General features: G+C 44.0%; 50 protein-coding genes (2 of these 50 running past the window's edge). 10 read left to right on the top strand and 40 right to left on the bottom strand.

What is annotated here, in order from left to right:
• From MZ182_RS06690 to MZ182_RS06680, 3 genes are all read right to left on the bottom strand, one after another.
• Positions 1 to 363: the start of an acyl-CoA dehydrogenase family protein gene (locus MZ182_RS06690; RefSeq protein ID WP_248065694.1), read on the bottom strand. It extends 795 nt beyond the left edge of the window; only the first 363 of its 1,158 coding nucleotides appear in the window; the start codon lies at positions 361 to 363; its stop codon lies beyond the left edge, outside the window.
• 88 nt (positions 364 to 451) lie between these two features.
• Positions 452 to 1,951, bottom strand: coding sequence for a CoA-acylating methylmalonate-semialdehyde dehydrogenase (locus MZ182_RS06685; RefSeq protein WP_011919010.1), 1,500 nt, complete (start codon positions 1,949 to 1,951; stop codon positions 452 to 454).
• A gap of 132 nt (positions 1,952 to 2,083) precedes the next feature.
• Positions 2,084 to 3,274, bottom strand: a complete 1,191-nt coding sequence (locus MZ182_RS06680; protein WP_248065693.1) for a thiolase family protein — start codon at positions 3,272 to 3,274, stop codon at positions 2,084 to 2,086.
• Positions 3,275 to 3,709: 435 nt separating this feature from the next.
• Here MZ182_RS06680 and MZ182_RS06675 point away from each other — a divergent pair, with 435 nt between their 5' ends.
• Positions 3,710 to 5,356 carry a methyl-accepting chemotaxis protein gene (locus MZ182_RS06675; protein ID WP_248065692.1) on the top strand — a complete coding sequence of 549 codons (1,647 nt, stop codon included), beginning with the start codon at positions 3,710 to 3,712 and terminating at the stop codon, positions 5,354 to 5,356.
• Positions 5,357 to 5,420: 64 nt separating this feature from the next.
• On the opposite strand, the gene metA is transcribed toward MZ182_RS06675, so the two are convergent.
• Both metA and MZ182_RS06665 read right to left on the bottom strand, forming a co-directional pair.
• Positions 5,421 to 6,377 (bottom strand): homoserine O-acetyltransferase MetA, encoded by a 957-nt coding sequence (metA, locus tag MZ182_RS06670; RefSeq protein WP_248065691.1) that lies wholly within the window; start codon positions 6,375 to 6,377, stop codon positions 5,421 to 5,423.
• A 66-nt stretch (positions 6,378 to 6,443) separates the two neighbouring features.
• Positions 6,444 to 6,878: a YbaY family lipoprotein gene (locus MZ182_RS06665; protein ID WP_011919007.1), complete on the bottom strand. Its 435-nt coding sequence runs from the start codon at positions 6,876 to 6,878 to the stop codon at positions 6,444 to 6,446.
• A 117-nt stretch (positions 6,879 to 6,995) separates the two neighbouring features.
• Between MZ182_RS06665 and MZ182_RS06660 the strand changes: the two genes are divergently transcribed.
• Positions 6,996 to 7,739, top strand: a complete 744-nt coding sequence (locus MZ182_RS06660) for an SDR family NAD(P)-dependent oxidoreductase (RefSeq protein ID WP_115015578.1) — start codon at positions 6,996 to 6,998, stop codon at positions 7,737 to 7,739.
• A 79-nt stretch (positions 7,740 to 7,818) separates the two neighbouring features.
• Here the strand turns inward: MZ182_RS06660 and ompW are convergent, their stop codons facing one another.
• From ompW to phhA, 7 genes are all read right to left on the bottom strand, one after another.
• Complete coding sequence (ompW, locus tag MZ182_RS06655) at positions 7,819 to 8,478, bottom strand: outer membrane protein OmpW (RefSeq protein WP_248065690.1); 660 nt, start codon at positions 8,476 to 8,478, stop codon at positions 7,819 to 7,821.
• 372 nt (positions 8,479 to 8,850) lie between these two features.
• Complete coding sequence (locus MZ182_RS06650) at positions 8,851 to 9,492, bottom strand: nucleotidyltransferase family protein (RefSeq protein WP_086023730.1); 642 nt, start codon at positions 9,490 to 9,492, stop codon at positions 8,851 to 8,853.
• A 41-nt stretch (positions 9,493 to 9,533) separates the two neighbouring features.
• Entirely contained in the window at positions 9,534 to 10,184 is a 651-nt protein-coding gene (maiA, locus tag MZ182_RS06645; protein ID WP_011789986.1) for a maleylacetoacetate isomerase, read from the bottom strand.
• A gap of 87 nt (positions 10,185 to 10,271) precedes the next feature.
• Positions 10,272 to 11,258, bottom strand: a complete 987-nt coding sequence (locus tag MZ182_RS06640) for a fumarylacetoacetate hydrolase family protein (RefSeq protein WP_115015584.1) — start codon at positions 11,256 to 11,258, stop codon at positions 10,272 to 10,274.
• 380 nt (positions 11,259 to 11,638) lie between these two features.
• Entirely contained in the window at positions 11,639 to 13,177 is a 1,539-nt protein-coding gene (gene tyrR / locus MZ182_RS06635) for a transcriptional regulator TyrR (RefSeq protein WP_011919002.1), read from the bottom strand.
• Between the two features lie 258 nt (positions 13,178 to 13,435).
• Positions 13,436 to 13,774 carry a 4a-hydroxytetrahydrobiopterin dehydratase gene (locus tag MZ182_RS06630; RefSeq protein ID WP_011789989.1) on the bottom strand — a complete coding sequence of 113 codons (339 nt, stop codon included), beginning with the start codon at positions 13,772 to 13,774 and terminating at the stop codon, positions 13,436 to 13,438.
• Positions 13,775 to 13,868: 94 nt separating this feature from the next.
• Entirely contained in the window at positions 13,869 to 14,669 is an 801-nt protein-coding gene (phhA, locus tag MZ182_RS06625) for a phenylalanine 4-monooxygenase (RefSeq protein ID WP_115015589.1), read from the bottom strand.
• Positions 14,670 to 14,980: 311 nt separating this feature from the next.
• Here phhA and galU point away from each other — a divergent pair, with 311 nt between their 5' ends.
• The 6 genes from galU (at position 14,981) to MZ182_RS06595 (ending at position 21,972) form a co-directional block, all read left to right on the top strand.
• Complete coding sequence (galU, locus tag MZ182_RS06620) at positions 14,981 to 15,889, top strand: UTP--glucose-1-phosphate uridylyltransferase GalU (RefSeq protein ID WP_011789991.1); 909 nt, start codon at positions 14,981 to 14,983, stop codon at positions 15,887 to 15,889.
• On the top strand, positions 15,889 to 16,902 hold the full coding sequence (gene galE / locus MZ182_RS06615) for a UDP-glucose 4-epimerase GalE (protein WP_011919000.1): 1,014 nt from the start codon (positions 15,889 to 15,891) through the stop codon (positions 16,900 to 16,902). The genes galU and galE overlap by 1 nt, the downstream gene beginning before the upstream one ends.
• 94 nt (positions 16,903 to 16,996) lie before the next feature.
• Positions 16,997 to 17,479 carry a ferredoxin-type protein NapF gene (gene napF / locus MZ182_RS06610; protein ID WP_014610233.1) on the top strand — a complete coding sequence of 161 codons (483 nt, stop codon included), beginning with the start codon at positions 16,997 to 16,999 and terminating at the stop codon, positions 17,477 to 17,479.
• 88 nt (positions 17,480 to 17,567) lie between these two features.
• Complete coding sequence (locus tag MZ182_RS06605) at positions 17,568 to 17,981, top strand: bactofilin family protein (protein WP_011789994.1); 414 nt, start codon at positions 17,568 to 17,570, stop codon at positions 17,979 to 17,981.
• A 311-nt stretch (positions 17,982 to 18,292) separates the two neighbouring features.
• The gene (locus tag MZ182_RS06600) at positions 18,293 to 19,267 is read left to right on the top strand and encodes a LysR family transcriptional regulator (protein WP_011918998.1); all 975 of its coding nucleotides are present in this window, start codon (positions 18,293 to 18,295) and stop codon (positions 19,265 to 19,267) included.
• A 407-nt stretch (positions 19,268 to 19,674) separates the two neighbouring features.
• Positions 19,675 to 21,972 carry an OmcA/MtrC family decaheme c-type cytochrome gene (locus MZ182_RS06595; protein WP_115015593.1) on the top strand — a complete coding sequence of 766 codons (2,298 nt, stop codon included), beginning with the start codon at positions 19,675 to 19,677 and terminating at the stop codon, positions 21,970 to 21,972.
• Between the two features lie 522 nt (positions 21,973 to 22,494).
• Here MZ182_RS06595 and MZ182_RS06590 read toward each other — a convergent pair.
• From MZ182_RS06590 to MZ182_RS06540, 11 genes are all read right to left on the bottom strand, one after another.
• On the bottom strand, positions 22,495 to 23,412 hold the full coding sequence (locus MZ182_RS06590; protein ID WP_248065689.1) for a DUF4238 domain-containing protein: 918 nt from the start codon (positions 23,410 to 23,412) through the stop codon (positions 22,495 to 22,497).
• A gap of 74 nt (positions 23,413 to 23,486) precedes the next feature.
• Positions 23,487 to 24,056 (bottom strand): hypothetical protein, encoded by a 570-nt coding sequence (locus MZ182_RS06585; protein WP_248065688.1) that lies wholly within the window; start codon positions 24,054 to 24,056, stop codon positions 23,487 to 23,489.
• Between the two features lie 115 nt (positions 24,057 to 24,171).
• Complete coding sequence (locus tag MZ182_RS06580; RefSeq protein WP_248065687.1) at positions 24,172 to 24,408, bottom strand: hypothetical protein; 237 nt, start codon at positions 24,406 to 24,408, stop codon at positions 24,172 to 24,174.
• Positions 24,409 to 25,053: 645 nt separating this feature from the next.
• Complete coding sequence (locus tag MZ182_RS06575) at positions 25,054 to 25,752, bottom strand: DUF2931 family protein (RefSeq protein WP_115015209.1); 699 nt, start codon at positions 25,750 to 25,752, stop codon at positions 25,054 to 25,056.
• Between the two features lie 779 nt (positions 25,753 to 26,531).
• Positions 26,532 to 27,209 (bottom strand): DUF2982 domain-containing protein, encoded by a 678-nt coding sequence (locus tag MZ182_RS06570; RefSeq protein WP_248065686.1) that lies wholly within the window; start codon positions 27,207 to 27,209, stop codon positions 26,532 to 26,534.
• A gap of 3 nt (positions 27,210 to 27,212) precedes the next feature.
• Positions 27,213 to 27,908 carry a YdcF family protein gene (locus tag MZ182_RS06565; protein WP_011918991.1) on the bottom strand — a complete coding sequence of 232 codons (696 nt, stop codon included), beginning with the start codon at positions 27,906 to 27,908 and terminating at the stop codon, positions 27,213 to 27,215.
• A 147-nt stretch (positions 27,909 to 28,055) separates the two neighbouring features.
• On the bottom strand, positions 28,056 to 28,973 hold the full coding sequence (mak, locus tag MZ182_RS06560; RefSeq protein ID WP_248065685.1) for a fructokinase: 918 nt from the start codon (positions 28,971 to 28,973) through the stop codon (positions 28,056 to 28,058).
• Between the two features lie 72 nt (positions 28,974 to 29,045).
• On the bottom strand, positions 29,046 to 29,867 hold the full coding sequence (gene cysQ / locus MZ182_RS06555; RefSeq protein WP_262917224.1) for a 3'(2'),5'-bisphosphate nucleotidase CysQ: 822 nt from the start codon (positions 29,865 to 29,867) through the stop codon (positions 29,046 to 29,048).
• A 93-nt stretch (positions 29,868 to 29,960) separates the two neighbouring features.
• The gene (locus MZ182_RS06550) at positions 29,961 to 30,716 is read right to left on the bottom strand and encodes a phosphatase (RefSeq protein ID WP_011790007.1); all 756 of its coding nucleotides are present in this window, start codon (positions 30,714 to 30,716) and stop codon (positions 29,961 to 29,963) included.
• A 48-nt stretch (positions 30,717 to 30,764) separates the two neighbouring features.
• Positions 30,765 to 33,986, bottom strand: a complete 3,222-nt coding sequence (locus MZ182_RS06545; RefSeq protein WP_248065684.1) for a DEAD/DEAH box helicase — start codon at positions 33,984 to 33,986, stop codon at positions 30,765 to 30,767.
• Between the two features lie 228 nt (positions 33,987 to 34,214).
• On the bottom strand, positions 34,215 to 36,038 hold the full coding sequence (locus MZ182_RS06540) for a DUF885 domain-containing protein (RefSeq protein WP_248065683.1): 1,824 nt from the start codon (positions 36,036 to 36,038) through the stop codon (positions 34,215 to 34,217).
• Positions 36,039 to 36,569: 531 nt separating this feature from the next.
• Between MZ182_RS06540 and MZ182_RS06535 the strand changes: the two genes are divergently transcribed.
• Together MZ182_RS06535 and MZ182_RS06530 are read left to right on the top strand one after the other, a co-directional pair.
• A complete protein-coding gene (locus MZ182_RS06535) occupies positions 36,570 to 36,779 on the top strand; it encodes a cold-shock protein (RefSeq protein WP_011790010.1) in 210 nt (69 codons plus the stop codon).
• A gap of 356 nt (positions 36,780 to 37,135) precedes the next feature.
• Positions 37,136 to 38,011, top strand: coding sequence for a GGDEF domain-containing protein (locus MZ182_RS06530; protein WP_248065706.1), 876 nt, complete (start codon positions 37,136 to 37,138; stop codon positions 38,009 to 38,011).
• A gap of 62 nt (positions 38,012 to 38,073) precedes the next feature.
• Here MZ182_RS06530 and tilS read toward each other — a convergent pair whose 3' ends face one another.
• The 17 genes from tilS to rpsB form a co-directional block, all read right to left on the bottom strand.
• Positions 38,074 to 39,471, bottom strand: coding sequence for a tRNA lysidine(34) synthetase TilS (gene tilS / locus MZ182_RS06525; protein WP_248065682.1), 1,398 nt, complete (start codon positions 39,469 to 39,471; stop codon positions 38,074 to 38,076).
• Between the two features lie 59 nt (positions 39,472 to 39,530).
• Complete coding sequence (dnaE, locus tag MZ182_RS06520) at positions 39,531 to 43,004, bottom strand: DNA polymerase III subunit alpha (RefSeq protein ID WP_248065681.1); 3,474 nt, start codon at positions 43,002 to 43,004, stop codon at positions 39,531 to 39,533.
• A gap of 117 nt (positions 43,005 to 43,121) precedes the next feature.
• Complete coding sequence (gene rnhB, locus MZ182_RS06515; RefSeq protein WP_248065680.1) at positions 43,122 to 43,751, bottom strand: ribonuclease HII; 630 nt, start codon at positions 43,749 to 43,751, stop codon at positions 43,122 to 43,124.
• A 2-nt stretch (positions 43,752 to 43,753) separates the two neighbouring features.
• Positions 43,754 to 44,908 (bottom strand): lipid-A-disaccharide synthase, encoded by a 1,155-nt coding sequence (gene lpxB, locus MZ182_RS06510; RefSeq protein WP_011790015.1) that lies wholly within the window; start codon positions 44,906 to 44,908, stop codon positions 43,754 to 43,756.
• Positions 44,909 to 45,030: 122 nt separating this feature from the next.
• A complete protein-coding gene (gene lpxA / locus MZ182_RS06505) occupies positions 45,031 to 45,801 on the bottom strand; it encodes an acyl-ACP--UDP-N-acetylglucosamine O-acyltransferase (protein ID WP_248065679.1) in 771 nt (256 codons plus the stop codon).
• Entirely contained in the window at positions 45,798 to 46,262 is a 465-nt protein-coding gene (gene fabZ / locus MZ182_RS06500) for a 3-hydroxyacyl-ACP dehydratase FabZ (protein WP_011790017.1), read from the bottom strand. Before fabZ ends, lpxA begins: the two co-directional genes overlap by 4 nt.
• A 29-nt stretch (positions 46,263 to 46,291) precedes the next feature.
• Positions 46,292 to 47,317 (bottom strand): UDP-3-O-(3-hydroxymyristoyl)glucosamine N-acyltransferase, encoded by a 1,026-nt coding sequence (gene lpxD / locus MZ182_RS06495; RefSeq protein WP_248065678.1) that lies wholly within the window; start codon positions 47,315 to 47,317, stop codon positions 46,292 to 46,294.
• A 3-nt stretch (positions 47,318 to 47,320) separates the two neighbouring features.
• A complete protein-coding gene (locus tag MZ182_RS06490) occupies positions 47,321 to 47,818 on the bottom strand; it encodes an OmpH family outer membrane protein (protein ID WP_011790019.1) in 498 nt (165 codons plus the stop codon).
• A gap of 64 nt (positions 47,819 to 47,882) precedes the next feature.
• Positions 47,883 to 50,363, bottom strand: coding sequence for an outer membrane protein assembly factor BamA (bamA, locus tag MZ182_RS06485; RefSeq protein ID WP_011790020.1), 2,481 nt, complete (start codon positions 50,361 to 50,363; stop codon positions 47,883 to 47,885).
• 31 nt (positions 50,364 to 50,394) lie between these two features.
• Positions 50,395 to 51,765 carry a sigma E protease regulator RseP gene (rseP, locus tag MZ182_RS06480; protein ID WP_011790021.1) on the bottom strand — a complete coding sequence of 457 codons (1,371 nt, stop codon included), beginning with the start codon at positions 51,763 to 51,765 and terminating at the stop codon, positions 50,395 to 50,397.
• Between the two features lie 42 nt (positions 51,766 to 51,807).
• A complete protein-coding gene (gene ispC, locus MZ182_RS06475) occupies positions 51,808 to 52,998 on the bottom strand; it encodes a 1-deoxy-D-xylulose-5-phosphate reductoisomerase (RefSeq protein ID WP_248065677.1) in 1,191 nt (396 codons plus the stop codon).
• 4 nt (positions 52,999 to 53,002) lie between these two features.
• Positions 53,003 to 53,860, bottom strand: a complete 858-nt coding sequence (locus MZ182_RS06470) for a phosphatidate cytidylyltransferase (RefSeq protein WP_011790023.1) — start codon at positions 53,858 to 53,860, stop codon at positions 53,003 to 53,005.
• Between the two features lie 20 nt (positions 53,861 to 53,880).
• Complete coding sequence (locus MZ182_RS06465) at positions 53,881 to 54,708, bottom strand: isoprenyl transferase (RefSeq protein ID WP_011790024.1); 828 nt, start codon at positions 54,706 to 54,708, stop codon at positions 53,881 to 53,883.
• Positions 54,709 to 54,790: 82 nt separating this feature from the next.
• Positions 54,791 to 55,348 (bottom strand): ribosome recycling factor, encoded by a 558-nt coding sequence (gene frr / locus MZ182_RS06460; RefSeq protein ID WP_011790025.1) that lies wholly within the window; start codon positions 55,346 to 55,348, stop codon positions 54,791 to 54,793.
• A 21-nt stretch (positions 55,349 to 55,369) separates the two neighbouring features.
• Positions 55,370 to 56,107: a UMP kinase gene (gene pyrH, locus MZ182_RS06455; protein WP_011918984.1), complete on the bottom strand. Its 738-nt coding sequence runs from the start codon at positions 56,105 to 56,107 to the stop codon at positions 55,370 to 55,372.
• 68 nt (positions 56,108 to 56,175) lie between these two features.
• Positions 56,176 to 57,027, bottom strand: coding sequence for a translation elongation factor Ts (gene tsf, locus MZ182_RS06450; RefSeq protein ID WP_011918983.1), 852 nt, complete (start codon positions 57,025 to 57,027; stop codon positions 56,176 to 56,178).
• Between the two features lie 120 nt (positions 57,028 to 57,147).
• Positions 57,148 to 57,671, bottom strand: partial view of a 30S ribosomal protein S2 gene (gene rpsB / locus MZ182_RS06445; RefSeq protein ID WP_011790028.1) — the 3' portion only. It continues 205 nt past the right edge of the window; only the last 524 of its 729 coding nucleotides appear in the window; the start codon falls outside the window, past its right edge — the gene reads right to left on this strand; it ends in the stop codon at positions 57,148 to 57,150.

Below are 57,671 nucleotides of genomic sequence, written 5' to 3'. Positions count from 1 at the left end.
TGACGCTAACATCTGCCCTGTGGTTAACGGCTCAGACCAAGTCTGACGCAGGGTTTCAGAGCCCCAAGTCGTCACCATCCAAGTCGCCATATTGTGAATGGTCAGCATGGCAGTGGTCGCGGTGCAACCTTTGGCGAGTTCTTCAAAAATAATCGAGGCATCGAGGCGCGATAAGCCCATGCCACCTTCGGATTCTGGCGAATACAGAGAGCAAAAACCTAGCTCACCGGCTTTTTGGATCACGTCTTTGGGGAAATGATGTTCTTCATCCCACTTGGCGGCGAACGGGGTTAATTCTTCCGCGGCAAACTGGCGCGCCAGTTCGGCAAACTGGCGTTGGTCATCGTTGAAATTAAAATCCATTGGGCTCTCCTATGACTCTATGGTCACTTTTTTATTGAATAAATTGGGCGCCGTAAAGACGCCGTGGTTTATCGATTAATCACCGAGCTTAGCGTAGGTTAATGCTCATATTTGGCGTTGAAGCTACGGCGATATCGGACTCGAACCAGCGAGAAGTGATGGTCTTGGTCTCGGTATAAAAACGCACCGCTTGCTTGCCATAAGCATGTTGATCGCCGTAGAAACTGCCCTTCCAACCGGTAAATGAGAAGAAAGGTAATGGCACAGGAATAGGTACGTTAATCCCCACTTGGCCGACTTCGATTTCGTGTTGATATTTACGGGCCGCCGCGCCGCTAGCGGTAAAGATAGACGTGCCATTGCCATAAGGGCTTGCGTTGACTAATTCGATGGCGGCTTCTAAGGAGTCTGATTCCATGCAACACAGCACTGGGCCAAAGATTTCTTCCTTGTAAATGCTCATCTCAGTGGTGACTTTATCGAACATGGTCGGGCCAATCCAATTACCGGATTCATAACCTTCCACGGTAAAGTCGCTGCCATCGAGTAAACACTCGGCGCCTTCGGCTTTACCTTGGGCGATAAGTTTAAGCACCCGCGCCTTGGCCGCAGGGCTGATAACCGGACCATAACCCGCTTCTTTATCGTCCCATAAACCTGGGCGAACTTTGGCTAACGCTTCTTTTAATTCTGGGATCCACTCTTTAGCGGCACCAACAAACACGGCAACCGAAATCGCCATACAACGCTGACCCGCCGCGCCCACAGAAGCGCCAACTAAGTTGTTGATCACTTGCTGTTTGTTTGCATCAGGCATAATAACGCAGTGGTTTTTCGCACCCGCAAAGGCTTGCACGCGTTTTAAGTTATCGGTACCCGTTTTATAAATATACTGACCCACAGCCACAGAACCGACGAAAGAAATGGCTTTAATCGCAGGGTCTGCCAGCAGGATATCTACGGCGGTTTTATCGCCATGCACTAATTGCAATACGCCCTTAGGTGCGCCCGCCTCAACAAACAGCTCAACCAGACGCTGCGGCGTCATAGGATCTTGTTCTGAAGGCTTTAAAATGAAAGTGTTACCGCAGGCAATCGCCAATGGGAACATCCATAACGGGATCATCGCAGGGAAGTTAAATGGCGTAATACCCGCACACACACCGAGTGGTTGAGTGTAGCTGTAAGTGTCAATTGAACGCGCGACGTTCTCGACGGTTTCACCCATCAATAATGACGCCACATTACAAGCATGTTCAGCGACTTCGATACCACGCCATACATCGCCCTTGGCATCTTCGAAGGTTTTACCGGTTTCCTTTGCAAGAATGGTCGCCAGTTCGTCGTGATGTTCTTTTAGCAGATGTTGATAACGCAACATGACGCGCGCACGTTCAGACACTGGCACTTCTTTCCAGGTTTTAAAGGCCGCTTTGGCGCTGGCAATCGCGGCGTGAACTTCTTCGCTAGTGGCAGCATTAATCACAGCAATCGGCGAGTTATTCGCGGGATTGGTAACAATAATCTGTGATGTGCCCGTACCTTGGATAAACTCGCCGTCAATGTAATGCTTTACTTGTGTGGTCATGTTGCAATCCTTTCCTTGTAGAGTGATGGGCTGGCGGTGCGATATTATGATTATCCTCAAGGGAAGTGATTGCCCTTGCCAGCCCCGTCTTGTTGATTTAACTAAAACCTGATTTGACTAAAACCTTTGCAATTAAACCTCAATGGCCATCGCTGTTGCTTCACCGCCGCCGATACACAGCGAGGCAACACCGCGTTTAAGGCCGCGGGCTTTTAAAGCATGAATTAAGGTCACCAGCAAACGTGAACCCGAGCAGCCAATAGGATGACCTAAAGCGCAAGCGCCGCCATTGACGTTAACTTTAGCTATATCTAAACCCAGTTCAGACACGGCAAGCATAGTCACCATGGCGAAGGCTTCGTTGATTTCAAATAAATCGACTTCATCCGTTGACCAACCCACATTGGCCAGCAATTTCGCCATAGCGCCGACTGGTGCAGTGGTAAAGAGTGAAGGCTCTTGGGCGTGGGTCGTGTGGCCTTTGATGGTGGCTAATACAGTTAAGCCTAAACGCTCAGCTTCGCCGCGAGAGGTCAACATCAATGCCGCTGCGCCATCGGAAATAGAGCTAGAGTTAGCCGCTGTGATAGTGCCATCTTTGCTAAAAGCTGGGCGCAGCGTAGGAATTTTTTCTGGTCGAGCATTACCGGGTTGCTCGTCGGTGTCGACAGTCACATCACCGCGACGATCACTAACTGTGACTGGGGTAATTTCGGCCTTAAAGGCGCCCGAGTTAATCGCCGCATTGGCTTTTTCGAGCGAGCTTAGGGCGAAAGCATCCATCTGCTCGCGGGTAATACCAAATTCATCGGCGGTTTTCTGGGCAAACGTTCCCATAGCGCCACCCGTGTAGGCATCTTCAAGACCGTCTAAAAACATATGGTCGAGCATTTTGCCGTGGCCCATACGCATGCCGCCGCGGGCTTTATCCAATAGATACGGCGCTTGGCTCATGCTTTCCATACCGCCAGCGATCACCACTTTTGCACTGCCCGCTTTAATCAAATCGTGGGCTAACATGACCGTCTTCATGCCTGAACCGCATACTTTGTTCACAGTAGTCGCCCCCACTGAAAGTGGTAGCCCCGCACCTAAAGTAGCCTGACGTGCAGGCGCTTGACCTAAACCTGCGGGTAATACACAGCCCATCAAGACTTCATCAACATGCTCACCCGCCAATTGAGTCTCCACCAACAAGCCCTTAATGGCTGTCGCGGCTAGAGTCGGTGATGCAACGGATGACAAACTGCCTTGAAAACCACCCATAGGGGTGCGTTTAGCGGCAACAATAACGATCTCTTGATTTAACTGTTCAGTACTCATGGAAACTCCAACCTAAATTGACCACAGGCTTAGTGCTCGCCTCTGCTCAGGACGTTTAATAAAATCGACAATAAAACCACTCTGACGTTTACGCGAACGTAAAGCAAGTATTCCTTGGTCTAATGTGTCGATTATCTCGGGTGAAAATTGTCAGTAAGGATTTACAGCGAAATCGGAAATTGAGGATAAAAAGGGAGTCTGTATCAACAAACCAATTTGGTGGTTGCCTACAAAATAACTATGATCAACTAGATAGTTAGCATTTTTATCAACTAGCTCAAATAGGTGCATAACAACAGGAATACATGACTCAATGCAGGAATTTAAGAACATCGATATTCAAACAATTGTTCCTATCCTATAGTGGAAATACCAAACACTCTAACCTTATACAACCTAGCCAAATAACCCTAAATAGAAGTAGGAAGGAAAGACATGCTCAATAAGATGACGCTTAAGACCCAGTTTATCGGGGTTATTGCTATACCTTGTATTGCTCTTATCTTGATCAGCTTGACGGCGCTTCAAGGCTTATCTGGTATGCAAGATCAAACTAAAAAACTCGCTGAAAATACTAGCGCACCATTAAGGTCAATGGCGGAGGTCGCTTCCCGAATTCCCCGCATGCGAGTGGGCATTGATATTATTATTCTGCAAGAAATACCAACGATGAAGGATCAAAAAGGCGTATTAACCCGAGTGACAGAAACCCGGGCTGAGGATATTCCAGAAATGGATGCAGCATTAAAAGCAGCACGTGACGCCCAAGTAAACCCCATCACCCGTGCCGAAGTACAAAAATTGATCGACATCTTTGATAAAGTCAAAAGTGACGAACTAGCGCCTATGCTTGCTGCGATGGAAAGCGGAGACGTGGCAAAATCGCAAGACATTTATCGTAATCAATTCGCAGCTAGCTACAACATTATGCGAAAGAGTACCGATGCCATTCTTGACTCGTTACTACAACAGGGCAACGCCAGCTTCGTAGAGAGTCAACAAAACTACCAAAATACACGCATGGAAATGTTCGTGGTATTGGCCGTCGCACTGATTATTTCCATTTTTCTAGGGTTTGTAATGCTGCGTCGTCTACGCCTTCGCGTGGCGTTATTACAACAACATATTTCTTCTGCCAGCGATAAACTTGATTTACACAATATGATTGAGTTAAAGGGGCATGATGAATTAAGCGATATTGCCCTGCATTTTAATCAGTTTGTGCTGAAGATACGTAATGCGATTGAAGCTGTGGCAGAAAACTCTCGTCAACTTGCCCATACTGCAAATGATGTCGCAAGCAAAGCCCAAGCAACCCATAGAAATTGTATTAACGAGCGTGACCGTACCACACAAATTGCGACGGCAATCCATGAAATGGGTACTACAGTGGAGAACATTGCCGACAACGCAACCCAAGCCGCAAATGCGGCTAAAGAAGCCGATAATCAAGCCCATAGTGGTGCAAATCTTGTTGCACAAGCTCGGCAAGGTGTGAGTTCGCTATCAATCGAAATTCAACATATCAGCAGCGATATTGCCTCGCTAGCCATGCAAACCAACTCAATTGGCAGCATTTTGGATACTATCCGAAGTATTTCAGAACAAACTAACCTGTTAGCACTCAATGCCGCGATTGAAGCCGCACGTGCAGGCGAAACGGGACGCGGGTTTGCTGTCGTCGCTGATGAGGTGCGAAACCTTGCGAGTCGTTCGGCATCGTCAACAAATGAAATTCAAACCATGATCGATAAGCTGCAAGAGCAATCAGCCAAAACAGTGTCAGCAATCAAACGTGGTCACGAACAAAGTGGCATGGTCGTAAAACAAGCGGATGATGCCAATGACTCCTTAACACTTATCACCTCACATATCAGCCAAATCAGCGATATGAATATTCAAGTCGCAACAGCAACAGAAGAACAGTCTATGGTTGTGGCTGAAATAAGCCGAAATGTGGAAGATATCAATCAATTAACCACAGAAACATCGGAAATTGCTGATGAACTAACAGCATCGAGTGCAAACCTGCAGAAGCTATCGATTCACTTAGATAAATTAGTAACGCAATTTAAGTTGTAACACTGTAAACGCGTAGTGCATTCAATAGAATCACTGCACTACGCGCGTCTTCCCCAAAAACAGTCTAAGGCAATGTTTCTTGGCGCGATTCCCACGGTGTCATCGCCGTCATATCACTTAAGTCATAAGGTGTTAATTGATAAACATAATAATTAAGCCAATTACTGACCAATAAACTACCGTGGCTGTGCCAACGGGCAATGGCTTCGGCTTCAGGATCGTTATTGCGATAATAGTTCTGTGGCACATTGGGATTTAAGCCTTGTGCTAAATCCCTATGGTATTCATCGTTTAAGGTCAATTTTTGATACTCAGGATGGCCCATCACAAACAAGTTACGATTATTGCGGCTTAGTACTAAATAGGCCCCTGCTTCATCGGATTGCGCTAACACTTGTAACTGTGGGTGCTGCCTAATGTCTTCCACATCCATCTCGGCAAACCGAGAATGGGGTGCAAAAAATTCATCATCAAAACCACGTAACAGCGGGAAATGCTGACAAGTACGTCTATGTACAAACACGCCAGAACGCTTCTGTTGTAATATTTTTCGATTTAAACCATAGAGATGATACAGGCCCGCATGGGCCGCCCAACATAAAAACAGCACTGAGGTGACATGCTCTTGGGACCAATCGATAATTTCACGAATATGATCCCAATAGACCACATCTTCGAAATCGATTTGCCCAAGTGGTGCTCCTGTGATGATAAGGCCGTCGTAATTTTTGTGGCGTACATCTTCAAAGTCACGGTAGAAGGTATTCATATGATCGATGGAAGTATGCTTGGACTCTTTGTCGTGAATACGCAGTAAATCCACATCGACTTGTAAAGGCGTGTTACCCAGCAAGCGCAATAACTGGGTTTCGGTCTCTATTTTGTTCGGCATCAAGTTCAAGATCAGCACCTTCATCGGCCTGATATCTTGATTCGCTGCCCGCGTCTCGGACATAACGAAAATATTTTCTGACTCTAATACCCCTGCTGCGGGCAAATGATCTGGAATTCTAACCGGCATACCGCGCCTCTTCTGTTCGTAAAAAACAACGGATTCGGCGCGTTTGCTATCTATATTTACCGCAAATCACTCGCCGATTTTTTCAAGTATTATGGTCATGGCCTCGGTTGAATTAAGATCAACATGGTAGGCCTGAGTATTAATAAACAGTAACTTATCACCGAGCATAATTCGTGCACCTATGGCATAAGTATGCCCTTGCTCAAACTGATCGCGCCCGATAACAAAACTAAAGGGGGTTGGAGTGCCAGCACCTTGTTTAACCCGTTCAGCAATCACTATTGCAGGCACATCCATTTTGGATACATCGAGCAATTGCACAATTAGTTTTGCTTCTGGCGGCAATGCAATGCGCTCACGGTAAATTGCCTCACCCTTGATTTCGACAATTGCATTGGGTGTCGCACAACCCGCCAATAAAGCCACAACAGTGATGAATACCATTGCAGTTAATCTCTGCGCCACTAATCTCAATGCACTTAACTTTAGCCATTGACTCATTACGTTTCTCCTAATCATACATAAAGACTTCTGGATGTCCACATGTCCATACTATAAATCTTGTCTTGATGAACATATGTTCCTATCATAAGCCACCATTTCGTTGACGATAAATTTATGACCCAAGCAACTGCAATCATTGTGGGCGCTAGCTCACATTTGAGCCGTGAACTTGCAAAACAGTTGGCTGAACAGCAGGTTGAATTAGCCTTGTTTGCTCAAGATCCCGAATCATTACGTGAGTTTGCCTCATCCTTGCCCACAAAAGTACAAGTATTTGCGCTGCAGATAGAGCAACCACAAGCCATTATTAGTCAACTTGAAAGTGTGTGGCAAAATCTAGGTGGAGCACACTTAGTCTTAGTTAATACAGGCCTTAATAGCTACGATCCCGCGTTACCATGGTTACCAGAGCAAGATATTATCGACGTAAATGTGCGTGGTTTTGCCGCGATCTGCAATACGGCATTTAGACTATTTCGTGAACAGGGTTATGGCCAATTGGCAGCAATTAACTCTATTGCAGGCCTGCGCGGTGGACCAAGCGTGGCTTATCACGCCTCAAAAGCCTTTGCACAGAACTACCTTGAGGGCTTAAGTATGCATGCCCAGCGCCTTAAGTTACCCATTACCATCACCGATATCCAACTCGGCCTACTCGATAAAGCTGCGATGCAGCAAAGTGCGATATGGCTTGCCCCATTGCCACAAGTCGCAGCGCAAATCATCAAAGCAATGAAACAAGGTAAACGTCGTGTCTATGTCACCAAACGCTGGCGCCTTGTCGCTTGGTTAACTAAGATTTTGCCCGAGTTTATCTACAACACTCGCCATTGGAAGGCTAAAAAGCCTAAGCATTAAGTTATCTTTGGTATTGTAAACATTATTGCAATCAAACAAAAAAGGAGCCCTCGGCTCCTTTTTCGTTATTTCTAATAAATTAGAAAGTGTAGCCAACACTAATCATATAAACCCATGGGTCAATATCTGTTTCGATTTTAACGGGTGCACCTTGGTATTTAAATTCTACATCTGTGTCTATCTTGGCGTACCAAACTGATCCATTGACCAACCAGTTTTTATTAACTTGATAATCTAAGCCAACCTGCGCAGCGAGTCCCCAAGAATCGCTCATATCTAGGTTAGTTAAATCCCCACCTAAATCATTAGTGAATTTATTATCAAAGAACTTTGTATAGTTCACACCTGCACCAATATAAGGGCGTAATTTTGATTGTGCGTCACCAAAATAATACTGAACCACTAAGGTTGGTGGTAAATGTTTCGTTTCAGCAATCTTACCCACACCCGCGAGTGATACATCATGGCTAAATGGTGTTGCTGCCAATAACTCAACCCCAATGTTATCGGTCAACATATAACCAAAGTTCAGACCAACTTGAGTATTATTATTGACTTTAAACTCACCTAGATTTGCGCTAGGGATAACAACATCTTGACTTGATTCATTTGGGGCAACAACTACGGCACCCGCACGCACGATAATATCACCGGCTTGATGAGCAGAGACAGAAGCAGTAAAACCAGCGGCTAAAAGGGTCGCAGCGATAACAGTAGAAACGATATTTTTATTCATCATCATACTCCATATGTACAACATAGGTTTTTGTTTTGTATTACATCCTTAACATTTACGGATTACACTGCCAGAGATATCCACTGCTTTTATTGATCTAAATCAATCCACCCCACCAATACCCACTTATAGGTATCACACTTGGGATCCTAATCACGAAACGCAAACATTTATTGATAATACCCCTTTAATTTATGTGATACGCAGCATTTATTAGTAACACCTTATTCACCTAATAAGGGTTAATACTTAAATTTAAGCGCAACATTTTAGTTACACTGATTTGTGGGCAAAATAAGCCAATGCGGTTTATTGGAAAGTGAGAAATTTAACGCTTGGGGGGGATAAAAATAACCGTGATATGCAAGTTAAACATTAATAGATTAATTGAAGTAAAGGATATTGAATAAGCCAACCTTTATCCAAAACGCGTTGATGAAAAATCGATAATGCTCTACTGGGATTGGCTGTCAGTTTTAATTCAAAGAGTGAATTTACACCAAAAGGAGCGACCAATGTTAAGGCATTCACTCGTGGCGTATTACTCAATAGGTCACTAGTGTTTTTTTGATAACACACACCAACTGCCGTTTCTAATTCCGGCCAATAGGTCATGGCATCTATGCAAGACAGATAAGGGGGATCTTGATTTTTAAGGTGCATTCGCGCCTGATTTTTTACCGACCAAGGTAAATCAGGCGCTTGTTTATAGAGATAAGCTTCAATCGCCCTATCACGTTCAGGGCGAGTATCTAAGGGGCAAAAATAAATTAAATCAATATCATTGAGTAGACTATACTGAAACCCATGTAAACGATCCCATACGAGATTGCGTACAAATCCCGCCGCAAGGCACCACTGCGGCATAGAGTGTACTTTGGCGCATAGGAACGCAAGTTCAAGCGCCCTCATCCGCTCGCAATCTTGGGTTATCCATTCGAGTAACTGACTCTTTCGTTCTGCTTCATTCATCACATCACTATTGGGTTTACTGTCAACGAAAAGCATATTGAGCATGAACAGTACCATTCATATTATCTATTTATCCGCGTCATTCGTTATATTGCGTCCGCTTGGCGCTCTGGCGCAGCATTGGCAAAAGCGTCAAGCTGATTACACTCTGCCCACACGCGCATGATATTCGGATATGGCGTTAAATCCACATTAAAACGCTGAGCGTTATACACCTGTGGTACTAAACAAAGATCGGCTAATGTCACTGAGTCCCCGAAACAATAACGACCGCTGTGGCGCAGAAGCTGAGTTTCAAGTGCTGTAAATCCAATAGCAACCCAATGGTGATACCAAGTATTTTTAGCTGTATCATCAACCGCTAAGGTTTGCGTTAAGTACTGCAATACCCGTAAGTTGTTTAGTGGATGAATTTCACAGGCAACCGTCAGCGCCATAGCACGCACATGGGCCCGTTCGAGTGCTGAGGCAGGTAATAGCGGTGTTTGAGGATATAATTCATCAATATATTCAATAATGGCTAAAGATTGAGCTAGCGCATCTCTGTCCTCATCATCACCCACCACTAAGGTGGGGACTAACTCCAGTGAATTAAGTGCACGATAGGCAGCCGTATGCTGCTCACCACCATCACGTACGAGATGCACTGAAAACTGCTCAGCTAAAATCCCCTTGAGATTAAGGGCGATACGAACCCGATAAGCTGCACTGGAACGCCAATAACCATATAGTTTCATCTAATTATGTCCTTATAAATGCCATTACAAAAACGGGGCAATTAAGCCCCGTTACTCTGAGTCGATATTCGCTTTAAAGGGAAAAAACTACGCTTTGTATTCAACTACTTTTTGATCGATTGAACCGAAAATCGACACTCCGTTATCATCGAGCATTTCGATGCGCACAGTGTCGCCAAAACGCATAAATGGCGTAGTGGCTTTGCCTTCAGCAATCACTTCTAACATACGTTTTTCCGCTAAACAGCTTGAGCCTGCGCTGCGGTCATAATTAGAAATCGTACCTGAGCCAATAATAGCACCTGCTCCTAATGGGCGAGTTTTGGCAACATGGGCAATTAATTGGCTAAAATTAAAGGTCATATCGACGCCTGCATTCGGACGACCAAATAATTCACCATTTAAATAGGTGATCAACGGTAAATGCACTTTCGAATCTTCCCAACGGACACTCAATTCATCCGGTGTCACAGCCACAGGCGAAAAACTGCTCGATGGTTTAGATTGGAAGAAACCAAAGCCTTTCGCCAGTTCACCCGGGATCAAGTTACGCAATGACACATCGTTAACTAACATCAACAATTTAATGTGCTTAGCTGCATTGTCAGTACTCACTCCCATAGGCACATCATCGGTAATAACCGCAATTTCAGATTCAAAATCGATACCCCAATCCTCACTCGCCAATGGGATATCCGCTTTAGGGGCAATAAAACTATCGGAGCCGCCCTGATAAAACAGTGGATCGGTCCAGAAGGTTTCTGGCATTTCTGCGCCACGGGCTTTACGGACTAGCTCAACATGATTCACATAGGCGCTACCATCGGCCCATTGGTATGCTCGTGGTAATGGTGATAAACACTTGGCCTCATCAAACGCTTGAGCGTTATCTAACATGCCTTCATTTAACGCATCGTACAATTCTTGCAATTGTGGTCTCAGTAAATCCCAACCATCGAGTAATTGCTGCATAGTATGGGCAATGGCAGGTACGGCAACCGTTTTAGTGAGATCGCGGCTGACTAACATCAACTGACCATCGCGGCGACCATTGTTATAACTAGCAAGTTTCATATTGGCTCCAGTGCTCTTGGGCTAAGCGTACAATTTTATTGTGCAGGGAAACGCGCTGCGTCACCCAGCTGATATTCTATTTTTCTAAATTTGACTCACTTAAGGACACACTCTTTTATGCCGTTTGCGCTAACAGATACATGTTCCCTTGAGTGTTGCAGTGTCTTTATTGCGCGTAGAAATACCCGATACCGACCAAGATTCCTATAGCGTGACACAAATCACATTTAGAACACTTATTTCACATTTCGTAAACTAATCATTACGTTTATAACCCAGTTGCCGCTTATCAATATCTCGGTAAGCAATATGCCTGAAAAGTCGGCAACTAAGTGGAACGATACGGTTACATCTATCGCATCAAGCCAGCGATACACTGTCTAACGACGCTTGGTTATTTTGTATTCACGCAGTTTATTGGCAATAGCAGTGTGTGACACACCGAGCTTTTTCGCCAACTGGCGAGTGCTCGGATAGGCCGGATATAATCGGCGCAATAGACTCGCCTCAAACTGCTTCATTGCATCATCGAGATTACCTTCAAATTCATTATCAAAGTAACCAAAACCTTCGGCGTAGGAAGGCAATTTAAGCTGTTCCACCGTCAACTCTGCCGAACCATCCCACATTGACACCGCTCTAAATACGGCATTCTTTAATTGACGCACGTTACCCGGCCAAGCGTAGGTGAGCAAATGATCGCGGCACTGGGCCGAGATGCGGCGCACAGGGCTCGATAACTGTTGGCTATAATGTTCAAGGAACATTTCAGTTAACGGGATAATATCCACCTTGCGTTCGCGTAATGAGGGAATGTGGTAGCTCAGTACATGGATGCGATAATACAAATCTTCCCTAAACTCACCGGTTTGGCACAGTTCGGCTAAATTTTTCTGGGTAGAGCAGATAATCCGCACATCCGCACGGACTTCTTCATCACCGCCAATACGTCTAAAAGTGCCATCTTGCAATAGCCGAAGCAGCTTAACTTGAGCAGCCTTAGACATTTCCGCCACTTCATCGAGAAATACTGTGCCCCCCTTAGCTTCCTCAAAGAATCCTCTTTTGACGACTTTGCCCTGACTGACATAACCAAATAATTCTTCTTCTGCGGCGCTGTCGGGTAAAGCTGCGCAGTTAATGGCAATAAACGGTTTTTCGCGACGCATGCTGGCATCGTGACTCGCTCTAGCCATTAATTCTTTACCAGTACCCGTTTCTCCCGTTATCAATAACGGCGCATCAAGCTGTGCCATACGCCGCGCTTGCTTAAGTACCTCTTTCATTTTGTCACTGCTGGCTAACACATTTTCAAAACCCATTGTTTGATTTTGCAATGCATTAAATTGTTTACCGACACGTGCGGGAGATTTTAGTGATACCACTGCACCCACAAGGATGGTTTTATCATCGTCATCAGGCAGATAGATAGGCAGCATTTCGGCAAGATACTCATTCGGGCCAATTTGTACCCGTGCCGCTTGCGGTAATACTTGGCTTTCACTTAACCAACGGCTGAAGTTGAAACCTTGTACCCAATGATTTAATGACTCATCAAGTACTTCATGCTCCCCCATACCAATATTCAATAACGCAGACTCATTTACAATACGAATACGGGCTTTGACATCAATGGAGAAAACGGAATCGGGTAATGTTTTTAGAAGGGTTTTTAGGGCGTAATGCTCTTGTTCTGATGGCATAAACGACACGGTACGCACATCGTGAACACTTTCCACTTTGCGAATCTGTGGCATCAAAGCACTTAAGGTTTCAAAACTGATTTCAGCAAACTGTAGGTACAAAAAGCCTTGGTTACTGGCATCTATGGCAATCAAATTAATACCATAGCGTTCTAACACGACTAAAATATCTTTCGCTAAACCCACGCGATCTTGACAACTGACTTCCAAGCGCATAATGACTGATATTCCCTTTTTGATTTGAATTTTGGGATAACCCGTGCAGAGCTATTATCCATACATATTAGTAAAAGCGATAATTGCTTAGTTAGCAGTTTAGCTTTACGCAAACGTAAACGATAGATTTATAGCTAGGCGTGTATACGTTAGAAGGTAAAATAGAAAGTGGCAAGTCAAGTTTACAGCACATTTGTAACAGGAAGATAAAATCAGCGAAAAAACAAAGTTAACCCGCTGATTTTCAAAAATAAGATTTTAACCTAATAACTGGTCAGTCTTGGCTGCCATAATAAAGTCATTCCGGTGCAATCCCTTGATAGAGTGTGACCACCAAGTCACTGTGACTTTACCCCACTCAGTGAATATACCGGGATGATGAAATTCTTCTTCTGCTAACTCAGCCAATTTATTCGTAAATGCCATTGCGAGTTTAAAGTTTTTAAACTTATACACTCGCTCAAGTTGCATAATACCGTCGCGGACCTGCACGCTCCAGTCAGGGATCATCCGCACAAGTTCGGCCAATTCCTCATCGGTCACTTTAGGCGCATCGGCTTGGCACGCTTCACATTTCATATCAGATAACACAGTCATACTTACTCCTCTTGGCAACCGCTATAGGGGCATTCAGTTGCACTTTACTCATTACTTATCAAATAACTAAACCAAATCATCCAGCAAATTATGATTAACTCGCCTTCGCTTTCGGAGGATATTTAGGGGGAAATAAACCTAACTGACGAGCCTTAGTGACATAACTCATAATGTCCATTTTGGCAATGTCATCCAACATCTCAATATGCTCAATCACATAGTAAATCGGTTGCATAATATCGATTCGGTAAGGTGTGCGCAGCACATCCAGTAAATCAAAGGGCTTACGTTCGGGTACTTCGCTCTCCATTGCATATAGGGTTTCACCGGGTGAACTTAAAATGCCACCGCCATAGATACATAAGGGGCCCTCTTTTGGTTGAAGTAAGCCAAACTCAACGGTAAACCAGTATAAACGCGCTAAAAATATCCGTTCTTCTTTGCTAGCATTTAAACCCAATTGGCCATACATATGCGAAAAATTGGCAAATGAAGGATTGGTAAGCAAAGGACAATGACCAAAAATTTCGTGAAAAATATCTGGTTCTTGCAGGTAATCAAACTCTTCCTTACGGCGAATGAATGTCGCCACTGGAAACGCTTTATTCGCTAAGAGTTCAAAAAAGTGGCCGAATGATATTAGTGCGGGTACTGCTGCCGTTTTCCAGCCTGTTGTTGCCTGTAATACAAGATCAACTTCAGCGAGTTGTGGAATACGATCCTTTGGCATCGCTAACGCATCGAGTCCATTAAGGTATTCCAGACAAGCTCGGCCAGGGAGATTAACCGCTTGGCGGGCGTAAAGTTGGCTCCAAATATCATGCTCTTCTTGCGAGTAATCTATATACCCAGTGTCATCAGCCTTGCGGGCGATGTAGGTGGTTCCTTTAGTCATATCATTCACTTCATACTGACGCTGATAGTGTCAATAGTGAGCTAAGCCTTGTTTTTTGTTAACTCCCTCACACTTTATTGTTCAATCAATCTTGTGACGTAAACGTAAAGCAAATATTACAAAATCATTGTAATCCTCAATAAACGAAAGTTTATTGCCAACAATATATAACTCTTAATGTTACATGTAAGACTAACGACTGATAAAACACCGAAATACCGATAAAATTCAGTGTTTGTAAATAGCTTTTCTGTGCAGGTCATTTACAATATTGGCCATTAACCGCCTCTCCTTGACCTAAAAGGTTCGCAATGAAACAACATCAAATTCGTAAAGCCGTTATTCCTGTCGCAGGCCTAGGCACTCGTATGCTTCCCGCGACCAAAGCTATTCCCAAGGAAATGCTACCCGTTGTTGATAAGCCATTGATTCAGTATGTCGTCAGTGAAGCTATTGCGGCTGGGATCAAAGAAATTGTACTCGTAACTCATGCCAGTAAAAACTCCATCGAAAACCATTTCGATACCAGTTTTGAATTAGAAGCCCAGCTAGAACGCCGTGTAAAGCGTCAACTGCTAGAAGCTGTTCAGTCTATTTGTCCTAAAGATGTAACTGTGATCAGTGTTCGCCAATCCCAGGCTAAAGGTTTAGGTCATGCTATTTTATGTGCCAAATCCGTTGTAGGTGACGCTCCTTTTGCCGTATTGCTACCTGACGTCATCATCGATGATGCAAGTTGCAACCTCAGCAAAGACAACTTGGCTGCGATGGTTGAGCTTTTTGATGAGACGCAAGTGGGCCAGATCATGGTTGAAGGTGTGCCACACAACATGGTCAACCAATACGGTATTGCCGATGTGAATGGCCATGATTTACAACCAGGTGAATCTGAACCATTAGTCGAACTGGTAGAAAAACCACCAGTAGATGAAGCGCCTTCTAACTTAGCCGTTGTTGGTCGTTATGTATTACCTGCCAGCATCTGGCCATTACTGGCTAAAACACCTGCAGGTGCGGGCGATGAAATCCAATTAACGGATGCGATTGCGATGTTAATGAAGCAAGAAACCGTAAATGCTTACTACATGGAAGGTAAGAGCCACGACTGCGGTAACAAACAAGGTTATATGCGTGCTAACGTTGAATATGCCCTGCGCCACAGCGAGATCGGTGAAGATTTTGCGCACTATTTAAAAAACGTTGTAAAAGGAATTAAATAATGACGATTTTAGTGACCGGAGGTGCTGGCTATATTGGCACCCATACCGTTGTTGAATTACTCAAAGCGGGTAGCGAGGTAATTGTTTTAGACAACTTGTCTAATTCGAGCATCGAAGCATTAAACCGTGTTGAACGGATAACAGGTAAATCGGTCACGTTTTATCAGGGCGATATTCTTAATAAAGCATTATTACAAAAAGTCTTTAGCGATCATGCTATCGACTCTGTGATCCATTTTGCAGGGCTAAAAGCAGTGGGAGAATCTGTTGCTAAGCCCCTTAAGTATTATGAGAATAATGTCACTGGTACCTTAGTCCTCTGCCAAGTTATGGCGGAGTTTAAGGTGAAAAATCTTGTTTTTAGCTCATCAGCAACCGTCTATGGTGATCCTGCAAGCTTGCCTATTACTGAAGATTTCCCAACAGGGGCAACCAATCCCTATGGCCAATCTAAACTAATGGTTGAACATATATTGGCAGATCTTCACCATAGCGATCCAAGTTGGAATATTGCACGCCTTCGTTATTTTAATCCCGTCGGAGCCCACTCCAGTGGCCTGATAGGTGAAGACCCTAACGATATTCCTAATAACTTGATGCCATTTATTGCCCAAGTTGCAGTAGGTAAACGTGCCGTCTTAAGCGTATTTGGCCATGATTATCCAACTCACGATGGTACGGGTGTACGTGACTATATCCATGTGGTGGATTTAGCCAAAGGCCATTTAAAAGCCCTTGAGAAACTCGCCACAAGACCGGGCCTTGTCACTTATAACTTAGGTACAGGTCAAGGTTACAGTGTATTAGATATGGTTAAAGCCTTTGAAAAAGCCTGCGGTAAAACGATTGCCTATCAAATTGCGCCGCGTCGCCCCGGTGATATTGCCGCTTGCTATGCCGATCCCACTCACGCGAAGCAAAGCCTAGGCTGGCATGCAACCCATACTCTAGAAGACATGGCTAATAGTAGTTGGCATTGGCAATCAACCAATCCAAATGGATATAAAGGATAATAAAATAAATGGCTTGTAGAAATATCACAGGCCATTTTTATTATCATCTAAACCATTATTTTTGTTGTGAATGATCGACATACAGAAGAACAACATGACGCAGAGTATTAATCACAGTCGCCGTAACCTTTTTAGCCGCCGAAGAAATAATGCGCTAAGACCGCCTTGGGTACGTGATGATATCGAGTTCACCGATGTGTGCACTCGCTGTTCTGCCTGTATTAATGCCTGTGAAACTCAAATTATTGTGAAAGGTGATGGTGGATATCCTGAAATATCTTTTAATAACAATGAATGCACTTTCTGTACCCTTTGTGCAAAACATTGTCCTGAAGATATTTTTGATCTGACCCAAACAGCATGGCAAATCAAAGCACAGATCCAAGAGAATTGCTTAACTTATCAAGGGATATGGTGCCAAAGCTGTAAGGATGCCTGTGAACCCCGAGCGATTAGTTTCATCCTCAGTGTAGGCAAGGCTCCCAGCCCGACGATCAATCTTGAGCAATGCACAGGTTGCGGTGCCTGCGTGGCCCCCTGTCCAAGTCAAGCTATCGCAATTAAATCAATAGAATGAATACCTAAAAAATACGTCGACACTTAGCTGTGCTTATACTTTGATTTACGCTAAGATCTCGCGCCTAATTAGATTGGATGACCTTATTATGTTTGGGAAAAAATCCTTTTTTACCCCTAAGCCAAAACTTGCGCTAAGTTTTATTGCAAACGGCACTAAACTCACTGGCAATATTGAGTTTTCAGGTGATGTGCTCATTGGTGGTGAAATCTGTGGTCAAATACTGTCAAATGCCAATATCACCATAGAACAAGGGGGAAATGTCCAAGGGGAAATTAAATGCCAAGAATTTATGGTCAATGGATACTTTAAAGGCCGTTTGATCTGTGAGCGTTTAGTGATCCAACGTAATGGCATAGTCGATGGAGAAGTCGCCAGTACATCCATGCAAATTATGGAGGGTGGGCAATTTATCGGATTAAGGATCAAAGAAGATACGTCGACAATTCGAACACATACTCTCCCTTCCCCGCAAGAAACGCTTATTTGCCACAAAAATTAACCCACAGATTTTCCATAAACTTGCCTATCATTTGGCCTTTCGAGCTAGTACAAAATCAACCTCATCCTACCTAATGCGCCCTACCCCTTTAGTAGTAATTTACAATGGTTAAATATTTGTTACTTTGCAAATGAAGTCACAGTTAATCCGTACAACTAATGCTAACGTTAACGCCTAAAAAGGCGCTATCGATATGGTGTTTCAGTGGTTTTTTATAAATCGATAGGAGTAACGTATTAAAGGTTAAGTGCGCAAAGCTGAATAATAAAATAAACAAGCGCACATTAAGAGTCATTATAGGGCAATAAAAAATGAGCAACCCGTTACTAAAACAAATCTGTGAACTTGATGTGTTTACTTTACTGGTTTTTAAGACAATTTTCGATACTGGACACGCCAATAGTGCAGCTAAAGCACTGGATGTTTCAGCCCCCAAGATCAGCCGTTGTCTTAATGCATTACGTTTGACCTTTAACGATGAGCTATTCTACCGGCGCCAGCAAGGGCTAAAACCGACACCTTTAGCCGAAAGTTTATACGCCGCAATTTGCCAATTTACAAACTCAGTTTACAATCTTGAGCAATCAGCACTTCAAATCCAAAATACCCATAACACAACAGATTTACCCCTACATATTGCTGTCAGTAATGAGTTACTGAGTTTCTTAGCACCACAACTTAGCTCACCAGATGTGATAACCCAATTAGGTAAAATACGATTACATAAATGGCAAGAAAATAGTGCTGAATTAATTCACGCAGGCGAACTAGATTTTGGAATTACCTTAGAAAATGCCGATAATAAAGAATTAAGCTATACCAGATTGGGTTGTATATCAGGGATCTATGTTGTGGCTTCAAAACATCATCCAATCTGGCAAACTGAATTAAGTATTACACTAGAGCATATTTGCCGCCATCCATTTTTATGCTTAGATCTGAAAGGGTTTAATAGCAAAGTCGATCCACTTGAATTTTTCTGCCAACGCCAAGGTATACTATTACCTTCAATTGATAGAGTTATAGATAGGGAAGAATGGTATGCCCACTTGCTCACGATACAAAGTGTGGCATTTTGTTCAAGTATCGATATGCACACAGTGAAGCATATGCCCGGGCTCAAGCTAGTGCCATTATCACTCACTGAGCTACACCGCTTACACGATTCTATGCTGCCGCCGCAATATTATTTAGTTGAAAAGCCAAGGGCTCGTAGACGCTACAGCCAAACACAATGCGATATTGTCGTTAGTCCACTTATCACAACACTTATCCCAACCCTATAAAACCGCAGAGAGATGCTTCAAGGTTAACATAATGTTAGCCTTGTTATTTTATCCTCGTTTCATTCTCCATACATGCCAATTTATTAAGTTATCTCCGATAAAAATGCGCTATCTATTGTACATCTCAAAAATAAAAGCCGGATATTATTCAGGCTGACGCTTAAATGAAAATTAATCTAATTAATTTATTAAAACTCAACGCAAATATTTGCAATATTAATCACATTTATTTTAGGTTATTTCATTTTTCACAATGATTAAATTCATCTTTTGAAATTACCATTTTAAGTTGTTAAATCATCCTTCACATATCAGATACAAACTCACAAATACCACTTTATAAGTAGATGGTTCGCCCTATATTAGAGACGCTGCACACGCAGTCTTATAGAAAGAAAAGGGACGCGATGATGAAAAACTACAATAAATCTCTACTGGTACTGGCACTCACCAGTGCCCTATGTTTAACCGCCTGCGGAGACGGTGATGATGGTAAAGATGGCGCACCTGGTACACCAGGGACTCCTGGAACGCCAGGCACCCCCGGAACACCTGGTACGCCAGGGGCACCAGCAGGAACATTTGCTAAAACCGCTGACTCAATTACCGACCTCAAATTTACTGTAAGTCCTCAAGATATCAAGGTAACGAGCAGTGAAGGATTCAGTATTAAGTTTTCATTAACAGGTAAAAATGCAGGTAAAGATGTTCCCTTTATGGGACTCGACAAAATAGCCATTTACTCCTTAACCGCCAATGAAAACACTTCAGGTACGGGTGCACCAATTGAATGGCAGAATAATGCAACAGCAAATCAAGCCGGTACTTCATTAACTTGTACTTTAACGGGCCTTAACGGTACTAAAAACGCTTGTACTTTAACTGAAGATGTAAATAATCCAGGCAGCTATACGGCGAGTTGGACTTATTCTGGTGCCGCACCAATCATCAATCCAAACGATAATCCGAATGCATTGCACAGAGTTATCTTGCGAGCCTACAACATCGTAAATAGCACTGGTGTCGCTTTATCTGACAAAGTATTGTCTGCACCTGTTGACTTTATTCCTGCTACCGATGAATTAGCAGTATCAGCAAAAGATACAGTAAGCAGCGCCGCATGTATCAAGTGTCATGGCGAAGTCGATGGCCATATTGCGAAAATTGAAGCTCACCACAACTATCAAAGTGTTGAAAACTGTGTCGCTTGCCATAACCCAGATCTTGTACCGACTGAAGCGCAATTAGCCGAAGGCTGGGTGTTTGATTTTGGTCCAATGATCCACAGACTCCATGCTGGCCATCACATTAGTGGTAGTCTAAGTGGTGAAGCAAAAGAATACTTTGGTGAAATTGGCTTCCCATCGGACTTAAAAGAATGTAAATCCTGCCATGATGGCGCCTCTAGCTATAACACAAATATTTATGCGCAGGCCTGTGTGGGTTGCCATATCAATGTGAACTTTACCACAGGAGAAAACCATTCTGAGTTTGGTTTAGCGCAGACGGATGATACTCAATGTAAAGCATGTCATGGTACTGGCAGCTTAGCGCCTGAAACCGTACACAGTGTAGGCAAACGCGCAGAGTATGCATCGCTGTTTACCGTTGATTTTACGGGCGCATCCGTTGGACCATCAGCCACGCTAGGCATGAAAACATTAACATTAACCGCAAATGTCACCATGAATGGCGCACCTATTCCTAATGGCACAAGTTTAGCCACCTATAATGCAACAACAAACCCAACAGGTATGTTTGTTGCTAACGGCTTATTACTCGGTAATGTTGCTAACGATGGTACCGTTTACGCTTGGTCTGATGTTAAACCAACACCAATCAGTCTGAAACTAGAACATGGTACATTATCCAGTGGTATCTTAACTTTTGTGAAAGAGATTCCTGATGCGCAAGCGCTAGGCACTATCTATGTTGGTTCTGAAGCTAACGTCTGTATTAAAGCGGGCAAAGTGGTCAGTTGTAATGCGACAGGGCTTGAGTTTGGTCTAACCAATCCGATTGGTGTCAACTCTGCAATTAAGTTTTACAGCTTAGATAGCAGTACTGTCGTCAAAGCGCGTATGGCCGATCCTGCTCGTATTACCGTGGAAGAAGCAAAATGTAATGCATGCCATGGCACCTTGGATTATATCAAAGGTACTCGACATGGCACTTACACCTTTGATCAATGTATGCACTGTCATAATGAGACTACAGGTTCAACATATCATCCAACTGTTGTGTATAAAGGTACAGATGGCAGCAAAGTAATCAATCCGAATGTCACCTTCAAGAACAAAGACTTATTCACCGTATCACACCGTTTCCACAGTGGTAACTTTGATGTTATCGCAGGGATCTTCCGTGATGCTGAAGGTAAATTAGTTGGTTATCCTTCTCCCGAAACTGCATGTTCAGCATGTCATAAAGATAATACTAAACTGTTTGCGAATGACGGTGGTTTAGCTTCAGCAAAACGTTCAGTCAAAGTTGGGAATTACTATATTTCACCTGTGGCTGAATCATGCCGTAGTTGTCACGCTCACTCAGATGCAGCAGCGGTAGCGCACTTTAGAACTAATGGCGCAATTGTCGAAGCTGATGCAGTGACAGATGCGAACTTGCCGATTGAATCTTGTGCAACCTGCCATGCTGAAGGCAAAACCTATGGCATAGATAAGGTACACGCAGGGGGTGCACACTAGTACCTGAGGGTAGCCCTGCACTACTCTACGTAGTGCCCCTGCAATTCATTGGGGACCATTAAGGTCCCCTTTTTTATCGCCTTTTTATCGTGTAATAATCAGAGAAACAGGCGTACTAAATCGGCAAATAAGCTTCAATCTAATGACTCGGTTTATGAATGAGAGCCATGGACTGCGAACTGCCAGTTAAATATGGATGTTGTTCAAATGTAGGGCCGCACCGTCTGATGTGAAAGGATTTACAAATGCCGCGATGGCATTAATGCCAAAAAGCGTCCATGGAGTGGACGGTCGTCTCGCCAATCACCCTGGCTCACCTGTTTAACATCGGTGTAGCCTGTAAGTTTTAAAGAAATACACAGCACGTTTGTGGACAAAAGCGTCATAGACCCTTTGTTCTAACGCGTCTGTTTCGGATTAAAATTTCTATGGGCTAACGCCGCATTAAGGTGTGAGCAGCGATTGGCTATACTTGAGCGAAGCGAAAGCGCCAAGTGTTGCTAATCACTCTTAAATGCTTTGTTATATTTTTTGAACATACATTTCTAACTGTTCTTTTTGAAACGAGTAGATTTGTTCATGGGACATATCAATCATAATGTCATTGTAACCGCTTACCTCTAATTCATTTAAAGATTTAGATGGCACGCCTTTATATTCAGTTCTTTTTGTGAGTAACAGTGCTTTTTCAGGTGACAATGGATAGTAGAACTCCAATTCATCGTGATCTTTGACTTGCTTATCAAAAGCTGCGTAAGTGTTAATAATCGGTTGGTCACTAGTAAGAAAAGGGGAAGATGTGTGATTTTCTAAAATAACCGAACTCCACTGCGATCGCTCAGCATATATACTCCAAGCCAAAGAAGTAGAAAACATATGACTTAGGATATTCCATGCTTTATCCACATCAAGCAAGCCTAACTCAGATACTGAAGATGCCGCGTTTTCTTTCATATTCTTAGTTCGGAAATACTGAACGCAAAAATAATGAATAAACTCGATAGCATTATCTTCATCTGCAAGAAAGTTAGTCCCATTATCTAGGAAACCATCCAAAAACTTTATTGCACCTTCTTCTATTCCACAATGAAAATCTTCACCTAAGTTAATTATTTGCTTCTCAATCTCAGCTTCGAACTCATCGTCGCTTAACCCATGCTTATTGACTTGTTCACGGATTCTAAATACGGCGGTAAAGAGTTCCACCCACCCATGATTCAATTTTTGTATTGCCTCAGAGGTATGCTGATTGATCAATAATGTTAAAAACGAGACTTCTTGTTTTGTTAACTCATTAAGGCGATAGAAGTCTCGCTCTTGCCCTATATTCATTAAGTTAGTTGGAAAAACCTTCTTGTTTCTTACACACCATATTTGCTCATTATCAGACCAAGAACGCAGATAATTACGCCAAACATAATGATGTCTTCTTTTTTTCATACTTCAAAACTCAAATAAAAATATAACGCCAAGCTAAGCGGCGCAGCAAGCTGCGTCCTTGCTTGAGCGTCTTGTTAGCTGTTCGGTCGATTCTTCTTGATAGTCTTAATCATACGTTGGGCGTATTTATCAACAACATGCTCAACCAAATATATATTCTGGGCCAATAGGGTTACGTTATAGTTTCGCTGCTCCAGAATAGCCATCAGCATAGTTAAACCTTCTGTGCCAAGACCAAAATCTCCATTTGCATAAGAGTTCATTATTCGCTGCAAATTAGTGTCTTTCGGGCTTATTTGAAAAGAAACTTCCTCATCTCTTGCCGCAAAATACCGTTGTACAGCAATTTGTACTAGAGGCATAATTACAGTCGCTGCGACACTGCAACCTGCAATTATTAGTTCTACAGAGCCTTTACGAACATCTACAATTTCAGGTCTTTTATGTGGTTTATCCACTACTTTAGTGTAGCGATTAAACGGGCGCGATTTTTCACCAAAGAACTTTTCAGTTCTTTCCTTCTCGCCAGACTCAACCAGCTCTGCAAAGTCGACCAACTGGCTCAAGTCTGATGATAACCAGCCTATTTCGTAGAGATTCGTTAAATCTCCACCAAAATAAATTTTTACTTCATTATCTTCCATGTAATCCCCGACTAGGAAAGACAGCTAACGCTTTGCTAATTGGCTGCCGCAGCGTAACGTAGGCAGTCCAGTGGAGGCCACGCTGTTTGTGGCCGGAATGAAATTAAGCAACTTGTTAGGAGTTTTTCTGTCCGCCATGAATTAGCTCTTTATTGACCTCATTGATGAACGCCTCAACCACATTTAGCGAAAGCCCACTTTTATGGAAGTGGATTTTTGCCTGTTTTTCCTTATAACTGACTAGCTCTGCTTCGATTATTAATTCGTTATCGAGTGTGCATTCCAAGCTAAGTGTATCGAAGTCGTTAGCGCTTGTAACAACAAGGGTATATTTTCTTCCTTCAATTTCCATGTTACTCAAGACTCCTAACGTCTTAGTATTTATGCGCTGCGCTGTTTGCAGGGCATAAATCGCTTGTTGGACTTGGCACTGCCACATCCGTGTAAATGGGTGTAAATCATGCTATAGGAATTTGCTTTTTTACGGTAGTGGTTTTTATACAGTTTGATGGGTAATTACTTGATATTGTGTTAGCTTTCTCATTATTAAATTCCCACGTCAGACAAATTGCTGACCCTGATTAACAGTATTATGACCTCGCATTCAGGCTGATACTCGTATGACATTTACTCATTAGCTTACGTGATTGCGGTTGGATAGAACTGATAAGGCCAAAACTCTGTAGCATTACTAAAATTAGGTCAACATACTGATGTTGTAGTGAGCTAGATGCCACTTTGCTAACGAGGAATGGGGCATAAATTGCGTTTTGGACTTGCCAGTAGCTACATCCGTGTCAATTGGTATAAATGATGCTAAAGGAATTGGCTTTGTTGCGGTAGCAGTTTTTTATTCAGTTGGTGGGTAACCCAAAGTTCATCCAAATTGGAACCGACCATATGGCGTCACTCTTGATTTTTATCCCAGATGGACCGGCGTGACAAGCTATGGTCAATGGCAATAGCTGCAGTAAGAGTATCCAGTTCATTGATATCATCATTGCACGGGGTTTGTATCTGTTTTGGGTTGTGCAGCGCGGTAAGCGTCCATGATTGGAGCCCAGGCCATGCCACTGGGTGTAGGGTACTGTTGATAGGCATCACGATATGCTTTATCAAAATCGTCGAACCACACTTTGTAGACTTTAGTGATGGGATTTTCCTTGTCTTGCGAGGTTTGAATTTCCTTAGCAATCCCCCTAGCCAGCAGGATATCAGGCTTCACTTTGGCATTGGTTAAAAACGCCTCGACATAACCTCCGGTCGCCATACCCAGCCCAATATTCCTACGACGCTCTTCACGCCACACATCCCTCACTTTGAAGCGATAAGGTTGCGCAATTATGCTTTCTAACTCTGCTGGCAACGCCAAACTTATGCGATAGCGCTTCTTGTCGTGAAATGAAATCCACTCTAGCTCCACCTGATCCGGAATCGGCCGTGTGGTGTGACTTCCTTTAGAAATACTCCAGCGATAGTCTTTTTCTTTTAACCCTTCAACCCCGAAAAATCCGGCAGAACCATTGGTTGAGGCATCCACCAACTTACCATGACGATAAAAGAGTACCTCGGTTACCCAAAGTTCATCTGAGTTGGAGCCCACCATATGGCGCCACTCTAGATTTTTTGGCTCAGTTGGAACAGTCTGACAAGCTGTGGTCAATGGCAACAGCAGCAATAATAGTATCCAGCGCATTAATAACCTCCCTTTTGGTTACCCGTCATCTTGCTAACCTCTTTTTCACCCATTCTATTGTGGATACTGACTAGCCCGGTATCCGCGCTGTAGCGCAAGTGTACTGAGATCACTAAATTATTACGCTTCGCCCCGTTTCATTTCATCTGCATCCTAGGGCCCTATATGCGGTGCGATTCTGCTATTTCTCTGCCCCATTTACGCACCTGTTCATAATCCGGCGCGGTGTCCGGATTTTCCCAATATACGAAAACCAAAACTCGATCTGGTAGATGTAAGTTGCCTGATTCGTACCACTCAATTTGAAGATTGTTAAATCCCCCATCGATCATGCCTCGTCGCATAGACTCAAAGTCATCTTCATTTAATGACTGAATAGAAGAGTCTCCTTCTCTCCATGTAACGATAATGTGGTACGTATTTCGATTCATATTTTCAGACACCTAACATTTTATTAGTGCAATGCTTCAGCCAGAGCGTTTCGACTTGTTAAGCGTTAGTGGTACGAGCCAGCCACTCGCTCATTGAATTTGATACCTTTTTAACATCACTACCATCATGATGGAATATCCATATGTAATGGTATAGCGAGTCTGGCCACTCTATTAAAGCTAATATTAGATTATTGAGGGCAAATACAAATGGCTAAACCTCGATAGATATCCATTTCAAACACGCTTTTGGGGCAATTGCTTTTTAGCTAAACGAACAGCGATAGGGTTAGTGAGAATTGGCATTATTGCACCAGTGACCTTCTCGTTTTAGTAGAGCCCTCAGACCTAACTATGAGTCCCCTGTGCAATTCGCTGCCTTAACAGTTTAATAAATTCTTTTGGGTCTCGGTCCAAACTGTCGTGGGGAATATAGAGGTGATAGCCTAAATGGGTATCAAGCATAACGCAGCGATGACCAAACATCGCCAGCACACCACGATATCTGTCCCCTTCAATCACTAAAGGACTAAATTCAGTACCAAGGTATGTCTCTAGGGTAGCAAGATCTTCCTGCTGAGAAGCAGCGGTCACTAATAATGGACGTTGCTCAGTCAATAATCCTGTCGCTAAGCGTAGGGATATGTTATCGAGAACCGGATTTAAGTGTTTTAATTTAATGCCTAAATAAGACAGTTCAATGGTGTTGAAACCTTGAGTCACACGAGGAATATCAAGACGCTGAATATTATCCCATGCGATGAACACTTTTCCGCGGCGATGAAAATAACTTAATCCTTTTTCATCTAAGCTTATCGTCGTTTCAGGCTCATAGACCTTCGCTAATCCCAAGATCAGTGCAATCGCCCCTAAACTGAAAAAAACTAGCCCTATTGCAAAAAGTGTTGGGAAAAGGATGAATAACCCAAAGCCTAATATAAGAGAACAGGCGCCTCCCCAAGTGAGCGTTAATCCATTTCGCTTAGATAATGGTCGTACCGATACCACGTCAGACTCTGAGGTCATGTTTTATTCCTGTTTTATCCAAAGCCATAAACGGCCAATATATTCGTGGATGGCCCGCTGGGATGACACGAGATTATCGGCAGTCAGTCGCCACCAAAAATCATCCCGCGCCCTAAAATCCGTAGGAGCAGCACTGGCCAATAAGCCTTTCCCAGTGAAAATAGCCATAGCCCTTGGCATATGAGATGCCGATGTGACCAAACGAAAAGATGAATCTCCAAGTTCCCACTTGAGATATTGCGCTTCTTCTAGGGTATCTCTCGCTAGCGGAAATTGAATAATTTTACTTTTATCAACCCCTAACTCCACTGCAGCCTTCGCCATCATTTCTGCATGGGAAATTTGGGTAAGTTCTCCTCCCCAGCCACTGACAATCAAAATACAATCCTGACCAAGCCCTAGCTGACGAATCCCCTCTGATAGTCTGGCTAACGCAACTGCCGATAAGGACTGTACTGCGGTTGCTGCTTGAATATCTGAGTGAGAAGAGCCTAACACCATGACAAAGCATTGACCGCTAATAGGCGTGGAATTAATGGGATAGATTGATTCTAGCGGGCGAACAAGTGTGCTTACGCTTAGTTGGCTACTTAAAAAGAGCAAAAGGATAAAAGCACTCGCCACTAAATATTTCGCCATAGTACGGCGCCAAATAAATAAAGAAACAAGCAATAACAGCAGGATAAAGGGAATAGGCATTATTCCCTGCGAGACCACTTTCTTAACCCAAAACATGAAGATCCATGCCAAATAACCCAAAGAAGCGCAATCATAGCATCAAAAGTGCCATAAACGCATCGCCCAGCATTTAGCTGGGCGATGGTATAAATAATCTGTTCGCAGGGATTATTTTTCCCACAACCAAGCGGCGCCACGCACCCCAGACGAACAACCATAAAGGTTTTGTAATACTGGTGTACGGCATTCTCGTCCAACCACGTAACAGGTTAGTAGTGCTGGCAATCGAGGATAAATCGCTTCAACATTCGACATGCCACCACCTAGCACTATCGCGTCAGGGTCGAGTAAGTTAATGACATGGGCAAGGGAGCGCGCAAGCCTATCCACATAGCGTTCAAAGGCTGCCATCGCAATGATATCGCCTTTATCAACCAGAGCCATAATATCAGCACCCGATTTAGCCAAGGCCCCAGAATCACTCACAGCAATAAGCGCCGCATTGTAGTCACGCACAAAACCAGTTCCAGAGATAAAGGTTTCAATACAATCTGGATTACCACAAAAACAGCGGGTCGTATTGAACTCATCTTTTGTCATCCAAGGTAACGGATTATGGCCCCATTCGCCGCCAATTCCATTTCCACCCGCATGAACCCTACCGTTAATGGCAACACCAGCACCACAACCTGTACCAATGATCACGCCAAAAACCACAGACCTCCCTGCCGCCGCACCATCTATAGCTTCCGATATTGCAAAGCAATTGGCATCATTCGCAACCCTAACCTCACGCTCAAGCAATTCGCCTAAATTCACATCGAGAGGGTGACCATTAATCCATGTCGAATTGGCATTTTTCACTAAACCTGAATAGGGAGAAATCACCCCTGGGATCCCAACGCCAACAGTGCCTTTCTCACCCAGCGTCGCCTCAGCTTCGTAAACTAGATCAGCAATGGCCCTAAGGGTGCCTTGATAGTCACGGGGGGTCGTAATACGTTTACGAAAAAGCTCATTGCCTTCTTCACTAAGGGCCACTAATTCTATTTTTGTTCCACCTAAATCCACGCCTATGCGTATCATAACAATGACTCCAGTGTGCCTCTTTTGCCTTATCGAGTTGATATATAACCATCACGCAATTCACCGATCTGGTTATCCTACCCAGCCCGGTGCTGTAGCAATAAAATAAGGGTTTAATATTTCCGATTTTTGATTATAAGTTAACGCATCATCTGAGCCGTAACGAACTACTTTCCCCCCAGCACTTTCCAGTACGGCCTGCGCCGCAGCCGTATCCCATTCACTGGTTGGGCCTAATCGAGGGTACAAATCGGCGTCACCTTGTGCCAATAGACAAAATTTGAGTGAGCTTCCTACACTGAGCATCTTATGCTCACCTAGCCGCGCTAAATATTCGGCGAGATCTGGACTTAAATGCGAACGACTACCCACGATAATAGGCACATCGCGTTGACAGGTAACCCCAGCAAGGGGCTCCTCAACATCCTTTTTTTGCCGCCATGCGCCTAAATGTTTAGCGCCATAATAAAAGGTATTAAACACGGGGGCATAAACAACACCAGCAATTGCAATCCCTTGATGAATAAGCGCAATATTAACGGTAAACTCACCATTTCGCTTAATAAATTCTTTGGTGCCATCTAAAGGATCAATAAGCCAATAGCATTGCCATTGACGCCGCTCCTCCCATGGAATATCCGAAGCTTCTTCAGACATCACAGGGATACCAGAAAATCGCGCAGTAAGCGCTTGCACAATAATATGATGCGCAGCAACATCTGCCATCGTGATAGGACTATCATCTCCCTTATGGCTGACGACAACATCATCCTGTTCGTAAATCGCCATAATCGCATCACCCGCAGCCTTGGCTATATTAACAACCTCAAGCAAATCTTGCTTTGTGAGTGTTAGTGCAATTGCCCTTTTATCGATCACCACAATATCCTTCATTCCGCAAATATCTTGGCATTATGCCACTGTCATCAATTGAAAATTAAGAATAAATTAATCATTCACCAAGCTAAATCGACTAAGGCAGATGTGTTAAACCGCTTCATCAAATAAAGCCTGTAAATCAGCCACAGTGTGATGACCGCGTTGCGCTAGAAAGCCTAACAATACAGATGGACTACGGTTAAGTAGCTGAGATTTGGGATATCCTGCGGCATCAATGATGGCTAGGGCTCGTTCAAATCCCCCTAAGCTAAAAGCCACATGGGAGTCTGAGCCCATCACAAGAATGGTGCCAAACTCCTTCGCCGCTTTTGCAATCGCGGTGCAATTGGCTTCACTGCCCTTACGCGACACTTCAAAGGAAGAGTTATTGATTTCAAGGGCAACACCGTATTCGGCTGCCGCACGAGCAACAGCATCAATATCAATAGGATATGCAGGATTACCTGGGTGGGTAATGATATCGACCTTGCCACTCTTAATGGTATTAATCATGGCTTCGGTATGGGTTGCTTTATCCGAGGGTGGATAGACAGGCTCATGGAATCCCGCAAGCACGATATCAAGCTGCTTTAGATAATCCCCAAAGAAATCAATCTCGCCGTCGATATTTTTAATATTTGCCTCAATACCACGAAGGATCCCAACACCATCAACCATACGCGGCAGCACTCTTAAATTCACAAAATGCCAAAAATGCGGTGCATCTGCCATAGCGGGACCATGATCTGTCGTTGCAAATAGACGGATCCCCTTTTGTTTCGCCACCGCTAAATAGTCATGAATCGTGCTATAGGCATGGGTCGATGCCACGGTATGTGTATGAGTGTCGACTTGGTACTGCATGGTTCACCTCAGTCAAATAATGTAATTATTAAAAGAAACGGGTCCGAATTAGCTAAAAAGCGATAACAGTTCATCGGCACTACCCTGCCATGCCCCTTTGCCTTTCCCTTCAAGAATACTGTCGGCCAAATTTTGCTTATGCTGCTGCATTTCTTGGATTTTTTCCTCAACAGTACCTTCAGCAATTAATTTATACACAAATACTGGCTTATCTTGACCAATACGATGTGCCCTATCTGTGGCTTGCTTTTCTGCGGCAGGGTTCCACCAAGGGTCGTAATGAATAACGGTATCGGCAGCCGTGAGATTTAGCCCTGTTCCCCCGGCCTTTAAACTGATTAAAAACACAGGTGTATCACCGTCTTGGAATCGATCAATCTGCGCTTGACGCCAACGGGTTTGTCCTGTCAGTTTACTGTAATCAATATTTAACGATTGCAGCTCTGCTTCAATCAAGGTCAACATGCTAGTGAACTGGCTGAATATCAATACCTTACGACCTTCTTGCACCATCTCAGGCAAGTTTTGCTTAAGCCAATCCAGCTTAGCATTATTCTTTACTTTTTGTGCTTGCTCTAACTTGACTAAACGCGGATCACAGCAGGCCTGACGTAGCTTTAACAGCGCATCTAAAAATTCAATATGGCTACTGTTAACACCTTGGTTTGCAAATAGATCCCGCAGTTTTTTCTCCATGACTAAGCGAATACTCTCATAGAGATTACGCTGATCTTTCTCAAGTTCTAAGATTTGAGCGATTTCGGTTTTCGCCGGTAATTCACTGACGACTTCATCTTTTGTTCTACGCAGCACAAAAGGAGCAATACGCTGGCTCAATGCCTTTGCCTTATCTGTATCGCCATAACGCTCGATACTATGTCTAAAGGATTTGTTAAAAAAGGCATTTGTCCCTAAAAGCCCTGGTAAACAAAAATCCATCAAAGACTTAAGCTCACCTAAGTGATTTTCCAGTGGCGTTCCTGTTAAACATAACTTGAATGGGGAGCGTAACTCTTTAATTATTTGAGTCACTTTTGCTTGGGCATTTTTAATCTGCTGGGCTTCATCTAAGACAATATGTTCAAATATATGCGGCTGATAATATTCGCTATCACGCATCATTAACGGATAGGTCGTTACAACAACATCAAATTCATTTAAGCACTCAAGCAAGGGTTTACGGGCTGCACCATGGATCACCACCAGCTTTAATGAAGGGGCAAACTTAGTCGCCTCTTTGGCCCAGTTACCCACTAAACTCGTGGGACAAATGATTAAACTTGGTGAGGAACTCGCTCCCGTGGACTTAAGCGCTTGCTGCTTGAGTAAAAAGGCCAATGTTTGAATCGTTTTACCGAGTCCCATATCATCGGCCAAAATGCCACCAAGCTGATATTCCTTTAAAAAACAGAGCCAATTTAAACCTTGATGTTGATAATGTCGTAATTCAGCTTGTAATTGCTGAGGTAAATCCACCTCAACGACACCCTGAAATTGATCCAATTTTGCCGCCAGACTTCTCACCCGTTCACCATTTAATAAACGTATTTCACTCTCGACAAAATCATTCAGCAAATGGGCTCGATACTTTGGTAACGCAACACTGTGGCCTTTGTGACTCTCAAATAGTTCTAAAATAATGCTCACTAATGGTTTAATCACACTGGCTTTGACTTTTAACCAATCACCATTTGGGCTTGGGAGTAATAATTCAGCATCATCCGCAGGTTCCCCATGCTGTTTAAGCCAAGTGGCAATCAGGGGCAACATAGGAATACTTTGGCCATCAATATCCGCATTGAGAGATAGGGAAAACCAGCCTTCCTCTGAGTCATCAAGCTCAATAGCAAGAGGAGTATCAATCACATTTAAGCTAAAGTTTTCGGCATAACAGACTTGGTAACCCAAGTCCTCTAAGGCCGGAATACAGAGCTCAATAAACCTTAACCACTTTTTAATGGCTTCAGGTAAATGCCCTAAACTCCAAATACTACTTAGGCTATTGCTATTAGGGAAAAATGAGGGATCAAGTTCAGCAAATTCTAACGCCATCAAACGAGTAATCGCGTCTTTTTCCAACGCGACCTGCCGCATGACTTGGTATGTTTTGCCTCCCTGAGTGACTAAAGATAGCGGCTCATCAATATAACGCCCCCCAAGCACCACATCTTGATAAACATACTCCAGTAATACGAATGGTTGAGCCATCGCATGCTCAGGTAAGTCCTGTGACGTTAGCGTTAACCTTATCTGCAAAGGTGCCTGAAGTTCTACAAAATCAATCGGAAGAGGTGTGGGAACTACTTTGGCGGAGAAATGTTTTATCAGCTTATGACTCACCGTTTCTATCTGTGAACTTGGCACCGGAGGCATATGATTTAACAACATTAACTTATCGATACTAATGTCTGTTTTTACAGCTCCTACCTTAAAGTAATCCAACTCAATATAAGCAGGTGGCGCGGTGGAGATCAGCTCCCAATTGTCCTTATTGGGCAACACCAACTGTATTTGTTTATGCTCACTATCAATATCACTCCAGACAAAAACAGGGCTTACCGCCTCCCCTTGACTCAGAGGAATACGGCTTTCCTCCCAAAAACAACGTTCGGTCGCAAGCATTCTCTCTAACGCGACCGCACCTAACTGCGCTTTTAAATAGAGACGTGAAGCACCGTGGCGACGGGTCGACATAACCAAGTTAAGAATAAGCACATCATCAGAACCGATCCAAGCGGGCATAAAATATTGCACATCGGATAGCGCAACCTTTGACCCTTTGTTGTACCCACCTTTCTTAGCCAATTTGCCTCGGCGAAATTCAACAAATACACCATTATCATCCTTCGAAAGCACATAGAGCACACGATCTTCATAAAGCGTATCAACGTCATAAAGTTTAAGATCATCGGCTTCATCCAGTAAATGTAGCCATTGGGTAATACGTTGATCTTCTACCGTTTTATCACTGAGCAAACTGTAAAGTACAGCGGCAATATGTTTGCAATGCCCCGTTGCAGGACAGGAACAAAAACCGTTCATGATCAGCTTATGGTTAACGCTAACAAGACGGATATCTTGTCGATAAGGAGCACGTTCAGTACCGCTGACCAAACCTTCAATATGGCGAAAATCAGCGTTTGCTTTTACGTTTAATACCCGCCCTTTCATCACATAATCACGGGCTCGCATTAACGTCGGCGGCGTGAATAATGACTCAACGGAGGCTTGAGTCAATTGAATTGGCTCTTGGGGGGATAAACGATTCATCAGCAAAACCTTGAAACTAAAAATACCCGCAGACGGCATCACGCTATTGTCTGCGAGCATTTATCAATGAGTGATTGGGATTGTATTGAAAGCGATTAGCGAAAGCCAGAATCGCACTCGCTTTACGCAAATCACATCATACCTGCAAGCGGTACAAAAAAACCACTTTGCAGGTGTTTCATGAAATAACCAAAGATATAAAGACTTTAAATAACAAACTATTACCTTCTACTTCTTACTTTGTATCTCCGCAATGTATCGATTCACCAGTTTATCCAGAATATCTAAAGGCACAGCGCCATTTTTAAGCACTACATCATGGAAATCTCGTAAATCGAATTTATCACCTAACGCCAACTTAGCCTTTTCCCTTAACTCAAGTATTTTCATCATCCCGACTTTGTAAGCCGTCGCTTGACCCGGCATGACAATATAACGCTCAATTTCAGCGGTCACATCACGGTCGGACATACCCGTATTTTTCTTCATATAGTCAATGGCTTGCTCACGTGTCCATCGGCTGTGGTGAATACCTGTATCCACGACTAAACGCACGGCCCTAAAGAGTTCTGCCTGCAAACGACCAATATTATCAAAGGGATCTTTCTGGAAGCCCAATTCCCAAGCTAAACGCTCACTATATAACGCCCAACCCTCGATATAGGCCGTAAAAGGCGCCATTTTACGGATAAGTGGCACACCTTCTAACTCCATTGCCACCGCAATTTGGAAATGATGCCCTGGAATACCTTCGTGATATGCCAACGTACGCATTCCATATTTGGGTGTTGCCTTAATATCATAGAGATTGGCGTAGAAACGCCCTGGGCGACTACCATCAATTGCAGGTTGCTGATAGTAAGCTCCCGGTGCCGTTTTCTCTTTAAATTCAGGAATACGCACAACCTCCATTCCCGCCTCTGGACGAATACGGAATGCACCATCTAATCCTGCGTTGATCTCATCAAGAATACTTTGATAATCCACTAAAATTTGCGCTCGTCCCGCATCGCTATCTTCATAATAAAATTTAGGATCAGCGGCAAGCGCCTCAATAGCAACCGAGAATCCTTGCTCCACATCGTAACCTTCATCGGCCAATATGGTCATAATTTCGCTCTGAATACGACTCACCTCCGCTAATCCTTTGGCATGGATCTCATCGGCGCTGTAATTGGTCGTAGTAAAAAACTTCAAAAGCTGTTCGTAGGCTACATCACCATCTGGCAACGCCCAATAACCATCGTTGGTGCCCGCTTTGGTTTGTAATTGAGTAAAATAATCAATAAATAACTGATAGGCAGGATACACAAATTCTTTAATATTGGTTTCGGCCCCAGCGAGTAAACGCTCTTGCTCACCCGCAGCAATATCTGTTTCGGCCAATTTGGTTTTAAAGGAGCTATAAAGAATATTCTCTGATACAGGGGCACGGACAAAGGCATTCATTTCAGTCAATACCCGTTCAATCACAAACTTAGGTGGGACAATACCTTTGTTTTCACGGATTTTTAAACCTTCGAGTGTCTGGCTAAACTTTGTTTTGACTTGTTGTAAACGAGATAAATAATTTTCACCATCTCCCACCGAATTAACTTGGTGCTGTGCCTGCATAAAACTAGGGTAGCCATTCTGCACACCAAATAACTGATTTAATGGATAGTTATGGTAACGATATGGCTCTGACGCTAACGCAAAATCAGCAAGATACAGGGCAATATCCTTAGAAATACGTTGATTATCATCTAAATCATCATCTTGGTAACTCAGCAGTGTTTCCCTAAGTTCACGTACCTTAGTAAAAACTTTATCCAATGCTTCAGGGCTACCATCATCCAATAACGCATTATGCCCTGTCACCCCAAAAGATTCTAAAAAGCCTAACGAAGTTAAGGTTTCAGGACTTTCAAAGGCCATTTTTACAACACTACGGTCTAAAAAAGCGCGAAAGAAAAAGGGCTTCTTGGCATACCATTCATGCGCAGCCAATCCCACTAACAGTAATACTAAAATTAAGCTACCGAGTCCGATTCGTTTCAATACTGTTTTCAATCTTAACGCTCCATTTATCATTAATTTAAAGTGTGGAAAACCGAGAGCCTTATAGGCTGGACCAGAATAACACCGACACAATTGAGCAACAATTTAATAACGTAACGAATCATTGCAAGCAAATAGCAACTAAAACAAATAGCAACTATAAGCCGAAGCCAATACACCTCATCCATATGTATAAATAATTTTCCGAATCAAAACTCATTGAAATATCAATTATCTATATGAATAATTTGAGTTAAATCATGTTTCACTCCCAATGAGCTTTAAAAGTACGCACAGGGAAATGGCATAAACTAAAAATAAAGCTATACAAAAGGTCAGAGTATGTTAATCTGCACTCCGGCCTGTGATTCAGACCTATTTATAAGCAATATTATGTATTTGAAAACCTTCGCTGCACCCTGTAACTCGTTTGCTGTCATGAAGCTTTCCACTCATAACTTATCATCAATGTAAATAATTCTATTTCTGGCTAAGTTCCCGCATAATTGCGAATTATTTTGTTTGAAAATTTTGGAGACATTCATGTCTAAAACTACTGGTGTAGTTAAATGGTTTAACGAAGAAAAAGGTTTCGGTTTTATTTCTCCTGACAATGGTGGCGCTGACGCATTCGTTCATTTCCGCGCAATCGTTTCAGAAGGCTTTAAAACCCTTGGTGAAGGTCAAAAGGTTTCTTTTGATATCGAACAAGGCCAAAAAGGTCCTCAAGCTGCGAACGTTGTTGTTCTGTAATTAATTCCTATCTCGCAAGGGATAGATTAATCAGATAACAAATTGCAGAAAATGCCGACATTGCGTCGGCATTTTTATTGGTATTTTATAAAAATATTAGCGAATAGACCTAATCATTCCGTTTCCACAATATCCACAATATGACACAAAATCCCTTCTCCTTATATCCACTCCTCAGCAAACACAGACCAGAGTCGACGACTGTCAAATTGCTGGCATATAAAAAATATAATCTCGAACTTACAACTTAACCAACTGATATAAAATGATAAATCACTCAACAAAAATTACGGTATAAAATTTGCTTTAAATAATAAAAATGTCGTACCGCAATTCAGTTTGCTGGAGTAATAATGATGGACTTTGGTTTAGCAACAGTGTTGTACCCTGAGGAATACGGCTACCAAGCAGATATATACAGTCCAAATGCACCACCGTTGGATATAGTTCAAGTGCTCCAACAGCTACATGCCAGTTTAGATCCTCGGACAGTCTTTGCCTGCTATGGCAAAATGCTGGAACAATACTTGCCTATTCAAGGAGTACGTCTACTCAGCAATGTGCATAAATTAACTTGGGGTAAACGTTACGGTATCAGTTTAAAACATCAATTGATTTGCAATGGTGTTTCGCTCAACATCCAATATCAATTACTCACGCCACTGACACCGTCACAATCGGCACTTTTACAAGAATTAGAGCCCTTATTACAACAACCGCTAGCCAATGCCATCTTGTACCAAGAAATGTCAACGCAGGCGATGTTTGACTCGCTTACAGGCTTAGGTAATCGTCATTACTACAACCAAAGCCTTAAAAAGGCCATTGCTAGGGTCCATCGTAAACAAGGCGTAATATCTTTAGTTGTGTTGGATTTAGATAACTTCAAACAACTCAACGATAAATTTGGCCATAAATGCGGTGACTATATTCTTAAAGAATTTGGTGACGTTATTCGCAACACGATCCGTAATACGGATCAGGCATTTCGCATTGGTGGTGATGAGTTTGTGGTTATCGTTCAAGGAACTATCCAAGCTGCAAGTTTATTATGCGAACGAATAGTCACAGGCACAAATCAGCACCATTGTTTTAATCAGTTTGGGGTAAGTTGTAGTTTAGGTGCAGCAGAGTCTAACGATATTCTAGAGGCTGAACAGTTGTATGAATTAGCCGATAAAGCCTTATATCAAGCTAAGGCATCAGGTCGCAATGGTTATAAACTAGGCTAAAAATAGTTATCTTAATCAATTTAGGGAGCAAATGCAGGGATGCCAAATCACCATAATTAACCTCATTGGTGCTGCAGCAACCCAACAGCCTCATCCTCTACACAAAATGCCTTTTCAATCCAAAGATCGAGTGCCATGACCATCTGCTCGCCATAAAATACAAACCCCACCTGCCCTCGTAACCATGGCGGCACTGCGTATTCCTGCCAAAGCTTTTTAAGTTCACGTCCTTTACTGCGATTGTGGGGATGGCAACGAAGCTGCCCTGGTAATTGATAACGTACACTCACCACAGTATTCAATGGCGGAAGCTTGAGTCTTGGTCCTTGTTGACTTAATCCAAATTGAATATTTCTACCTTGGGGATCTGGGATGACTAAGGTTTCAATATCACCATTGATGAGCATGCTTAGGCTGCTTTCGGAAATATCAATACATTTCTTGGCATATTCAGTTGATGATTTTACATGCTTGGAATAATGCTCAAGATAAAGTTGATTGGCAAAACGGCGCAACGCACAATCGCCCACACGAATAAGCACTTTAGCATCATCTTTTGCATTAAGTAACTGATGAATAATTTGATTAAGTTGCACAAAAGAGGGTAATGCAAACCCCTGCGACTCGATAAATCCACGCAGTAATAGCGCTTGCCAGCTTGGTGTCAAAGAGTCAAATCCATTGAGGTTAAATACCGTCTGTTGGGTAAATTTTGCTTGTGTGAGCCAAGTGGGTAAACGGAGGCTGACCTCTGTATCAATGACAGTTTGTTGCTCAGCGCATAGGAAAGCACTGCGACTCGCAGTTGTGGCAATACTTGACCAACGAGCCTTAAGGCGAGGAATAATGTCTAAACGTAAAAAATTACGATCATACTTGTCATCCTGATTACTTTCATCTTCGATATGCACCAATCCATTAGCACTCGCATAAGCCTCAATATGCTCACGGCTCACATCCAATAAAGGTCGCACTTGAATGCCCTGCATTAACGGTTGGATCTGTCCCATCGCCGCTAATCCTTTTGGGCCTTGACCACGTTTAAGGGCGAGTAGAATCGTCTCGAGTTGATCGTCCTCATGGTGCGCGGTAAGCAGCAGATCATCTGAACCTACATGCTGCTCAATTGCCTGATAACGCATCCTGCGAGCTTCAGCCTCAATACTCATCCTTGGACCCAGCTTCACTTGAACATGCTCAATTATCGTGGGTAGACCATAATGTTGTCCCCGTGTAATGCAATGCTGTGCCCAAGCATCGGCATGTTGACTCAAACCATGGTGCACATAAACAAGTTGATATTGAAGCTCCCCATGCTGTTTAGCATACTTGCTAAGGCAATAGGCAAGGACTTCTGAATCAACACCACCACTGTAAGCCAGCACTAACTTTCTACCCGCTTTCAATTTAAGTGAGTCTAAAAAAACACTGACATGGGTACAGAGATCGGGGACTGACATCCATTATCCTTTGATAATATTGAATAAATCTAAGCATTAAACCAAAAAATGATTATACGTCAAAACACGATCCTAACTTTATTTGGGCCAAGTAAACTTTCAAGGGCGAAGACTAATTCATCAGAAGGGTTAACTCGCCAACTATCAGCAAGTCTAAATTGTCCTTTAGCCAGAGTTTGACTGTAATTAATGAGTACTGGCACAGCACCACTTCGCCAAGGGCTCATGGCTTGTTCAATACTGTCTAAAACCGCAGGAGTTAACTTCTCGGCATCAAGGTCGACTTCAAGCGCCTTAGCAAAATGGCTACGCGCCTCACCAATATCAATAATATTGCGAGCAGTCATCCGATTACCACCAGCAAAATCATCAAAACTTACTTCACCTTCGCAGATAAGGATCCTATCTTTCTCGAGCAAGTGATTAAATTTCTCAAAGGCTTCGGTAAATAACATCACCTCGAGGCGCGCACTCTTGTCATCGAGTGTCAACAATCCCATCTTTGAACCGCGTTTGGTCAGCATCACCCTAGTCGCGACAACTAAACCTGCGGCCTTTACCGTTTTACCACGTTCAGTAGGATGCACATCTTTTAAGCGCCCTGAAGTATAGTACTTAAGTTCTTTAAGATATTGATTAATAGGGTGACCAGTTAAATATAACCCTAAAGTTTCACGCTCTCCCTCAAGCCAAATTTTATCTGGCCATGGGGTACATTCCACAAACTGTTGTTTGCTATCTTCCGGCTCACTATTAAGTAGGCCAAACATATCGTGCTGACCAATTGCCTGCGCTTTGGCATGTTGATCGGCGGCGCGCATCGCTTCGGGTAAGGTCGCCATCATCGAAGCGCGATGCGGTCCGAGGGAATCTAAGGCACCCGCGCAGATAAGCTTTTCAATCACACGTTTATTGAGTTTTTTCAGGTCGATACGGGCACAGAAATCGAATAAATCAACAAAGGGGCCATCTTTACGCGCCTCTAAAATCGACTCAACAGGGCCCTCACCCACACCTTTAATGGCACCGATACCATAAACAATTCGCAGATCATCATCGACAGTAAATTTAAATAGCCCTTTGTTCACATCGGGCGGGATCAGAGTGAGCCCCATGCGTTCGCACTCATCAACCAGTGTCACTATCTTGTCGGTGTTATCCATATCCGCGGACATCACCGCCGCCATAAACTGTGAAGGATAATGGGTTTTCAACCACAAGGTTTGATAGGAAACCAAGGCATAAGCGGCGGAGTGGGATTTGTTAAAACCATAACCGGCGAACTTTTCCACTAAGTCGAAGATTTTCATCGACAACTCACCGTCGACGCCATTTTTAATCGCACCCTCTTTAAAGATGCTACGCTGTTTAGCCATCTCTTCAGGTTTTTTCTTACCCATGGCACGGCGAAGCATATCGGCGCCGCCTAGAGTGTAGCCAGAAAGCACCTGCGCTATCTGCATGACCTGCTCTTGATACAAGATAATGCCATAGGTAGGTGAGAGTAATTCCTTTAAGGATTCGTGCTGGTATTGGGAATCTGGGTAAGACACTTCCTCGCGGCCATGCTTACGCTCGATAAAGTTATCCACCATGCCCGATTGCAAAGGCCCAGGACGGAACAGGGCGACAAGCGCGATCATATCCTCGAAGCAATCGGGTTGAAGTCGCTTAATCAAATCCTTCATACCGCGGGATTCAAGCTGAAAAACAGCGGTGGTTTCATAACGCTGTAATAATCGAAACGAGGCAGGATCGTCTAAAGGAATTGCCTCGATACGTACAGGAGGGCGGCCATTTTTGACCTCCACTTTGTTGATCATCTCCAGCGCCCAATCGACAATCGTGAGTGTCCGTAGCCCCAAGAAGTCAAACTTCACAAGGCCTGCGGTTTCCACATCGTTTTTATCGAATTGTGTTACTGGGTTTTTACCCTCAGCATCACAATAAAGTGGTGCAAAATCGGTAATTTTAGTGGGTGCAATTACCACCCCACCCGCATGCTTACCCGCGTTACGAGTCACGCCCTCAAGTTTACGACACATGTCGATAAGATCTTTAACATCTTCATCGGCGTCGTAGGACTCCTGCAGCGCAGGTTCGACCTCAAAGGCTTTAGCCAGTGTCATCCCTGGCTCAGGGGGAATAAGTTTTGAAATACGGTCAACAAAACCATAGGGATGACCTAGCACGCGGCCAACGTCGCGGATAACCGCTTTTGCGGCCATAGTACCGAAGGTGATGATTTGCGACACCGCTTCACGGCCGTATAACTCGGCCACATGGTCTATCACCTCGTCCCGTCTATCCATACAGAAGTCGACGTCAAAGTCGGGCATAGAAACCCGCTCGGGGTTGAGGAATCGTTCGAACAGTAAGTCAAATTCAAGCGGATCTAAGTCAGTAATTTTAAGAGCATAGGCAACAAGCGAACCTGCGCCCGACCCACGGCCCGGCCCTACAGGAATCCCATTATCCTTACCCCATTGGATAAACTCCATCACGATCAAGAAGTAACCGGGGAAACCCATTTGGTTGATCACTTGCAATTCGATATCTAGGCGCTCATCGTATTCGCCGCGGCGCTCGGCACGAACCTGTGGATCGGGAAATAAAAACGCGAGGCGCTCCTCGAGACCCTTCTTCGAACAATCCACCAAAAAGTCTTCGATGGACATATCGCCCGTAGGGAAGTTAGGCAGAAAATACTCGTATAAACGAATTGTCACATTACAGCGTTTAGCGATTTCAACCGTATTAGAAAGTGCGGCAGGAATGTCAGCAAATAGCTCGCACATTTCCTCTTCACTACGTAAGTATTGCTGCTCACTGTACTTTTTAGGACGGCGGGGATCCGCAAGAGTAAAGCCATCATGGATAGCCACGCGAATTTCGTGGGCGTCGAAATCTTCGGGTTTTAAAAACACGACCTGATTGGTGGCCACAACCGGGAAGCCTTTTTCCTGCGCCAACGCAACGGCCATATGCAAATAACGCTCTTCATCGGGTCGACCCGTGCGGATTAGCTCTAAAAAGTAGCGTTCAGCGAAATGGGTTTGATAAAACTCACAAAGGGATTCAACTTGGGTATTATTCCCCTTAAGTAACGCCTTACCAATATCACCTTCCTTAGCGCCAGAAAGCAATAATATGCCTTCGTTATAGGTCAGTAACCACTCTTGATCGATCACCACTCGACCCGCCACCTGCCCCCGCAAATAGGCTTGGCTGATAATTTGAGTGAGATTTTGATAACCCACGTTGTTCATTGCGATAATGGTTAACGCACAGAATTCACCTTCAAACCCAGGCACTTGCATCCAAAAATCGGCACCAATAATGGGCTTAATCCCCGCACCATGGCAGCCACTGTAAAACTTTACTAATCCACAGAAGTTGTTTTGATCCGTCAAGGCGACCGCAGCCATACCTAACGCCTCAACTTGGGCAAGAATAGGTTTAACTTTGGCTACGCCATCGGACATAGAAAAGTCACTGTGGACACGAAGATGCACAAAACGAGGATCGGACATAATTAGGATTATCTTTGAATTGCAGGTTAACAATAACTAAAAAGCAGACTAGCAAAGTCACGCACCTAGGGCCAGTGACTTTGCTGGATAACTGGGGCTATGGCGTAAAAATACGCATTAGCCCTCGAGTAATGCCTTGACGGGTTTAAAACTTTTACGGTATTGGTCGAATACACCATGTTCAGCGATGGCCTCGAAATGTGCCTTAGTCGGGTAGCCCTTATGCTTAGCAAAACCATATTGCGGATAAGCGGCATCAAGCGCGTCCATCTCACGATCTCGGGTCACTTTGGCAATAATCGACGCTGCACTGATACTGGCGATAAGACCATCTCCTTTAATGATGCTATGACTGACAATTGACTGACTATTATGGCTAAAAACTGGGCTGCGATTACCATCCACTAACACGAGTTTAGGCGCGAGATTAAGCCCAGCAACGGCGCGCTGCATGGCAAGCATAGTGGCATGCAAAATATTAAGTTCATCGATTTCAGCAGGACTTGCACGGCCGATGTGATAACACTGGGCTTTTTCACAAATCTCCTCAAACAGGGCTTCGCGGCGCTTCTCACTGAGTTTTTTCGAATCATTGAGTCCACTGATGGGCTGATTTGGGTCGAGGATCACGGCCGCAGTCACAACATCGCCGACCAAGGGGCCACGGCCCACTTCATCAACCCCAGCAATCAGTCCTGTCGAAAAAGCCACAATATCGGCCGAAGTTAGCACTTTAAAGACCGCCATAATTAACCTTCCTTAGTCTCCACAAGTCGCATCACAGCGTCTGCGGCCTTTTGGCTCGCATCACAACGGAGCATCTGGTGGAGCCGCTCAAATTCAGCATTCAGCGGCGCAAAATCGCGGTTGAGTTCAACCGTTACCGCTGCGGCAATTTTCTCTGGCGTACAATCATCTTGAATGAGCTCAGGTACTACATCTTTTCCCGCCAGTAAATTAGGCAAAGAGAAACGATTAACTTGCATCATGCTCTTAGCAATGCGATATGTGAGCGGACTGACACGGTAAGCGACAACCATCGGGCGCTTAACCAACATTGCCTCTAACGTTGCGGTACCAGAAGCTAATAAAATACCATCAGCGGCGGTCATCACTTCCCTTGATTTCCCTTCAACCATGTGGATTTCTAAATCCGGCGCATGATCTTTCAACGCTTGCTCAAATTGATCACGACGCTTCTGGTTGACCAACGGTGTGACAAAACGAATATCGGGGAAATTTTCTTTAATCAGTAAAGCCGCTTTAACAAAAGGCTCCGCTAATTGCTTGAGTTCACCACCACGAGAACCGGGGAGAATCGCTAAATATTCGGCATCGGCATCAAGTTCGAGTAACTGGCGCGCCGCCGCTTTATCGCTTCGCAGCGGAATATCGTCGGCCAAAGTGTGACCGACAAAGGTACAAGGTACTTGATGTTTATCGTAGAAAGCTTTCTCAAAGGGCAATAAAGACAGCACCATATGGGTGGCCTTAGCAATTTTAAAAATACGCTTTGGCCGCCACGCCCACACCGATGGACTGACATAATGGACCGTTTTAATACCACGCGCTTTGAGTTTAAGTTCGAGGCCTATATTAAAGTCCGGTGCATCAATGCCAATAAAACAATCAGGCTTTAGGGCAGTGATGTCTTTAATCAAAGAAGCGCGTACTTTTAATAGTCGAGGCAAGCGGGATAACACTTCGACAATCCCCATCACCGCTAATTCTTCCATCGCGAATAGAGATTCAAAACCCAGTGCCTCCATACGAGGACCACCGATACCGACAAAGCGCGCATCGGGATGTGATTTTTGCAGTGCAGCCATTAACCCTGCACCTAAAATATCGCCGGAGAGTTCTCCGGCGACCATTGCAAACACTAATTGAGATTTTTTGCTCATAAACCAATCATATCTAACAAGTTTATGGCACTGCAGTGAAAAATGTCTGCCATGACATTTTCAAGAGCAGAATTTAACAAGCAGTGCCTATGAATGGCATAGCGTGAGAGTTATAACAACTCTTAACGAATAATGCCGCGACCCGATGATTTTACAAATTCAACAAGTAACTTCACCTGTGCATCGTTTTGTGCATCTTCAGCTAAGGCCTCAACCGCCTCGTCGATAGTTAAGCTACTGCGGTATAAGGTCTTGTAAGCACGGCGCACCGCCAATTGGCTTTCTTTAGAAAAACCACGACGCTTCATACCTTCAGTATTTAACCCGCGGGGAATCGCGGGCTGCCCCGCCGCCATCACAAAGGGGGGCACATCCTGCAATAATAAGGAACATCCTGCAGTAAAGGCATGGGCGCCGATATGTACAAATTGATGCACACCCGTCATGCCGCCTAAAATAGCCCAGTCCCCCACATGCACGTGACCCGCAATAGAAGCATTATTAGCTAAAATCACGTTATCGCCCACCACACAGTCATGGGCGATATGCACGTAGTTCATAAACAGATTATTCGACCCAATGCGAGTTTCACTGTTATCTTGAACTGTTCCGCGATGAATTGTGACATGCTCACGGATCACATTGTTATCACCAATGATAAGGCGTGTCGGTTCACCTGCGTATTTTTTATCTTGACACTCTTCACCCACGGAGGCGAATTGAAAAATGCGGTTACCCTTACCGACAATACTTGGGCCTTTTACCACCACATGGGAACTTAACCAACAATCGTCACCGATTTCGACACCCGCACCAATATAACTCCATGGACCTATGGTGACGTTCTTACCAATCTTTGCATCGGGATGCACAAACGCTAATGTATCTATCACTGGTTAATCTCTCTGCGGGCACACATGATTTCAGCGGAACAAGCCACTTCACCATCCACTCTGGCCTCACCATAGAAGACGCCAATCCCGCGGCGCTCTTTAATCATTTTGACTTCAAAATGGATTTGGTCACCTGGCACAACCACACGTCTAAAACGCGCATTATCGATACCAGCAAAATAATAAAGCACTCCAGGAGGAGGCACATCATTGCTCATTGTTTTAAATGCAAGCAAACCCGTAGCTTGGGCCATCGCTTCTAAAATAAGCACGCCAGGCATGACTGGCTGTATAGGGAAATGTCCCTGAAAAAAAGGCTCATTAATAGACACATTTTTAATCGCATGTAGACTTTCACCAGGGGTGTAGTCAAGCACACGATCAATTAATAGGAATGGATATCTATGGGGCAGATACTTGAGTATCTCTGTAATATCCATAGTGTTCATTTGATTAGACACGAACCTAGTTCCTCAAATTGCCTTGGCAATTAATCTGGGGTTTTTAAATTCTTTTCCAGCGTTTTAACGCGCAGGAACAACTCATCCAATTGACGGAAGCGAACTGTATTTTTACGCCAAACCTTATTTTCCATTGCAACAGTCGCAGAGGAATACAAACCCGGTTCACGCATATTTCCAGTAATATTGGTTGAGCCCGATACATGTACACCATCAGTAATCGATAGGTGACCCGCGATGGCACAATTACCACCAATAATACAATACTTACCAATAGTCACACTGCCAGCAATAGTGGTACTTCCCGCAATGGCAGTATTCTCACCTATGATATCGTTATGGGCAACCTGCACTTGATTATCGATAATTACGCCGTTATGGATCTCGGTATGGCCTAAAGCGCCGCGATCTACCGTTGTACTCGCACCAATCTCAACCCGATCGCCGATACGTACACCACCGGTTTGTGGGATCTTAACCCACTGACCACGCTCATTAGCATAACCAAAACCATCTGATCCCAATACCGCGCCAGAATGGATAATACAATGTTGACCTAAATGCACATCATGGTAGATAGTCACATTCGCCCACAGACGAGTGTTAGAACCAATAATCACATCTTGGCCAATCACAGTGCCTGCACCGACCTGCGCATTCTCGCCGAGGATAACATTAGCCCCGATCACCGCATTGGCACCAATAGCCACCCCTTCGCCTAAACGAGCTGAAGGATCAATTTGCGCTGAAGGATGAATACCGACGGCCGCTTGAGGCGTAGTATCTAAAAATTGGGCTGTACGGGCAAAAGCCACATAAGGGTCTTTTACAATTAACGCAGTGCCTTGATACTCCTGCGCCTCTTTAGCGGACAATAACACCGCACTCGCTTGAGTTGCCTCAAGCTGAGAGCGGTATTTACTGTTGGCTAAAAAAGAGAGTTGGCCTGATTTCGCATTTTCTAAGGTTGCTACGCTGTTAATCACCAACGTATCGTCCCCTTGAATAACACCGTCTAACAGCAAACTGAGCTCTTTTAAAGTCACACTCTTCATTGATTACTTGCCTTTACTCAAGGCTTCAACCACTTTGCCACTGATGTCAGCGTTTGGCTTAACATAAATGACGGCACCGCGTTGTAATACCAAGTCATATTGGTCTTTTTCAGCGATTGTATTAATGGCTTTTTGCACTTTAACTAACAGTTTATTTTGCTCTTCACCTTGACGACGACGTAAATCCTCATCGAGTGCTTTGCCTTTTAACTGATATTCAGATTTTAGCGATTCCATTTTACGAACCAGCTCCGTTTTTTGCGTGTCATTCATTAACGCGCCATCACGTTGCTGCTTCTCCATCAGAGAACGCATTTCTTCTTGCATCTTTTGTACATCGGCCATGCGATCACCAAACTCAGCTTTAAGCGCTTGAGAGATCTGTTCGCGTTGTGGCAGCTGTTCAAACACTTCGCCCATATCCACAACGGCTATTTTCTCAGCATGTGCCATTAATGGCGCACCTAATAAAACCAATGTCATCAGGGCGCGATTTACCATCTTATTCAAAGTAGACTCCTTGTAGCCTTGTTATTTTCAGCAAAACCTGCCGAGTGTATGCCTTTTAAAAAGTTTTGCCAATATTGAACGAAAAGATCTCTGTTTGATCGCCTTCGTATTCCTTAAGTGGCCACGCTAAGCTAAATACCATAGGTCCCATTGGTGATAACCATTGTAGGCTCACCCCCCAAGAGGCGCGGATACGAGATGGATCGCTATAATCCTGCAATTTAGCAAATTCCTCAGCAGGAAGTGTTTGGTAAGCATCAAAATCAAACTCTGTATCCCATACGTTACCGGCATCGAGGAAGAAACTTGTACGCACCGAATTTGAATAGGCCTCATCTAAGAACGGTGTGGGTACAATAAATTCCATACTTGCTGTTGCAATCGCATTACCACCGATTGAACGACCTGAACTCACCTGAATACTGTTAGGATCGCCCGGTAAACTACAACCATCACCTGATGGATCAGGTGCACAAGGCTCACTACCACGGTAGAGATAGAATGAACGAGGACCAACCGAGTTTGACTTAAAGCCACGTAATGAGGTGCTACCGCCGGAATAATAGTTTTCCCAGAAAGGTAGAATTTGCTCATTATTATTGTACTCACCGTAACCGTTACCATAACCTAAACGGCCACGAGCTAAGACCACAAAGTTATGACTGCGGGTAACAGGGAAGTAATAGTTGGTATCAAAATCAGTTTTAAAGTATTGCAGGTTTGAACCCGGAACCGTCATCTTACCGTTTAGACGTTGTGATGAACCATCCGTTGGGAAAGTGCCACGGTTTAAGGTACTGCGTGACCAACCTAAACTCAGCTCAAAGTTATCAAAACTTAAGTCGGCATTAGGATCATCGTTTCGATAAATATTATAGAAACGCAGTGCTTGCTCATAGGCTGAAATTTCAGAAATCGTGTTATGACGATAACCAATACCACCATTAATACGGTTGTATTCGTTAATTGGGAAGCCTGAGTTAAGCGCCACACCGTACGAACTGTTTTTATAGCGCTCTAAGTTAGCTTCATTGGCATCAAATTCACTCCAATAAATGCTTCCACCTAAGCTCACGCCATCTTTCGTCCAGTAGGGGTCGGTATAAGATAAGTTGACATTTTTCGAGTATTTGTTGGTACTCATACTAATGCCAGCTTGATTTCCCGAACCTAAGAAGTTGTTTTGCTGCACGCCAAACTGCAAGCTTAAACCTGATTCAGTACCGTAACCCACACCTGCATTAAATGAACCTGATGGCTGTTCTTTCACTTTTACAGCGATATCAACTAAATCATCGGTGCCAGGAACTTGAATAGTTTCAGTATCAACAGTTTCAAAATAGCCTAAACGGTTAAGACGCGCTTTTGATTGCTCAACTTGTGCCGAGTTTAACCACGCACCTTCCATCTGACGCAGTTCACGGCGCATCACTTCATCTTTAGTAACAGTATTACCCGTAAAGTTAATCGCACGAACATAAACCCGTTTGCCTGGTTTAACATTGATGTTTAACGTCACTTCTTTCGTTTTATCATCAATTTCTGGATAAGTTTTTACTTCAGGATAAGCGTAACCAAAACGACCTAAATATTTACTGTACATTTCTTCGGTAAAGGTCACATCACCGCCGTTGTACATATCACCCGCTTTAATCGGTAAAATAGATCGCATCAATTCTTCACGACCCATTAAATCGCCGGTTAAATTGATGTCTTTTACTTTATATTTCTCACCTTCATTAACGTTGATGGTGATATATAAACCTTTGCGGTCAGGTGTCATCGCCACTTGAGTCGAAGTGACTTCAAAGCGGATATAACCCTTATTGTGATAATAGGTTTTGATAGTCTCGAGATCGGCTTGAAGCTTTTGCTTCTGGTAGCGGCGCTCACCAAATAAATCCCACCAAGCCACATAATCTTTCAGTTCCAACATGCCAATCAACTCAGCATCGGTGAACTCTTTATTACCAACCACGTTAATTTGGCGAATTTCAGCCGCTAACCCTTCGGTAAATTTAAATTTTAGTTCAACGCGGTTTCGGGGTAAGTTGATCACCTGAGCTTCAACTTTGGCGCCGTATTTACCTACGCCGTAGTAGAAATCCTGCAAACCTTTTTCAATGCCTGTCAGCATAGTGCGATCGAGCGACTCACCGACTTTAACACCAGAACCGTCCAGACTTTCCTGTAACTGTTCGTCTTTAATGTCTTTGTTGCCTTCAAATGTCACAGCACTGATGGTTGGGCGTTCGGTGACTTTCACCACCAAGACACCGCCGTCACGACTGACTGAGACATTTTCAAAGTTAGTCGATGCATACAGGCTTTTAATGGCTTGTTGAATTCTTAACTGATCAACAGTGTCACCTACTTTTACTGGTAAGCTTAACAAGGCAGCACCAAGTGCGACTCGCTGCAAACCTTCAACTTGGATGTCGGTCACTTCAAAGGGTTGGAAAGTATCCGCCAACACAGTCCCTGAAAACGACGCACCGACGAATAACATCGAGGCAAAAAGTTTATTCAATCTCATAGAGCACTTCTAATTATTAGTCTGTCCTTGCTCAGAGTCGGGCAAAATCATTGAAAAGCGCAATGCTCATCAACATCAGCAGTATTGCTGCCCCAAATCTGAATCCTATTTCCTGCACCTTTTCAGGCACAGGTTTACCAGTTATTACTTCAATAAAGTAATACAGCAGGTGTCCCCCATCGAGCACAGGTAAAGGCAGCAAGTTAATGATGCCTAAATTGACGCTGATGAGCGCGAGGAACCCGAGAAAATAGACCAGGCCATAGTTTGCACTACTGCCCGCACCCTGTGCTATCGAGATGGGTCCACTCAGGTTTTTCACCGACACATCGCCGGTAAATAATTTGCCAATCATCTTAAAGCTGACTGCAACAAGTTGCCATGTTTTATCTGCAGCAATAGCAAAAGAATCGATTGGCCCATATTCTAGTTGTAAACGCATATTCTCAGGCCATTGTGCCTGTGCGGGGCTGACACCTAGTACCCCAATCTCTTTACCTTCAGCATTTTTTGTACTTGTCGGCGTCACAGTAACCACAAACTGTTCGCCATCGCGACGCACCATTATACTCACAGGCACATTGGCAGAATGTTGAATAATGTCAACAAAAGCCTGCCAATCGGTATAAGGTTCATCATTGATAGCAACGAGCGTATCGCCAACCTTTAACTCACTATTTGCTGCAGCACTTCCTTCACTGATTAAGGCAACCTTAGGTTCAATCTCTGGACGATAAATTCCTAACCCTAAGGTGGTTATCGGTGATTCCTTTTCAGGATCAAAGCGCCATTGGCGTGTATCTAACGTATAGGTTCTGGCATTTGACTCAAACCCCTGCAAACTATTTAACGGCGCAAGGGAAACACTCAAACTGGGATCACCAATATGACCAACAAGTGCAAGATTCACCTCTTCCCAATTGCGCACACGCTGACCTGATATTGCCGTCACTTGCATAGGTTCAGTGACTTGAATTTGCGCAGCAGCAGTTCCTGGAATCGTAGAAGTGATCACCGGTTTAAGTGATGGCACACCAATCAAGTACATAAAATACAATGCGATAATAGCAAAAATAAAGTTGGCTATCGGGCCTGCGGCAACAATCGCAATACGTTGCCATACCGTTTTACGATTAAACGCCTGATGTTTTAGCTCGTCAGGCACATCTTCGACACGCTCATCGAGCATTTTGACGTAACCACCGAGGGGGATCATGGCGACCACATATTCAGTGCCATCTTTACCCATACGGCGCCAAATGGCCTTGCCAAAACCAATAGAGAAACGCTCGACTTTAACGCCGCAGCGACGCGCGACATAGAAATGACCGTATTCGTGGGCGGTAATTAACAACCCCAACGCCACGATAAAAGAACCTAAGTTCCATAAAAAATCTAACATCCCACTCCTTACGTTATCCGTTTATCAACAGAACGCTAATATTTAAGCGATCTTAGCTAAAGTTTCCCGCGCATAAATGCGACTTTGCGTATCTAACGCGATAATATCTTCAATGCTGGTCATAGTTCCACTCGGGACGAATGCTAAGCAAGTTTCATTCACTTTAGCAATTTGCGTAAAGCCTATTTGTCCTTGTAAAAAAGCCTCAACCGCGATCTCATTCGCCGCATTGAGTACCGTTGTCGCCTCTTGGCCTTGGGCACAGGCTGCCATAGCCAGCGCCAAACAGGGAAAACGCTCAAAATCAGGTTCATAAAAGCTTAACTGTCCGACTTTGAAAAAATCTAAAGGTTCAACACCAGAGTGAATTCTTTGTGGATAGGCCATGCAATGGGCAATCGGTGTCCGCATGTCAGGGTTTCCCATTTGTGCAATAACAGAGCCATCAATATATTGCACCATTGAATGGATAACACTCTGCGGATGAACAACCACTTTAAGTTGGTTAGCTTGCGTATTAAACAACCAGCGCGCCTCAATGAACTCTAATCCCTTATTCATCATAGTCGCCGAATCGACAGAGATTTTAGGTCCCATAGACCAATTAGGATGTTTACAGGCCTGTGCGGGTGTCATGGCCGCAAGTGTTGCTAAATCTGAACGTAAAAATGGTCCACCAGAACCCGTTAGCAGAATATGGGAAATACCGGATGCGGCTAAATCACAACGACCAAGATTAGCCTGTACCTCTTGGGGTAAACATTGAAAAATCGCATTATGTTCGCTGTCTACAGGCAGTAAAGTTGCGCCTGAACGCTTAGTCGCCTCGATAAACAACTCACCCGACATAACTAAGGCTTCTTTATTGGCTAGCAATACTCGTTTGCCCGCATTAACGGCAGCAAGCGTCGGAACTAACCCAGCAGCGCCAACAATGGCCGCCATAATGGTATCGACCTTTGATGAGGTCACTAACGCCAGAAGCTCATCGTTACCCGTTGTCACTTGGATATTAAGCACAGCAGGAAGCTGAGCTCGTAATGCCTTTGCCGCGACAGCATCGACCATATGAGCAACTTTAGGTTGGTGGGTAATGCATAATGCCAGCATTTTATCCACACTCGCATTAGCCACTAAGCCATAAACGCAATAAGCCAATGGATTAGCCGAAATCACACTTAAGGTACTGGCGCCAATCGAGCCTGTCGCACCCAGAATCACCATATTTTGCATAGCGTTACATCCAGAATGCAATGTAGATAAGGGTAAACACCGGCAAGGCTGCAGTCAGGCTGTCGATACGATCGAGCACACCGCCGTGCCCGGGCAAAATAGTGCCAGAATCTTTAATACAGGCCGCGCGTTTAAACATACTCTCAGATAAATCTCCCAGCGCCGAGACTAAAGCGACGAACAAAGTGACAGCGACAACTAAGCCAAGTTCCTGTTCCGGTGAATAATACATAACACCTGCAACCACTATCATTGTTGTCACTAAACCACCGAGTAAGCCTTCGAGGGTTTTAGCTGGACTCACCGCTGGCATTAATTTCGTTTTACCTATCGCTTTACCAACAAAGTAAGCGCCTGAATCAGCAGCCCATACAATGAGCATGACAAGTAGAACCAGCGAGGGGCCATAGTAGCTCGAAACCTGTGAGCTAATAGATTTTAGCGCAATCAAAGCAACAAAGCATGGCACGAGCGTTAACTGGCCAAACATGGACTTTAACATAGGACTTTTTTGCCATAACCTTGCCGTTTTAGGATAAGTAATAACAAGTAGAAGTGAAATTAACCACCATAAAGCCCCTATTGATATCACGGCTAAATAAATGGGATGTAATTGTCCCCTAAGCCAAACCGCATCGATGGGGACAATCAAATTAAGGACGACCAGTAAAATACCGACGGTACAAGTAAAACTCCATTGTGTAACATCACATTGGCTATCGATAATCCTACCCCACTCTTTCGCGGCAATAAGAAATACGGCTACTAAAGCCCAAGCAAAGTACTCTGATGGAAGCAAAAAAATGGCTCCCAAGACTAATGGAATTAACCAAATTGCTGTTATTATACGTTGTTTTAGCAAAAAAAATCCCTCATGACGTTTTACAATGCGCGCATCTCATCAATCTGACTTCCCGTCAGACCAAAGCGGCGCTGGCGACTTGCAAAAATAGCTATCGCTTCATGAAAAGCCTGTTCATCAAAATCAGGCCAAAGGGTGTCAATAAACACCAACTCAGCATAGGCAGCCTGCCACAGCACAAAATTACTGATACGGCAGTCTCCACCCGTGCGGATCATTAAATCAACTTCACTCTGATTTTGCATGCATAAATGTGCACTTAGGGCTTCTTCGGTGAACTGACTGCTGGTCATTTCGCCAGTTGCGACCTTTTCAGCTAACTTTTGCGCCGCTTGCAGTATGTCCCAACGGCCACCATAATTGGCAGCAACATTCAAAATCAAGCCAGTATTAGCGGCAGTTTTCTCCTGTGCAGCACTAATTTGTTTCTGTAAGCGGACAGAAAAACGACTGATATCACCAATAATATTGAGCTTAACTTGATTCTTATGTAGCAGCTTAATTTCACGTTGTAATACGGTAAAAAACAACTCCATTAACAAGCTGACTTCTTTATCGGGTCTACGCCAATTCTCGCTAGAAAACGCAAATAAAGTGAGCGATTGAATACCTAATTGACTCGCCGTACTGACTGCACGTCTTACTGCCTTTACGCCGGCTTTATGTCCCATCACCCGTGGTTTACCCTGCGTTTGAGCCCAGCGGCCATTGCCATCCATAATAATAGCAACATGCTTAGGTAACGACTGTTTCACGAGTTCGGGTAATTGTCCAGGCAAGGTCGTTTGAGCATAATGTTCACACTCGGTCGACCTAGGTTGCGGATCAAATTCCACTGTGGATGACATCTAATACAACCCTTTAAAATAGACAAACGCCGTGTAGTATACCCCTACACGGCGCATCAACTCTAGCTTATCGAGCCTGAGATTAGACTTCCATCAACTCAATTTCTTTGGCCGCTAAAATCTCGTCGACCTTTTTAATATGAGCATCAGTGAACTTTTGAACGTCATCTTCAAAGCGGCGAACATCGTCTTCAGTACATTCTTTAGCTTTTTCAAGCTTTTTCACTTCAGAAATCGCATCGCGTCGCACGTTACGAATCGCCACGCGACCACCTTCGGCTTCAGCTCGTACCACTTTAATAAAGTCTTTACGGCGTTCTTCTGTCAGCGCTGGTAGGGGAATACGTAATGTGGCCCCAGCAGACATTGGGTTTAGGCCCAAGTCTGAGCTCATGATGGCTTTCTCAACGGCTTGAATAGCACTACGATCGAATACCGTCACTGACAGGGTACGCGAATCTTCAACACCCACGTTCGCCACTTGGTTTAATGGCGTCATCGTACCGTAGTAAGAGACTTGAATTGAATCAAGTAAACTTGGATGCGCACGGCCTGTACGTACTTTAGCCATTTGGTTTTTAGTTGCGTCTACGCACTTACCCATACGCTCTTGCGCATCTTTCTTAATGTTCTCAATCACGTTAAATGTCCTTCTTGGTCATTAAATAACTTTTTTCGCTCTGATCAACGTGCCTTCTTCTTCACCCATAATCACACGACGTAGGGCGCCAGGTTTGTTCATATTGAACACAAGGATAGGCATGTCATGATCACGCGCCATAGTAAAGGCTGCTAAGTCCATTACTTTTAATTCTTTTTCAAGTATTTCACTGTAACTTAATTCGTCGTACTTGACTGCATCAGGGTTTTTCATTGGGTCGTCAGAGTAAACGCCATCAACTTTAGTGCCTTTTAACACGACTTCAGCTTCAATTTCAATGCCACGTAAACAGGCCGCAGAATCCGTTGTACAGAAAGGATTACCTGTACCAGCAGCAAAAATTACCACTCGGCCAGATTTTAATAAACTGATCGCTTCAGCCCAATTGTAGTCGTCACACACCCCTTTTAAGGGAATCGCCGACATTAGACGAGCATTAACATAGGCACGGTGCAAAGCGTCACGCATAGCTAAGCCATTCATCACCGTTGCCAGCATACCCATGTGATCGCCCACCACACGGTTCATACCTGCTTTTGCTAGGCCCTCACCGCGAAACAGATTACCACCACCAATGACCACACCCACCTGAATACCTAACTCTACCAGCTCTTTCACTTCCTGAGCCATGCGATCTAATACTTTAGGGTCGATGCCGAAGCCTTCCTCGCCCATCAGTGCTTCGCCACTTAATTTTAGAAGAATGCGTCTAAATGTAGGTTTTGGATTGGTGCTCATAATTTTTATCCTGGTCATAACAAGACCGCAGCTATTGCCGCGGTCTTGGGGGTATTTAGCGTTGGCGATTAAGCCTTTTTAGAAGCAGCGATTTGAGCAGCAACTTCTGCTGCGAAATCTTCTTCTTTCTTCTCAATACCTTCACCCACTTCTAAACGAATGAAGTTAGTGACTTTAGCGCCTTTCTCTTTCAAGAATTCGCCAACAGTTTTCTTTGGTTCCATGATGTAAGCTTGACCAGTCAGAGAGATCTCACCGGTGAACTTCTTCATACGACCCACAACCATTTTCTCTGCGATGTCAGCAGGTTTGCCTTCATTCATAGAGATTTCGATTTGCAGCGCTTGTTCACGAGCAACTACGTCAGCAGGAACGTCTTCTGGGTTAACGTATTCTGGCTTAGAAGCGGCAACGTGCATGGCGATGTGCTTCAGCGTTTCGTCATCTGCGTCACCGGTTACAACCACACCGATACGCTCACCGTGACGGTAAGACGCTAATTTAGCACCATCGATGTACTCAACGCGACGAACGTTGATGTTTTCACCGATTTTAGCAACTAACGCAACACGTGCTTCTTCGAACTGTGCTTTTAAGTCTTCTAAAGCCACTTTAGACGCTGCAGCAACGTCTAATACTGAGTTAGCAAAACCTAAGAAGTTAGCGTCTTTAGCAACGAAGTCAGTTTGACAGTTTACTTCTAACAGAACAGCGAAACCTTCGCCATTTTTGATCAGGATAGTACCGTCAGCAGCGATGTTACCCGCCTTTTTAGCAGCTTTAGCAGCACCAGACTTACGCATGTTGTCAATTGCTAACTCCATGTCGCCGTTGGTTTCTTCTAAGGCTTTTTTACAATCCATCATGCCTGCGCCAGTACGATCACGCAGTTCTTTAACTTGGGCAGCAGAAATTGCCATTGTTAAATCCTCTCTAAAAATTCGACTAATTTGCAGATATAAAACAGGGGCCGTATGGCCCCTGTTAACCAATCAAAAATCTTGGTTAATAAGGGTGATGATAATCATCCCGCCTTATTATTATTCGGCTTCTACGAAACCATCTTGCTCAGCTTGAACAGCCAGATCTTGGCCACGGCCAGCTTTAGCAGCAGCAGCTACAGAAGTAGTGTACAGGCGAATAGCACGCATCGCGTCGTCGTTACCAGGAACGATGTAGTTAACACCATCTGGCGCAGAGTTAGTATCAACAACTGCAACAACAGGGATACCCAGGTTGTTAGCTTCTTTAATAGCGATATGCTCATGGTCAGCGCCGATAACGAATAATACGTCTGGCAGGCCGCCCATGTTTTTAATACCGCCTAAAGATTTTTCCAGCTTTTCAAGCTCACGAGTACGCATCAGCGCTTCTTTCTTGGTCAGCTTGTCGAAAGTACCATCTACTGATTGGCTTTCCAGTTCTTTCAGACGTTTGATTGACTGACGAACGGTTTTCCAGTTAGTCAGCATACCGCCTAACCAGCGGTGATCGACATAGTACTGATCACAAGAGATTGCGGCTTCTTTGATCGCTTCGCCAGCAGCACGTTTAGTACCAACGA

This window comes from Shewanella sp. JNE2, assembly GCF_023159115.1.
In the GTDB taxonomy this organism is placed as follows: Bacteria; Pseudomonadota; Gammaproteobacteria; order Enterobacterales; family Shewanellaceae; genus Shewanella; species Shewanella putrefaciens.
This window is presented reverse-complemented; position numbering and strand designations above follow the sequence as displayed.

What these genes read in the sequence shown, in the direction of transcription:
- MZ182_RS06580 (WP_248065687.1), bottom strand. Translation starts at nt 24,408, where the DNA reads ATGGAAATTGAAGGAAGAAAATATACCCTTGTTGTTACAAGCGCTAAC.
- ispC (WP_248065677.1), bottom strand. Translation starts at nt 52,998, where the DNA reads ATGCAAAATATGGTGATTCTGGGTGCGACAGGCTCGATTGGCGCCAGT.
- MZ182_RS06465 (WP_011790024.1), bottom strand. Translation starts at nt 54,708, where the DNA reads ATGTCATCCACAGTGGAATTTGATCCGCAACCTAGGTCGACCGAGTGT.
- tyrR (WP_011919002.1), bottom strand. Translation starts at nt 13,177, where the DNA reads ATGCGCTTGGAAGTCAGTTGTCAAGATCGCGTGGGTTTAGCGAAAGAT.
- MZ182_RS06675 (WP_248065692.1), top strand. Translation starts at nt 3,710, where the DNA reads ATGCTCAATAAGATGACGCTTAAGACCCAGTTTATCGGGGTTATTGCT.
- MZ182_RS06545 (WP_248065684.1), bottom strand. Translation starts at nt 33,986, where the DNA reads ATGAATCGTTTATCCCCCCAAGAGCCAATTCAATTGACTCAAGCCTCC.
- MZ182_RS06595 (WP_115015593.1), top strand. Translation starts at nt 19,675, where the DNA reads ATGATGAAAAACTACAATAAATCTCTACTGGTACTGGCACTCACCAGT.
- MZ182_RS06660 (WP_115015578.1), top strand. Translation starts at nt 6,996, where the DNA reads ATGACCCAAGCAACTGCAATCATTGTGGGCGCTAGCTCACATTTGAGC.
- MZ182_RS06490 (WP_011790019.1), bottom strand. Translation starts at nt 47,818, where the DNA reads ATGGTAAATCGCGCCCTGATGACATTGGTTTTATTAGGTGCGCCATTA.
- galE (WP_011919000.1), top strand. Translation starts at nt 15,889, where the DNA reads ATGACGATTTTAGTGACCGGAGGTGCTGGCTATATTGGCACCCATACC.
- bamA (WP_011790020.1), bottom strand. Translation starts at nt 50,363, where the DNA reads ATGAGATTGAATAAACTTTTTGCCTCGATGTTATTCGTCGGTGCGTCG.
- maiA (WP_011789986.1), bottom strand. Translation starts at nt 10,184, where the DNA reads ATGAAACTATATGGTTATTGGCGTTCCAGTGCAGCTTATCGGGTTCGT.
- metA (WP_248065691.1), bottom strand. Translation starts at nt 6,377, where the DNA reads ATGCCGGTTAGAATTCCAGATCATTTGCCCGCAGCAGGGGTATTAGAG.
- napF (WP_014610233.1), top strand. Translation starts at nt 16,997, where the DNA reads ATGACGCAGAGTATTAATCACAGTCGCCGTAACCTTTTTAGCCGCCGA.
- MZ182_RS06665 (WP_011919007.1), bottom strand. Translation starts at nt 6,878, where the DNA reads ATGAGTCAATGGCTAAAGTTAAGTGCATTGAGATTAGTGGCGCAGAGA.
- tsf (WP_011918983.1), bottom strand. Translation starts at nt 57,027, where the DNA reads ATGGCAATTTCTGCTGCCCAAGTTAAAGAACTGCGTGATCGTACTGGC.
- MZ182_RS06565 (WP_011918991.1), bottom strand. Translation starts at nt 27,908, where the DNA reads ATGCCTATTCCCTTTATCCTGCTGTTATTGCTTGTTTCTTTATTTATT.
- MZ182_RS06585 (WP_248065688.1), bottom strand. Translation starts at nt 24,056, where the DNA reads ATGGAAGATAATGAAGTAAAAATTTATTTTGGTGGAGATTTAACGAAT.
- phhA (WP_115015589.1), bottom strand. Translation starts at nt 14,669, where the DNA reads ATGACTAAAGGAACCACCTACATCGCCCGCAAGGCTGATGACACTGGG.
- MZ182_RS06605 (WP_011789994.1), top strand. Translation starts at nt 17,568, where the DNA reads ATGTTTGGGAAAAAATCCTTTTTTACCCCTAAGCCAAAACTTGCGCTA.
- MZ182_RS06535 (WP_011790010.1), top strand. Translation starts at nt 36,570, where the DNA reads ATGTCTAAAACTACTGGTGTAGTTAAATGGTTTAACGAAGAAAAAGGT.
- rnhB (WP_248065680.1), bottom strand. Translation starts at nt 43,751, where the DNA reads ATGGCGGTCTTTAAAGTGCTAACTTCGGCCGATATTGTGGCTTTTTCG.
- MZ182_RS06680 (WP_248065693.1), bottom strand. Translation starts at nt 3,274, where the DNA reads ATGAGTACTGAACAGTTAAATCAAGAGATCGTTATTGTTGCCGCTAAA.
- MZ182_RS06590 (WP_248065689.1), bottom strand. Translation starts at nt 23,412, where the DNA reads ATGAAAAAAAGAAGACATCATTATGTTTGGCGTAATTATCTGCGTTCT.
- tilS (WP_248065682.1), bottom strand. Translation starts at nt 39,471, where the DNA reads ATGTCAGTCCCCGATCTCTGTACCCATGTCAGTGTTTTTTTAGACTCA.
- rseP (WP_011790021.1), bottom strand. Translation starts at nt 51,765, where the DNA reads ATGTTAGATTTTTTATGGAACTTAGGTTCTTTTATCGTGGCGTTGGGG.
- MZ182_RS06570 (WP_248065686.1), bottom strand. Translation starts at nt 27,209, where the DNA reads ATGACCTCAGAGTCTGACGTGGTATCGGTACGACCATTATCTAAGCGA.
- galU (WP_011789991.1), top strand. Translation starts at nt 14,981, where the DNA reads ATGAAACAACATCAAATTCGTAAAGCCGTTATTCCTGTCGCAGGCCTA.
- pyrH (WP_011918984.1), bottom strand. Translation starts at nt 56,107, where the DNA reads ATGAGCACCAATCCAAAACCTACATTTAGACGCATTCTTCTAAAATTA.
- dnaE (WP_248065681.1), bottom strand. Translation starts at nt 43,004, where the DNA reads ATGTCCGATCCTCGTTTTGTGCATCTTCGTGTCCACAGTGACTTTTCT.
- MZ182_RS06640 (WP_115015584.1), bottom strand. Translation starts at nt 11,258, where the DNA reads ATGAAACTTGCTAGTTATAACAATGGTCGCCGCGATGGTCAGTTGATG.
- MZ182_RS06685 (WP_011919010.1), bottom strand. Translation starts at nt 1,951, where the DNA reads ATGACCACACAAGTAAAGCATTACATTGACGGCGAGTTTATCCAAGGT.
- lpxB (WP_011790015.1), bottom strand. Translation starts at nt 44,908, where the DNA reads ATGAGCAAAAAATCTCAATTAGTGTTTGCAATGGTCGCCGGAGAACTC.
- MZ182_RS06650 (WP_086023730.1), bottom strand. Translation starts at nt 9,492, where the DNA reads ATGCTCAATATGCTTTTCGTTGACAGTAAACCCAATAGTGATGTGATG.
- cysQ (WP_262917224.1), bottom strand. Translation starts at nt 29,867, where the DNA reads ATGAAGGATATTGTGGTGATCGATAAAAGGGCAATTGCACTAACACTC.
- MZ182_RS06575 (WP_115015209.1), bottom strand. Translation starts at nt 25,752, where the DNA reads ATGCGCTGGATACTATTATTGCTGCTGTTGCCATTGACCACAGCTTGT.
- mak (WP_248065685.1), bottom strand. Translation starts at nt 28,973, where the DNA reads ATGATACGCATAGGCGTGGATTTAGGTGGAACAAAAATAGAATTAGTG.
- MZ182_RS06600 (WP_011918998.1), top strand. Translation starts at nt 18,293, where the DNA reads ATGAGCAACCCGTTACTAAAACAAATCTGTGAACTTGATGTGTTTACT.
- MZ182_RS06550 (WP_011790007.1), bottom strand. Translation starts at nt 30,716, where the DNA reads ATGCAGTACCAAGTCGACACTCATACACATACCGTGGCATCGACCCAT.
- MZ182_RS06530 (WP_248065706.1), top strand. Translation starts at nt 37,136, where the DNA reads ATGGACTTTGGTTTAGCAACAGTGTTGTACCCTGAGGAATACGGCTAC.
- lpxD (WP_248065678.1), bottom strand. Translation starts at nt 47,317, where the DNA reads ATGAAGAGTGTGACTTTAAAAGAGCTCAGTTTGCTGTTAGACGGTGTT.
- ompW (WP_248065690.1), bottom strand. Translation starts at nt 8,478, where the DNA reads ATGATGAATAAAAATATCGTTTCTACTGTTATCGCTGCGACCCTTTTA.
- MZ182_RS06630 (WP_011789989.1), bottom strand. Translation starts at nt 13,774, where the DNA reads ATGACTGTGTTATCTGATATGAAATGTGAAGCGTGCCAAGCCGATGCG.